Below are 41,435 nucleotides of genomic sequence, written 5' to 3'. Positions count from 1 at the left end.
AGGTAGCGGACGTTGGCGGGGCGCGAAATCAATGGGCGGGCGATGCCGCTGAGCTGGGAGCACTGACTCAGCCGGCAGCGGCCGGGGAACGGTAAACGCTCCAATAACCCGGCACCGGGCTTCGCGTCCCCCGGACCGGTCCCACCCGCGCCACAGCACGTCCAGGCCCCGCCGACGCCCGAGACCACGGGTCACGTACCGCTGCCGCCCGGCGGCCCCGTCGCCATGCCGAGCACGCCGCCCGCCACGGCGGCACCCGACCCGACGGCCACGACTCTCGCGGTGCTGCTCATCGGGCCGGCGGGAGCAGGCAAGACGAGCGTGGCCAAGTACTGGGCAGATCACCGCCGGGTCCCCACGGCCCACATCAGCCTCGATGACGTACGCGAATGGGTCCGCTCGGGCTTCGCCGACCCCCAGTCCGGTTGGAACGACAATTCCGAGGCCCAGTACCGCCTCGCCCGCCGCACTTGCGGCTTCGCCGCGCGCAACTTCCTGGCCAACGGCATCTCGTGCATCCTCGACGACGCGGTCTTCCCCGACCGCCCGGTGGTGGGCCTGGGAGGCTGGAAGCGCCATGTCGGCCCGGGGCTGCTGCCGGTGGTTCTGTTGCCGGGCCTGGAGATCGTCCTGGAGCGCAACGCCGAGCGCATGGGCAACCGCCGCCTCACCGACGAGGAGGTCGCCCGCATCCACGGCCGCATGGCGGGCTGGTACGGCTCGGGCCTGCCGATCATCGACAACTCCCAGCTCGACGTCCCACAGACGGCCCAGGTCCTGGACGACGTACTGGCCCGCTCCATCGCCAGCCCCCCGAACTGGTAGCCGACGCGACTGGACTGACCTGAGGGGCGCGGGGCTGTATCGACATGCGGCTCCGCCGCGTGGGCGCGATCGGCCCCCACGCACCTGCAGACGGCACACAACCTCGCGTGGCACCCCGTCTCCCGAACGGCACCTCCCACACCCGCACAATCCAGCGACCGCCCACTCAGACGCCCTCAACCGGCGCCAACCGAGCGGAGCTCTTACGCTCGGGGCATGTCAGAGGTGTACGCCACCCGCCGATCCCGGCTGAGGGACCGCTGCCAGGCCAGCGGCAGCGCCACCGCGCTGATTTCCCGCCCCGCCAACGTCCGCTACCTTGCGGGCGCCGCCCCGCATGGCTCCGTGCTGCTCCTCGGCAAGACCGAAGACCTGCTCGTGTGCGCCGAACCGCTCGACGACCGCCCCACCGAGGGCCGCCCTGATGAGGCACTGCGGATCCACAGCCTCTCCGGCGCCGGAGGCGACCCCGCCGTCGCCGCGGCCGACCTCGCGGCAGCGCAGGGCGGGGTCTGCCTCGCCGTGGAGGAACACCACCTCACCGTGGCCCGCCACAGGGCCATCCGCTCGGTCGTCCCGCGACTACGCCTCGCCGACCTCGGCGGAGCCGTGGAGCAGCTCCGGGTGGTCAAGGACGAGGAGGAGATCTCGTGCCTGAGGATCGGGGCCGAGATCGCCGACCAGGCACTCGGGGAGCTCCTCGAATCCATCCTCGTCGGCCGCACCGAACGCCATCTCGCCCTGGAACTCGAACGGCGCCTGGTCGATCACGGCGCCGACGGCCCCGCCTTCCCGACCTCCGTCGCCACCGGCCCGAACGCCGGCCGACGAGCCCATCGGCCCACCGACCGCCGCGTCGAGGAGGGTGACTTCCTCTCCGTCTGCCTGGGGGCCACGTACCGCGGCTACCGGTGCGAGATCGGCCGTACATTCGTCATCGGTACGTCTCCCGCCGACTGGCAGATCGAGTTGTACGACCTCGTCTTCGCCGCCCAGCGAGCCGGACGGGAGTCGCTGGCGCCCGGCGCCGCGTACCGCGATGTCGACCGCGCCGCACGTCAGGTGCTGGACTCGGCGGGGTACGCTCAGGGCCTTCCGGCCCTCATGGGGCACGGCGTGGGACTCGAAATCGACGAGGACCCGCAGTTGGCTCCCGCAGCCATGGGTAAACTGGACGCTTGCGTGCCGGTCACCGTCGAACCGGGGGTCCACCTCCCGGGCCGGGGCGGCGTCCGGATCGATGACACGCTCGTCGTCCGCCCTGAGGCGGACGGCGGACCCGAGCTACTCACCATCACGACCAAGGAGCTGCTCGCGCTGTAGGAGTGCGTGCGCCGGGGTCGTCCACGTCAGTCCAGGAGATTCCGCAACCGTGGCTTCCACGAACGACCTCAAGAACGGCATGGTGCTCAAGCTCGATGGCGGCCAGCTGTGGTCCGTCGTCGAGTTCCAGCACGTCAAGCCCGGCAAGGGCCCGGCCTTCGTGCGCACCAAGCTCAAGAACGTGCTCTCCGGGAAGGTCGTCGACAAGACCTTCAACGCCGGCGTGAAGGTCGAGACGGCCACCGTCGACAAGCGCGACATGCAGTTCTCCTACATGGACGGCGAGTACTTCGTCTTCATGGACATGGAGACCTACGACCAGCTCATGGTCGACCGCAAGGCCGTCGGCGACGCCGCCAACTTCCTGATCGAGGGCTTCACCGCCACCGTCGCGCAGCACGAGGGCGAGGTGCTCTTCGTCGAGCTGCCGGCCGCCGTCGAGCTCGTCATCCAGGAGACCGAGCCGGGCGTCCAGGGCGACCGCTCCACCGGCGGCACCAAGCCCGCCACGCTGGAGACCGGCCACCAGATCCAGGTCCCGCTCTTCATCACCACCGGTGAGAAGATCAAGGTCGACACCCGCACAAGCGACTACCTCGGCCGGGTGAACAGCTAACCGTGGCTGCCCGCAACACGGCCCGCAAGCGCGCCTTCCAGATCCTCTTCGAGGGCGACCAGCGCGGGGCCGACGTCCTGACAGTCCTCGCGGACTGGATCCGGCTCTCCCGGGCCGACACCCGGCAGCCGCCGGTGAGTGAGTACACGATGCAGCTGGTCGAGGGGTATGCGCAGCACGCGACGCGCATCGACGAGCTGATCGCGCAGTACTCGGTCGGCTGGACGCTCGACCGGATGCCGGTCGTGGACCGCAACATCCTGCGCCTCGGTGCGTACGAGCTGATCTGGGTCGACGAGACCCCGGACGCGGTCGTACTCGACGAGATGGTGCAGCTGGCGAAGGAGTTCTCCACGGACGAGTCGCCCTCGTTCGTGAACGGGCTCCTCGGCCGGCTCAAGGACCTCAAGCCCTCACTGCGCCGGGACGAGGCGTAAGCAGGGAAATCGCCGGAGGGCCCGCAGCGGTGACGCTGCGGGCCCTCCGGCGTTCCTGTACGACTACGCCCCACGAGGCCCTCAGAACGCCGCCGGGGTGGCCGGAACCGTACAGTTCCAGCCACCCCGGCGGCACGTTTCTGCTGAATGGGCCGAACCCGTGGAGCGCTCAGCTCTCCTCGGCGTGGGAGACCGCGCGGCGCGCGTCCGCGTCCAGCACACCCCAGCTGATCAGCTGCTCGGTGAGAACCGAGGGGGACTGGTCGTAAATGACGGCGAGCGTGCGCAGGTCGTCCTGGCGGATCGAGAGCACCTTGCCGTTGTAGTCACCGCGCTGCGACTGGATGGTCGCCGCATAGCGCTGCAGGGGACCTGCCTTCTCGGCCGGCACGTGGGCCAGACGCTCCAGGTCCAGGACCAGCTTCGGCGGCGGCTCGGCGGCACCGCCCGGGGTCGTGCCCGGCAGCAGCTCCTGCACCGGAACGCCGTAGAAATCCGCCAGCTCCGCGAGGCGCTGCACGGTCACGGCGCGGTCGCCGCGCTCATACGAGCCGACCACGACGGCCTTCCAGCGTCCCTGGGACTTTTCCTCGACACCGTGGAGGGAAAGGCCCTGCTGGGTGCGGATGGCCCGGAGCTTGGCCCCGAGCTGTTTGGCGTATTCGCTGGACATATAGCTCCCCGGACACTGTGTCGACGCGACTGGCTTGGCTTCCATGCCGCGCGGTTGGTAACTCACTGTGAGGTTACGCAGCGTTACTCTGGCGCGTCAAGCCGAATGGTCCACACCGACGCTTCCGTGCTATCGGTGGCCGATTGGGCCAAGTGGGTGAACGGGGGTGCCTCCCCGGCCTGCTACGGTGGATGGCGCAAACCAGACGTCCTTTAAGGTCCGTCCCGTGAGGCGGAGAAGGAGGTCCTTTTCGTATGGACAAGCAGCAGGACACGCAAGCGTCCGATGCGCGGCCCGTCCTCGAAGGCCCTGACATCGCGCGGGTGTTGACCCGCATCGCACACGAGATCGTCGAGCGCGCCAAGGGCGCCGACGATGTGGTGCTCCTCGGCATTCCGACCCGCGGCGTCTTCCTCGCCCAGCGGCTCGCCGCCAAGCTCGAGCAGATCACCGAGCGCAAGATCCCGGTCGGCTCGCTCGACATCACCATGTACCGCGACGACCTGCGCATGCACCCGCCGCGTGCGCTGGCCCGCACCGAGATCCCCGGTGACGGCATCGACGGCCGCCTCGTCGTCCTCGTCGACGACGTCCTGTTCTCCGGCCGCACCATCCGCGCCGCCCTCGACGCCCTGAACGACATCGGCCGGCCGCGCGCGGTCCAGCTCGCGGTCCTCGTCGACCGCGGCCACCGCGAACTGCCCATCCGCGCCGACTACGTCGGCAAGAACCTCCCCACGTCGCTGCGGGAGACGGTCAAGGTCCAGCTCGCCGAGGAGGACGGTCGCGACACCGTGCTGCTCGGCGACAAGCAGACCTCCCAGTAGCGCCCACGGCGTACGCCGCTGTCGTACGCCCGCTCAGCGCGCCTACGCGCGCACCCGTCTGCCCCGAATTCTCCTGAATTAACTGCCTTACGGAGCCTGACAGATGCAGCGTCATCTCATCTCGGCCGCCGACCTCACCCGCGACGACGCCGTCCTGATCCTCGACACCGCCGAGGAGATGGCCCGGGTCGCCGACCGGCCGATCAAGAAACTGCCGACCCTGCGCGGCCGCACCGTCGTCAACCTCTTCTTCGAGGACTCCACGCGCACGCGTATCTCCTTCGAGGCCGCCGAGAAGCGCCTCTCGGCGGACGTCATCAACTTCACCGCCAAGGGCTCCAGCGTGTCCAAGGGCGAGTCCCTGAAGGACACCGCCCAGACCCTGGAGGCGATGGGCGTGGACGCCGTCGTCATCCGGCACGGAGCCTCCGGAGCCCCGTACCGCCTGGCCAACTCCGGCTGGATCGACGCCGCCGTGATCAACGCCGGCGACGGCACCCACCAGCACCCCACCCAGGCCCTGTTGGACGCCTTCACCATGCGCCGCCGCCTGGTCGGCCGGGACGCCGGGCTCGGCCAGGACCTCGCGGGCAAGCGCATCACGATCGTCGGCGACGTCCTGCACAGCCGGGTCGCCCGCTCCAACGTCGACCTGCTGCACACCCTCGGCGCCGAGGTCACCCTCGTCGCCCCGCCGACCCTGGTGCCGGTCGGCGTCGAGACCTGGCCCTGCGAGGTGTCGTACGACCTTGACAGCACGCTGGCGAAGACCGACGCGGTGATGATGCTGCGCGTGCAGCGCGAGCGCATGAACGCCGCGTTCTTCCCGACTGAGCGCGAGTACTCGCGGCGCTACGGGCTCGACGGCGACCGCATGGCGCGGATGCCCGAGCACGCCATCGTGATGCACCCCGGCCCGATGGTCCGCGGCATGGAGATCACCGCCGAGGTCGCCGACTCCGAGCGCTGCACCGTCGTCGAGCAGGTCGCAAACGGAGTGTCCATCCGGATGGCCGTTCTGTACCTGCTGCTCGGTGGAAACGAGCCCGCCGTCAGCCACACCCGTACCGAGGAGAAGTAAGAGACATGAGCAAGATCCTGATCCGTGGTGCGAAGGTGCTCGGCGGCGAGCCGCAGGACGTTCTGATCAACGGTGCTGTGATCGAAACGGTCGGCACCGGGCTCTCCGAAGAGGGCGCCGAGGTCGTCGAGGCCGCCGGCAAGGTGCTCCTCCCGGGCCTCGTCGACCTGCACACCCATCTGCGCGAGCCGGGCCGCGAGGACTCCGAGACCGTGCTGACCGGCACGCGCGCGGCGGCCTCCGGCGGCTACACGGCCGTCTTCGCCATGGCCAACACCTTCCCCGTCGCCGACACCGCCGGTGTGGTCGAGCAGGTCTACCGGCTCGGCCAGGAGCACGGTTACTGCGATGTGCAGCCGATCGGCGCCGTGACCGTCGGCCTGGAGGGCAAGAAGCTCGCCGAGCTGGGCGCCATGCACGAGTCGGCGGCCGGCGTCACGGTCTTCTCCGACGACGGCAAGTGCGTCCACGACGCCGTGATCATGCGACGGGCGCTGGAGTACGTGAAGGCCTTCGGCGGTGTCGTGGCCCAGCACGCGCAGGAGCCGCGGCTGACCGAGGGCGCCGAGATGAACGAGGGCGTCGTCTCCGCCGAGCTGGGGCTCGGGGGCTGGCCGGCGGTGGCCGAAGAATCGATCATCGCCCGGGATGTCCTGCTCGCCGAGCACGTCGGCTCCCGCGTCCACATCTGCCACCTGTCGACCGCCGGGTCCGTCGAGATCGTGCGCTGGGCCAAGTCCCGGGGCATCGACGTCACCGCCGAGGTCACCCCGCACCACCTCCTCCTCACCGACGAGCTGGTCCGCACGTACAACCCGGTCTACAAGGTGAACCCGCCGCTGCGCACCGAGCGTGACGTGCTCGCCCTGCGCGAGGCGCTCGCCGACGGCACGATCGACATCGTGGCCACCGACCACGCCCCGCACCCGCACGAGGACAAGGACTGCGAGTGGGCCGCGGCCGCCATGGGGATGGTCGGCCTGGAGACCGCGTTGTCAGTGGTGCAGGAGACCATGGTGGACACCGGGCTCCTCACCTGGGCCGGGGTCGCCGAGCGCATGTCCTTCAAGCCCGCGCAGATCGGGCAGGCGAAGGGGCACGGCCGTCCCGTCTCGGCTGGTGAGCCCGCCAACCTCACGCTCGTCGACACGGAATACCGTGGGTCCGTGGACCCCGCGGGCTTCGCCTCGCGCAGCCGCAACACTCCGTACGAGGGGCGTGAGCTGCCGGGCCGTGTCACGCACACGTGGCTCCGGGGCAAGGCCACGCTCGTCGACGGGAACCTCACGTGACACCTGCAACACTGCTCGCAGCCGGAACCGGGCTCGCGGCCGACCAGAAGTCGGCCGAAGTGACCGACTGGGCCGCCCGCGTCGGCTGGGTCGTCGGACTCGCCCTCTTCGTCGCGCTCGTCTACTGGCTGATGCGCGAGGGCTGGAAGTGGCGCGGCACGCTCCAGGGCGACCTGCCCGAGCTCCCCAGCGCGCCGGACGACCCCGGCCCGGCGAGACTGAGCATGAGCGGCCGCTACCACGGCTCGACCACCGCCGGTCAGTGGCTGGACCGCATCGTGGCGCACGGCCTGGGCACCCGCAGCCGGGTCGAGCTCACGCTGACGGACGCGGGACTGGACGTCGTACGCCCCGGGGCGGCCGACTTCTTCGTCCCGGCCGCACAGCTGCGTGAGGCCCGGCTCGACAAGGGCATTGCCGGCAAGGTCCTGACCGAGGGCGGACTGCTCGTGGTGACCTGGGCGCACGGCGAACGGCTGATCGACTCGGGGTTCCGCTCCGACCACGCGGCGGAGCACAACGAGTGGGTCGACGTCATTAACTCCATGATCAACACCAACAGCACGGAAGGCGCCGAACGATGACGACCTCCACAAGGGGAGCTGCCAAGGTTCCCGCCGTACTCGTCCTCGAGGACGGCCGTACCTTCCGCGGCCGCGCCTACGGGGCCGTGGGGGTGACCTTCGGCGAGGCCGTGTTCTCCACCGGCATGACCGGCTACCAGGAGACCCTCACCGACCCGTCGTACCACCGCCAGGTCGTCGTGATGACCGCCCCGCACGTCGGCAACACCGGCGTCAACGACGAGGACCCCGAGTCCCAGCAGATTTGGGTGGCCGGTTACGTCGTGCGCGACCCCGCGCGCGTGCCGTCCAACTGGCGCGCCAAGCGCTCGCTGGACGAGGAACTGCGCCACCAGGGCGTCGTCGGGATCTCCGGCATCGACACGCGCGCGCTCACCCGCCATCTGCGCGAGCGCGGCGCCATGCGCGTCGGCATCTTCTCCGGCAACGCGCTGCCCGACGCGGGCACCATGCTCGCCGAGGTCCGCCAGGCCCCCGAGATGAAGGGCGCCGACCTCTCCGCCGAGGTCGCCACCAAGGAGCCCTACGTCGTCCCGGCGATCGGCGCGAAGAAGTTCACCGTCGCCGCCGTCGACCTCGGCATCAAGGGCATGACCCCGCACCGCATGGCCGAGCGCGGCATCGAGGTGCACGTGCTGCCCGCCACGGCGACCGCCGAGGACGTGTACGCCGTGAACCCGGATGGCGTGTTCTTCTCCAACGGCCCGGGCGACCCGGCCACCGCCGACCACCCGGTCTCCGTCATGCAGGCCGTGCTGGAGCGCGGCACGCCGCTCTTCGGCATCTGCTTCGGCAATCAGATCCTGGGACGGGCGCTGGGCTTCGGCACCTACAAGCTGAAGTACGGCCACCGCGGCATCAACCAGCCGGTGCAGGACCGTACGACCGGCAAGGTCGAGGTCACCGCGCACAACCACGGCTTCGCCGTGGACGCCCCGACCGACAAGGTCTCCGACACCCCCTACGGCCGCGCCGAGGTCTCCCACGTCTGCCTCAACGACAACGTGGTGGAGGGGCTCCAGCTCCTCGACCGGCCGGCCTTCAGCGTCCAGTACCACCCCGAAGCGGCAGCGGGTCCGCACGACGCCGCCTACCTGTTCGACCGTTTCGTATCCCTGATGGAGGGCCAGCGTGCCTAAGCGCACCGATATCCAGTCCGTCCTGGTCATCGGCTCCGGCCCGATCGTCATCGGCCAGGCCGCCGAGTTCGACTACTCCGGCACCCAGGCGTGCCGCATCCTGCGCGCCGAGGGCCTGCGGGTCATCCTCGTCAACTCCAACCCGGCGACGATCATGACCGACCCGGAGATCGCCGACGCCACCTACGTCGAGCCGATCACCCCGGAGTTCGTCGAGAAGATCATCGCCAAGGAGCGCCCGGACGCGCTCCTGCCGACCCTGGGCGGCCAGACGGCCCTCAACACGGCCATCTCGCTGCACGAGGCGGGCACCCTCGAGAAGTACGGCGTCGAGCTGATCGGCGCCAACGTCGAGGCCATCAACAAGGGCGAGGACCGCGACCTCTTCAAGGAGGTCGTCGAGGCCGTCCGCGGCAAGATCGGCCACGGCGAGTCCGCCCGCTCGGTCATCTGCCACTCCATGGACGACGTCCTCCAGGGCGTCGAGACGCTCGGCGGCTACCCGGTCGTCGTCCGCCCCTCCTTCACCATGGGCGGCGCCGGCTCCGGCTTCGCGCACGACGAGGAGGAGCTGCGTCGCATCGCCGGCCAGGGCCTGACCCTGTCTCCCACCACCGAGGTGCTCCTGGAGGAGTCCATCCTCGGCTGGAAGGAGTACGAGCTGGAGCTGATGCGCGACAAGCACGACAACGTCGTGGTCGTCTGCTCCATCGAGAACTTCGACCCCATGGGCGTGCACACCGGCGACTCGATCACCGTCGCGCCCGCGATGACGCTCACCGACCGCGAGTACCAGACCCTGCGCGACATCGGCATCGCGGTCATCCGCGAGGTGGGCGTCGACACCGGCGGCTGCAACATCCAGTTCGCGGTGAACCCCGAGGACGGTCGCGTGATCGTCATCGAGATGAACCCGCGCGTGTCGCGTTCCTCGGCGCTCGCCTCCAAGGCGACCGGCTTCCCGATCGCCAAGATCGCCGCCAAGCTGGCCGTCGGCTACACCCTCGACGAGATCCCGAACGACATCACGCAGGAGACCCCGGCCTCCTTCGAGCCGACGCTCGACTACGTGGTCGTGAAGGCGCCGCGCTTCGCCTTCGAGAAGTTCCCGAGCGCCGATTCCACACTCACGACGACCATGAAGTCGGTCGGCGAGGCCATGGCCATCGGCCGCAACTTCACCGAGGCCTTCCAGAAGGCGCTGCGCTCGCTGGAGAAGAAGGGCAGCCAGTTCACGTTCGTCGGCGAGCCCGGCGACAAGACCGAGCTGCTGCGCGAGGCCGTGCGGCCCACCGACGGCCGGATCAACGCCGTCATGCAGGCCATCCGCGCGGGCGCCACGCCCGAGGAGGTCTTCGAGTACACGAAGATCGACCCCTGGTTCGTCGACCAGCTCTTCCTCATCAAGGAAATCGCCGACGAGCTCGCCGAGGCGGCCGAGCTGACCCCCGACCTGCTCGCCGAGGCCAAACGGCACGGCTTCTCCGACCAGCAGATCGGCGAGATCCGCGGGCTGCGCGAGGACGTCGTGCGCGAGGTGCGGCACGCGCTGGGCATCCGCCCGGTCTACAAGACGGTCGACACCTGCGCCGCCGAGTTCGCCGCCAGGACGCCGTACTTCTACTCGTCCTACGACGAGGAGACGGAGGTGGCTTCTCGTGAGAAGCCGGCCGTCATCATCCTGGGCTCCGGCCCCAACCGCATCGGCCAGGGCATCGAGTTCGACTACTCCTGCGTGCACGCCTCCTTCGCGCTGAGCGACGCCGGGTACGAGACCGTGATGGTCAACTGCAACCCGGAGACCGTCTCCACGGACTACGACACCTCCGACCGCCTGTACTTCGAGCCGCTGACGCTCGAGGACGTGCTGGAGATCGTCCACGCGGAGCAGCAGGCCGGCCCGGTCGCGGGGGTCGTCGTGCAGCTCGGTGGCCAGACCCCGCTGGGCCTGGCGCAGGCGCTGAAGGACAACGGCGTGCCGATCGTCGGCACCTCCCCGGAGGCCATCCACGCCGCCGAGGACCGCGGCGCCTTCGGTCGCGTCCTTGCCGAGGCGGGCCTGCCGGCCCCCAAGCACGGCACCGCCACGACCTTCGCCGGGGCCAAGGCCATCGCCGACGAGATCGGCTACCCGGTCCTGGTGCGGCCGTCGTACGTGCTCGGCGGGCGCGGCATGGAGATCGTGTACGACGAGGCCCGGCTGGAGTCGTACATCGCCGAGTCGACCGAGATCAGCCCCTCGCGGCCGGTGCTCGTCGACCGGTTCCTGGACGACGCCATCGAGATCGACGTCGACGCGCTCTACGACGGCGAGGAGCTCTACCTCGGCGGCGTCATGGAGCACATCGAGGAGGCCGGCATCCACTCCGGCGACTCGGCGTGCGCACTCCCGCCGATCACGCTGGGCGGCTTCGACATCAAGCGCCTGCGCGCCTCGACCGAGGCCATCGCCAAGGGCGTCGGCGTGCGCGGCCTCATCAACATCCAGTTCGCGATGGCGGGCGACATCCTGTACGTCCTGGAGGCCAACCCGCGCGCGTCCCGCACCGTCCCCTTCACCTCGAAGGCGACCGCGGTGCCGCTGGCGAAGGCCGCCGCCCGCATCTCGCTGGGCGCGACCATCGCCGAACTGCGCGCCGAGGGGCTCCTCCCGGCGAAGGGCGACGGTGGCGAGCTGCCGCTCGACGCGCCGATCTCCGTCAAGGAGGCCGTCATGCCGTGGTCGCGCTTCCGCGACATCCATGGGCGCGGCGTCGACACGGTCCTCGGCCCGGAGATGCGCTCCACCGGCGAGGTCATGGGCATCGACTCCGTCTTCGGCACGGCGTACGCCAAGTCGCAGGCGGGTGCCTACGGTCCGCTGCCGACCAAGGGCCGCGCCTTCATCTCGGTCGCCAACCGCGACAAGCGCTCGATGATCTTCCCGGCGCGTGAACTCGTCGCCCACGGCTTCGAGTTGCTCGCCACGTCCGGCACGGCCGAGGTCCTCAAGCGCAACGGCATCAACGCCACGGTCGTGCGCAAGCAGTCCGAGGGAACCGGCCCGAACGGTGAGAAGACCATCGTCCAGCTCATCCACGACGGCCAGGTCGACCTCATCGTCAACACCCCGTACGGCACCGGCGGCCGCCTCGACGGCTACGACATCCGTACGGCGGCCGTGGCGCGGTCGGTGCCCTGCCTGACGACGGTTCAGGCACTCGCCGCCGCCGTCCAGGGCATCGACGCCCTCAACCACGGTGATGTGGGCGTCCGTTCGCTCCAGGAACACGCGGAACACCTGACCGCGGCCCGCGACTAGCAGCCCTGAGGGGGACACCGGAAACGGTGTCCCCCTCTTCATGAGGACACCGTCTTCATGAGGACCCTGAGGACTCCTGAGATGTACAAGCTTTTCTTCCGTCTGGTTTTCAAACGGATGGACCCGGAGCAGGCCCACTACCTGGCCTTCCGCTGGATCCGACTCGCCGTCAGGATCCCGGTGCTGCGTACCTTCGTCGCGGCCGCGCTCGCGCCCCGCTACAAGGAACTGCGGACCGAGGCCTTCGGGCTGCGCATGCACGGCCCCTTCGGGCTCGCCGCCGGCTTCGACAAGAACGCCGTCGCCGTCGACGGGATGTCGATGCTGGGCTTCGACCACGTCGAGATCGGCACGGTGACGGGGGAGGCGCAGCCGGGCAACCCCAAGCAGCGGCTGTTCCGGCTCGTGAAGGACCGGGCACTGATCAACCGCATGGGCTTCAACAACGAGGGTTCGCTGGCCGTCGCCGCCCGTCTGGCCTCGCGCAGGCCCGTCTTCAAGACCGTCGTGGGTGTCAACATCGGCAAGACCAAGGTCGTCCCGGAGGCGGAGGCCGTCGGCGACTACGTGAAGTCGACGGAGCGGCTGGCACCGTACGCCGACTACCTGGTGGTCAATGTCTCCTCGCCGAACACGCCCGGCCTGCGCAACCTGCAGGCCACCGAGGCGCTGCGCCCGCTTCTGACCGCCGTCCGCGAGGCCGCCGACCGTACGGTCGCGAGCCGCCGCGTCCCGCTCCTGGTGAAGATCGCGCCCGACCTCGCCGACGAGGACGTCGACGCGGTCGCCGACCTGGCCGTCGAGCTGGGTCTGGACGGGATCATCGCCACGAACACCACCATCGCGCGCGAGGGGCTCGGTCTGAAATCCGAATCCTCGCTGGTGAAGGAGACCGGCGGTCTCTCCGGAGCGCCCCTGAAGACGCGCTCCCTGGAGGTGCTGCGGCGCCTGTACGCGCGCGTGGGCGACCGGATCACCCTCGTGGGCGTCGGCGGCATCGAGAACGCCGAGGACGCCTGGCAGCGGATCCTGGCGGGTGCCACGCTGGTCCAGGGATACAGCGCCTTCATCTACGAGGGTCCGTTCTGGGGCCGCGCCATCCACAAGGGCCTCGCAGCGCGCCTGCGCACCAGCCCGTACGCCACCCTCGCCGACGCGGTCGGCGCCGACGTCAGGAAGGCAAGGGAAGCCGCATGACCGCTCTGGAACCCTTCGGTGCACGCCTGCGCCGCGCGATGGACGAGCGTGGCCCGCTGTGCGTCGGTATCGACCCGCACGCGTCCCTGCTCGCCGAGTGGGGCCTGGACGACGACGTGGCCGGCCTGGAGCGGTTCAGCCGCACGGTCGTCGAGGCGATGGCCGACCGGGTCGCCGTGCTCAAGCCGCAGAGCGCGTTCTTCGAGCGCTTCGGGTCCCGCGGCGTCGCGGTGCTGGAGAAGTCGGTGGAGGAGGCGCGGGCGGCCGGTGCGCTGGTCGTCATGGACGCCAAGCGCGGCGACATCGGCTCGACCATGGCCGCGTACGCCGAGGCCTTCCTCCGGCCGGACTCTCCGCTGTTCTCGGACGCGCTGACGGTCTCGCCGTATCTCGGCTACGGGTCGCTGTCGCCGGCGATCGCGCTGGCGCGCGAGAACGGCACCGGCCTGTTCGTGCTCGCGCTGACCTCGAACCCGGAGGGCGGCGAGGTCCAGCACGCGATCCGCGCGGACGGCCGTACCATCGGCGCGACGATGCTGGCGCACCTGACCGTCGAGAACTCGGGGGAGGGGCCCCTGGGCTCCTTCGGAGCCGTCGTCGGAGCCACGCTCGGTGACCTGTCGACGTACGACCTCGACATCAACGGCCCGCTCCTCGCGCCCGGCATCGGGGCGCAGGGAGCCAAGCCGGCCGATCTTCCCCGGGTCTTCGGTGCGGCGGTGCGCAATGTCGTCCCGAACGTCAGCCGGGGTGTGCTGCGGCACGGGCCCGACGTCGTCGCGCTGCGTGACGCGGCGTCACGCTTCGCTGACGAGATCCGGGCGGCTGTGTCGGTCGACTGACCGTCGTCAAGGGCGTTCGAGTTGCCGCGGGAGTCCTCCGATGAGTGGCTCGCGTGCGACTTGAGTCTGAATACATCCTCAAATCCGGGGCATTATGTCTTAAATGTCCGGCCTGGCGGAGGCTGACCAGGACTTTTCCGCTGTTCTCGCTGACTCTGGCGGACTTGGCCGCTAGTCTCCGACGAGAGCCAACGGGCAAGCGTGTTGCTCGTAGCTCCCCAGGTGTGGGGCGACTAGGTTCCTCACCGGTCCGTATCCGACAGTTCAACATCCGAGGTGACGTAGGCGTGGCTCTTCCGCCCCTTACCCCTGAACAGCGCGCAGCCGCGCTCGAAAAGGCCGCCGCGGCTCGCCGGGAGCGGGCCGAGGTCAAGAATCGACTCAAGCACTCCGGCGCCTCCCTGCACGAGGTCATCAAGCAGGGCCAGGAGAATGACGTCATCGGCAAGATGAAGGTCTCCGCCCTGCTCGAGTCCCTGCCGGGCGTGGGCAAGGTCCGCGCCAAGCAGATCATGGAGCGACTCGGCATCTCCGAGAGCCGCCGCGTGCGTGGCCTCGGTTCGAATCAGATCGCTTCCCTGGAGCGTGAGTTCGGCAGCACCGGCTCCTGAGTCCGGGGTACTCCGGACGGGGAGTCCCGGGCACTCCGGGATTGCTGGAATAATCGCTGCATGAGTGAACGTCCGCGACTGACCGTGCTCTCCGGTCCCTCCGGGGTCGGCAAGAGCACGGTCGTCGCCCATATGCGCAAGGAACACCCCGAGGTCTGGCTCTCGGTGTCGGCGACGACCCGCAAGCCCCGTTCTGGTGAGCGGCACGGAGTCCACTACTTCTTCGTCACGGACGACGAGATGGACAAGCTGATCGCCAACGGCGAGCTGCTGGAGTGGGCCGAGTTCGCCGGCAACCGCTACGGCACGCCGCGTGCGGCTGTGCTGGAGCGGCTGGAGGCGGGTGAGCCGGTGCTCCTGGAGATCGACCTCCAGGGCGCCCGGCAGGTCCGCGAGTCCATGGCCGAGGCCCAGCTGGTGTTCCTGGCTCCTCCCTCTTGGGAGGAGCTCGTGCGCAGACTCACCGGACGTGGCACCGAGCCGCCCGAGGTGATCGAGCGCCGCCTGGACGCGGCGAAGGTCGAGCTGGCGGCCGAGCCGGAGTTCGACGTGACCTTGGTCAACACCTCCGTCGAGGACGTGGCCCGCGAGCTGCTAGCCTTGATGGACGTTGTGTGATCGTGGCTGATCGTTGAAGCTTGGTCGTTTCGCTCAGGCTTGATCACTCACCCTGAATCTTTCCCATCCATCGGAAGGTAGAGCGTGTCCTCTTCCATCTCCGCGCCCGAGGGCATCATCAACCCGCCGATCGACGAGCTCCTCGAGGCCACCGACTCGAAGTACAGCCTCGTGATCTACGCGGCCAAGCGGGCCCGCCAGATCAACGCGTACTACTCGCAGCTCGGCGAGGGCCTCCTCGAGTACGTCGGTCCGCTCGTCGACACCCACGTCCACGAGAAGCCGCTCTCGATCGCCCTGCGCGAGATCAACGCGGGTCTGCTGACGTCCGAGGCCGTCGAGGGCCCGGCGCAGTAAGTAGTATTTTCAGCTTTGAGCTGGCTTTTCCACAGGCCCGGCAGTGTCACTGCCGGGCCTGTGGTCTGCTCGGGGGTGCGGGGGTCGGCCCCCGCTGTGATGCAGCATGGAGTCGTCGGTTCAACGGTCGGTTCAACGAGTGGGAGGCCCGGTGGACAAGCCCAAGGTCGTTCTGGGGGTCAGCGGTGGCATCGCCGCTTACAAGGCCTGTGAGCTGCTGCGCAGACTCACGGAGTCCGGGCATGACGTCCGGGTCGTGCCCACCGCCTCCGCGCTGCACTTCGTCGGCGCCGCCACCTGGTCCGCCCTGTCCGGCCATCCCGTCTCCACGGAGGTCTGGGACGACGTCCACGAGGTCCCGCACGTCCGCATCGGCCAGCAGGCCGACCTGGTGGTCGTCGCCCCGGCCACGGCCGACACGCTCGCCAAGGCCGCACACGGCCTCGCCGACGACCTGCTGACCAACACCCTGCTCACCGCCCGCTGCCCGGTCGTCTTCGCGCCCGCCATGCACACCGAGATGTGGGAGCACCCGGCCACGCAGGAGAACGTGGCGACGCTGCGCCGCCGCGGCGCTGTCGTCATCGAGCCCGCCGTCGGCCGCCTCACCGGCGTCGACACCGGCAAGGGCCGGCTGCCCGAGCCTGCGGAGATCTTCGAGGTCTGTCGCCGGGTCCTGGCCCGGGGCGTCACCGAGCCGGACCTCAAGGGCCGGCACGTCGTCGTGAGCGCCGGCGGCACCCGCGAGCCCCTCGACCCCGTCCGCTTCCTCGGCAACCGCTCCTCCGGCAAGCAGGGCTACGCCCTCGCCCGCACCGCCGCCGCCCGAGGTGCCCGCGTCACGCTGCTCGCGGCGAACACCGGGTTGCCCGACCCGGCGGGCGTCGACGTCGTCCAGGTCGGCACGGCCGTACAGTTGCGGGAAGCGGTCCTCAAGGCGGTCACGGACGCCGACGCGGTGGTGATGGCGGCCGCCGTCGCGGACTTCCGCCCGGAGACGTACGCCACCGGAAAGATCAAGAAGAAGGACGGCCAGGACCCGGACCCCATCGTCCTGGTGCGGAATCCGGACATCCTCGCGGAGATCTCGACCGCCCGCGCCCGCCCCGGCCAGGTGATCGTCGGCTTCGCCGCCGAGACGGACGACGTCATGGCCAACGGCCGTAAGAAGCTGGAGCGCAAGGGCTGCGACCTCCTGGTCGTGAACGAGGTGGGCGAGCGCAAGACCTTCGGCTCGGAGGAGAACGAGGCGGTCGTCCTGGGCGCCGACGGCAGCGAGACCCCGGTACCGCACGGGCCCAAGGAGGCCCTGGCCGAAACTGTGTGGGACCTGGTGGCGCGGCGACTGGGGTGAATGTTTGATGCGCTGCGGGCTTCGGTCGAGCCTTGCTCGATTCGGGTGTGGCGCCCCTGGCCAAGGGCGCCTGGCATTGGGCAGAATGCCCGTGCCGCAGGTCACAGCGCTCCCGAGAGGCGAGACAGGGGCCCCGTGGCCGAGCGCGACAGATAAACTGTCCTCGGACGACGCCGGGCGCAGCCCCCGTCCCGTCCGCCAATGATCAGCCAGCAGCCGCTGCAACCACAGGGAGCGTTGTGTCCCGTCGCCTGTTCACCTCGGAGTCCGTGACCGAGGGTCACCCCGACAAGATCGCTGACCAGATCAGCGACACCATTCTCGACGCGCTTCTGCGCGAGGACCCGACCTCTCGGGTCGCCGTCGAGACCCTGATCACGACCGGTCTGGTGCACGTGGCCGGAGAGGTCACGACCAAGACGTACGCGGACATCGCGACGCTGGTCCGCAACAAGATCCTCGAGATCGGCTACGACTCCTCGAAGAAGGGCTTCGACGGCGCCTCCTGCGGTGTCTCCGTCTCGATCGGCGCGCAGTCGCCGGACATCGCGCAGGGCGTGGACACGGCGTACGAGACCCGCGTCGAGGGCGACGAAGACGAACTGGACCGCCAGGGCGCCGGTGACCAGGGCCTGATGTTCGGCTACGCGACGGACGAGACGCCGACGCTGATGCCGCTGCCGATCTTCCTGGCGCACCGCCTGTCCAAGCGCCTCTCCGAGGTCCGCAAGAACGGCACCATCCCCTACCTGCGCCCGGACGGCAAGACGCAGGTCACCATCGAGTACGACGGCGACAAGGCGGTCCGCCTGGACACGGTCGTGGTCTCCTCGCAGCACGCGAGCGACATCGACCTGGACTCGCTCCTCGCGCCCGACATCCGGGAGTTCGTGGTCGAGCCGGAGCTGAAGGCCCTCCTCGACGACGGCATCAAGCTCGACACCGAGAACTACCGCCTCCTGGTCAACCCCACCGGCCGCTTCGAGATCGGCGGTCCGATGGGTGACGCGGGCCTGACCGGCCGGAAGATCATCATCGACACGTACGGCGGCATGGCCCGCCACGGCGGTGGCGCCTTCTCGGGCAAGGACCCGTCCAAGGTGGACCGCTCGGCGGCGTACGCCATGCGCTGGGTCGCCAAGAACGTCGTCGCCGCGGGCCTTGCCTCCCGCTGCGAGGTGCAGGTGGCGTACGCGATCGGCAAGGCCGAGCCGGTCGGCCTGTTCGTGGAGACCTTCGGCACGGCCAAGATCGACGCCGAGAAGATCGAGAAGGCCATCGACGAGGTCTTCGACCTCCGCCCGGCCGCGATCATCCGCGACCTCGACCTGCTCCGCCCGATCTACGCCCAGACCGCGGCCTACGGCCACTTCGGCCGTGAGCTGCCGGAGTTCACGTGGGAGCGGACGGATCGGGTGGAGGCGCTGCGGAAGGCTGTCGGGCTGTAGGGCCTGACTCCACGGGTTTGTACGAGGCCCGGCGTCCTTTTGAGGCGCCGGGCCTCGGTGTTGCCCGATGCCCGCGTGGAAAGCAGCGAGCGGTGTGCGAGGCGGGCGAGTGGGCCGGGGGAGCGTGTGTACCGCCGCTGTGGGGGACTCGGGCACCGTCGGTTGTCAGTGGCGTTTGGTAAGAATGCAAGCGTGAGCAGCGAGAACGCGAACGGCGGTGGCGGGGCCGAGGGGGCGCCGCCCGAGCAGCTTGCACTCATTCGGGAGAGTGTGCGGAAGGCCAAGGTGCCCAAGGCCAAGCCGCGGACCTGGCGGGGGGCCGCGCTGGCCAAGGAGTTGCCCGTGGCGCGGGTGCTGGTCGACAAGGGTGTGCTGCACCTTGATCGGTACTTCGACTATGCCGTGCCGGAGGAGCTCGATGCCGACGCGCAGCCCGGGGTGCGGGTGCGAGTGCGGTTCGGGGCCGGGCGGCATCGGGTGCGGGACGGGCGGCGTGAGGGCGGGGGCCTCATCGACGGGTTCCTGGTCGAGCGGGTTGCCGAGTCCGACTACTCCGGGCCCCTTGCGGCGCTCGCGCAGGTCGTTTCGCCTGAGCGGGTGTTGAGCGAGGAGCTGTTGGGGCTCGCGCGGGCCGTTGCCGATCGGTATGCCGGGGGGCTTGCCGATGTGTTGCAGCTGGCCGTGCCGCCGCGTAGTGCGCGGGCCGAGCAGCGGCCTTCGCCGGAGGCGCTTGCGGCTCCCGGTAGGCCCGAGGTGGGGTCCTGGGGGCGGTATGAGCGGGGGGCCGTCTTCTTGGAGGCGCTGGCCTCCGGGGGTGCGCCGCGGGCCGTGTGGAATGCGCTGCCCGGGCCCGAGTGGAGTGAGGAGCTGGCACGTGCCGTCGTGGCGACGCTGGCTTCCGGGCGTGGGGCGCTGGTCGTCCTGCCGGACGGGCGGGCCGTCGCGCGGGTGGATGCCGCCCTGACGGCGCTGATGGGGGCGGGGCGGCATGCGGTGCTCACCGCCGATGCCGGGCCCGAGAAGCGGTATCGGGAGTGGCTCGCGGTGCGGCGGGGTGCCGTGCGGGCGGTCGTGGGGACCCGGGCCGCCATGTTCGCGCCGGTGGAGGATCTCGGGCTGGTCGCGCTGTGGGACGACGGCGACGACAGCCACAGCGAGCAGCACGCCCCGCAGCCTCATGCGCGTGAAGTGCTGCTGCTGCGGGCCGCGCAGGACAAGTGTGGGTTTCTGCTGGGGAGTTGGAGCTGCACCGTGGAGGCCGCCCAGCTTGTGGAGAGCGGCTGGGCCCGGCCGCTGGTCGCCGGGCGGGAACGGGTGCGGGGCGCGGCTCCGCTCGTACGGACCGTGGGGGATGCGGATCTTGCGCGGGACGAGGCGGCTCGGGCCGCCCGGCTTCCCACTCTCGCCTGGCAGGTGGTGAGGGAGGGGCTGCGGCAGGGCCCGGTCCTCGTGCAGGTACCTCGGCGGGGGTACGTGCCGCGGATGGCCTGTGCCAACTGCCGGGCGCCCGCTCGGTGCCGGCACTGCTCCGGGCCCCTGGAGGCGCAGGGCTCCGGGGCCGAGCTGCGGTGCGGGTGGTGCGGGCATGAGGAGGGTGCCTGGCACTGTCCCGAGTGCGGTGGGTTCCGGCTGCGGGCCCAGGTGGTGGGGGCGCGGCGGACCGCCGAGGAGCTGGGGCGTGCCTTTCCCGCCGTTCCGGTGCGGACCTCCGGACGTGAGCATGTGCTGGACACCGTGCCGGGCACGCCCTCGCTGGTCGTCAGTACGCCGGGGGCCGAGCCCGTAGCGGAGGGCGGGTATGCGGCGGCCCTGCTGCTGGACGGCTGGGCCATGCTCGGGCGGCCCGATCTGCGAGCGGGGGAGGACGCCCTGCGGCGGTGGATCGGTGCTGCCTCGCTCGTGCGGCCGCAGACTGCCGGCGGGACGGTGGTCGTCGTCGCCGAGCCCACGCTGCGGCCCGTGCAGGCGCTGGTGCGGTGGGATCCCGTCGGGCACGCGGTGCGGGAGCTTGCCGAGCGGGCCGAACTGGGGTTTCCGCCGGTGTCCCGGATGGCTTCCGTGGCGGGGCCGGGGGAGGCGGTCGCCGAGTTTCTCCGTACGGTCGAACTGCCGCCGGAGGCCGAGGTGTTGGGGCCCGTGCCGATGCCCGTCACTGCGGTGGGGCGGCCCCGGCGCGCGGGGGCACCGCCGCCCGGGGAGCACTGGGACCGGGCGCTGATCCGGGTGCCGCCCGGGAGCGGGACCGCGTTGGCTTCCGCGTTGAAGGCCGCTCAGGCGGCGCGGATGGCGCGGGGCGGTGGGGATGTGGTTGCGGTGCGGGTTCGGATTGATCCGCCTGATATCGGGTGAGCCTGCCGTTGCCGTTTGCCGCCTGTCGGTTTGCGGTCCTCTGCCCGTGAGGCCGGCTTTCCGCGGCCCGGCATGCCGCTGCCCTCCCGGTTGCGTTCCAGGAGGGCAGAGTGAGGAGGCGTCAGCCGTTGCGCGGGCCGGGGAACGCCGTAGGCCGGGCCTCGTCGCGGAGGGCGGGGCTGCCGGCCGTCGGCTGTGTCGGCATGGAACGGGCCGCGGGGACCGTCGGCACCGTGGGGAGGGCGGTGGTGACCGTCCGGGATCCCGAAGTCTCGGTCGCACGCTCGTTCTCCGCCGCCGACTGGGCGGCGGCACGGCGGGCACCGTAGCGGCGGTGGACCGCCTGCTTGGTGACGCCGAGGGCGGAACCCACCGCGTCCCAGGAGAAGCCGAGCGAGCGGTCGAAGTCCACGGCTGCCGTGACCAGGGTTTCGACGCTGTCCCGCAGCTCCTGGGCGAGACGGACGGTCGGGGCGGGGGCACGTCCGTAGACGACGAAGCCCGTGGAGGGACCGGAGCGGCGCGGGCGGTAGACGTTGCCCAGTTGGGCGGTGAGCGTGCGCAGTGCGTCCACCTGCCGGCGGACCCGCTCGATGTCCCGCACCAGCAAGTGCAGGCTGGCCCGAGCCTGGGCGTCGTGGGTTGCGTGGTCGGCCATGAACAAGCCTCTCGAACCGGCGTGAAAAGGAGAGGGCCGCGAATTCGGCGCATGCGGCCCGTTGTGGTCAACTCTTTCTTGACCAACGCGGGAGCGCTCCGCGGGTCACGCAGTGGGGGCGTGTGGGCATATGCCTACGCCCCTGGGTGGGGGTACGCGCCTCGGCCTTCGGCCTTGGATGCTTCCCCGCCTTCGCACCACCGGTTTCCAGTCGGCCAAGAGGCTGGACTCTCCTGTGGAGTTGCCCGCCGGCGGCGGCTTTCCGTTCGTGGCAGGGGCGTACCGGGGCTTTCAGGGGGCGCATTCGGTCGTGGCGTTGCCGACGTGAGCCCCTGCGCCCTGCACCCATAGACTTGTGTGTTGCCCCAACCAACCCCGCCCGAGAGGCCCGTACCCACCCATGAAGCTTGTCTTCGCCGGTACCCCCGAGGTCGCCGTTCCCGCTCTGGACGCTCTGATCGCCTCCGGGCGGCACGAGGTGGCCGCCGTCGTCACGCGGCCCGACGCGCCGGCCGGCCGTGGGCGCAGGCTGGTGGCGAGTCCGGTGGCCGAGCGGGCCGTGGAGGCCGGGATCGAGGTGCTCAAGCCCGCCAAGCCGCGTGACCCCGAGTTCCTCGAGCGGCTCAGGGAGATCGCGCCCGACTGCTGTCCCGTCGTGGCCTACGGCGCCCTGCTGCCCCGCGTCGCCCTCGACATCCCGGCCCATGGCTGGGTCAACCTGCACTTCTCGCTGCTGCCCGCCTGGCGTGGGGCCGCGCCCGTGCAGCACGCCATCATGGCGGGCGACGAGATCACCGGAGCCTCCACCTTCCTCATCGAGGAAGGGCTCGACTCCGGGCCCGTCTACGGCACCGTCACCGAGGAGGTCCGGGCCACCGACACCAGCGGTGACCTGCTGACCCGCCTTGCCTTCGCGGGGGCCGGGCTGCTCGCGGCGACCATGGACGGGATCGAGGACGGCACGCTGAAGGCCGTACCGCAGCCGTCCGAGGGGATCACCCTCGCCCCCAAGGTCAACGTCGAGGACGCTCACATCGACTGGAGCGCTCCCTCCCTGCGCGTCGACCGTGTCGTGCGCGGCTGCACCCCTGCCCCGGGTGCCTGGACGGTCTTCCGTGGCGAGCGGCTCAAGCTCATCCAGGTGCAGCCGGTGCCCGGGCGGGACGATCTCGCTCCCGGTGCGCTCTCCGTCGGGAAGAACAACGTGTACGTCGGAACCGGGTCGTACGCCGTCGAGCTGCTGTGGGTGCAGGCGCAGGGCAAGAAGCCGATGCGGGCCGCGGACTGGGCGCGGGGCGTGCGGATCGGGGACGGGGAGAGCCTCGGGGCCTGACCGACGGTGCCTGACTGACGGTGCCTGACCGGGACGGCCTCGGGGCGTCACCAGCCGTACGCCTGGCCGAGGGTGCGACGTAGGCTGGTCGTACATCTCATCCAGCAATCCGGAGCACCTTTTCGTGAGCGACACCTCCCGTCGGCCCCGCAAACCCGGCAAGCCCTACCGACGGCCCAAGAAGGACCCCGTCCGCGTTCTCGCCTTCGAGGCGCTGCGTGCCGTGGACGAGCGGGACGCGTACGCCAACCTCGTGCTGCCGCCGCTGCTGCGCAAGGCGCGGGAGAAGGGCGACTTCGACGGGCGGGACGCCGCGCTCGCGACCGAGCTCGTGTACGGGACGCTGCGGCGGCAGGGGACGTACGACGCGGTCATCTCCGCGTGTGTGGACCGGCCGCTGCGCGAGGTCGACCCGCCGGTGCTCGATGTGCTCAGCCTCGGTGTGCATCAGCTGCTCGGGACGCGGATTCCGCCGCATGCCGCCGTGTCCGCGTCCGTGGAGCTCGCGCGTGTCGTTCTCGGTGACGGGCGGGCCAAGTTCGTCAATGCCGTGCTGAGGAAGGTCGCCCAGGACGATCTCGACGGGTGGATCCAGCGGGTCGCTCCGCCCTACGACGAGGATCCCGAGGAACATCTCTCCGTCGTGCACTCGCATCCGCGGTGGGTCGTCTCGGCGCTGTGGGACTCGCTCGGTGGTGGACGGGCCGGCATCGAGCGGTTGCTGGAGGCCGACAACGAGCGGCCCGAGGTGACGCTGGTCGCACGGCCGGGGCGGGCCACGACCGCGGAGCTGCTCGGTGAGGAGGCCGCCGTCCCGGGGCGTTGGTCACCGTATGCCGTGCGGCTGACCGAGGGCGGGGAGCCCGGTGCGATCGAGGCCGTACGGGAAGGGCGTGCGGGGGTGCAGGACGAGGGGAGTCAGCTGGTTGCCCTTGCGCTTGCCAACGCGCCGCTGGAGGGAACCGACGAGAAGTGGCTTGACGGGTGTGCCGGGCCTGGGGGCAAGGCGGCGCTGCTCGGGGCGTTGGCCGCCGAGCGGGGGGCCAGGCTGCTTGCCTCCGAGAAGCAGCCGCATCGGGCGGGGCTCGTGGCGAAGGCCCTGGAGGGCAACCCGGGGCCGTATCAGGTCATCGCTGCGGATGGGACGCGGCCGGCTTGGCGGGCCGGGAGTTTCGACCGGGTGCTGATGGATGTTCCGTGCACCGGGCTGGGGGCTTTGCGGCGGCGGCCGGAGGCGCGGTGGCGGCGGCGGCCGGAGGATCTGGAGGGGTTTGCGCCTCTGCAGCGGGACTTGTTGCGGGCGGCTCTTGATTCTGTGCGGGTGGGTGGGGTCGTCGGGTACGCCACGTGTTCGCCGCATCTTGCCGAGACGCGGGCGGTTGTCGAGGACGTGTTGAAGCAGCGGGCTGATGGTGAGCTGATCGATGCTCGGGCGTTGTTCCCCGGGGTCCCGGAGTTGGGGGAGGGGCCTGATGTGCAGTTGTGGCCTCATCTGCATGGGACGGATGCGATGTATGTGGCGCTGATTCGGAAGGTGGGTGAGGTGGGCTGAGGCGGGCCTTGGCTGTTTTCGCCCCCGCCGCCCCTACCCGTCCCCCGCTTCGGCCCTGAACGGGCCTCGTCCTCAAACGCCGGACGGGCTGAATGATCCTGACACCCCGCCCCCGTCCTCCCGCGCCAGCCGATGCGGCCACCACACCCTCGGGCCCACGTCCAGGAACAGCGCCGTCACCAGGACCGAGCGCACGATGAACGTGTCCAGGAGTACCCCCAGTGCGACCGCGAAGCCGATTTCGGCGAAGGCGACCATGGGGAGGGTGCCCAGGGCGGCGAAGGTGCCGGCGAGGACCAGGCCGGCCGAGGTGATGACGGCGCCGGTGGCGGCGAGACCGGTGACGACGCCGGCGCGGGTGCCCTGGTGGGTTGCCTCCTCGCGGATGCGGGTCGTGAGGAAGATGTTGTAGTCGATGCCCAGCGCCACCAGGAAGACGAAGACGAACAGCGGGAAGTCGGTCGTTTCGCCCGCGTAGTCGAAGAGGTGGCGGAAGGCCAGTGCGCTGATGCCCAGCGCGGCGGCGAACGACAGGATCACCGTGCCGACCAGCAGGAGTGGGGCGATCAGGGCGCGGAGCAGGGCGCAGAGGATCAGCAGGACCACGACCAGGACCAGCGGGATGATCAGTATGTTGTCGTGGGTTGTCGCCTTGTCCATGTCCAGGAGGGCTGCCGTACCGCCGCCCACCTGGGCGTCCGCGTCCGGCACGTCGTGGACGGCGTCGCGGACCCGTTCGACGGTCTGTTTCGCGGCCTCGCTGTCGGCGGGGGGCGTCATGGTCGCCTCGAAGAGCACCTTGCCGTCGTACGACGGTTTCGTGCCCGGGGGGAGGCCCAGCGAGTCGGGGACGACGCCTTGTGTGTCGGCTACGGCGCGGCCCACCTGCACGGCCTGTGCCTGGTTGCTGACGATGACCAGCGGGTCGCCGCTGCCGGCCGGGAAGTACCGGGCGGAGACCTCCTGGCCGGTGATCGAGTCGGGCTTGTCGGTGAACGCGTCGGCGTTGCTCAGCCCCTCGGCGCGCAGTTGGATCAGGCCGAGGGAGCAGACGGCCAGGGCTATGGCAGTGACGGCCCAGACCATGCGTGGGCGGTGGGCGATACGGCGGCCCATGCGGGCCCAGACGCCTCGCTTCTCCGGGTTCTCCGTACCCATGTGCGGGATCACCGGCCAGAAGATCCAGCGGCCGCAGATGACGAGGAGGGCGGGGAAGAGGGTGAGCATGGCCAGGAGGCCCACCGCTACGCCGATCGCGGCTACCGGGCCGAGGCCCCTCGTCGAGTTCATCTCCGCCGCCAGCAGCACCAGCATGCTCAGGACGACGGTCGCGCCGGAGGCTAGTACTGCCGGGCCCGCCCGGTGCAGGGCCAGGGCCATCGCCTCGTGGCGGTCATCGTGGCGGCGCAGTTCCTCCCGGTAACGGGCGACGAGCAGGAGTGCGTAGTCCGTGCCCGCGCCGAAGACCAGGACCGTGAGGATGCCGGCGCTCTGGCCGTTGACGGTCAGGCCGCCGTGCTCCGCCAGGAGGTAGATGAAGGCCTGCGCGGTGAACAGGGCGACGATCACGGCGAGGAGGGGGATCAGGAGCAGGGTCGGGCTGCGGTAGGTCAGCAGGAGCATGACGATGACCACCGTCATCGCCGAGAGCAGCAGGGTGGAGTCGATGCCCTCGAAGGCCTCGGCGAAGTCCGCGGACGTGCCGCCCGGCCCCGTGATGTGCACGGCCAGCCCGCCGCCGCCCTCGCCGACGACGTCCCGGATGGAATCGACGGCGGGCGCGATGCGCTCCCAGCCCTTCTCGTCCATGGTGATCGGGACCTGGACCTGGGCCGCGCGCGGATCCACCTCGCGGTCGAAGACCGGCCCCCGCGTCCCGGCGCCCCGTATGCCGTGGTCGGTCAGCTGCTTGAGCTCGGCCACGTCCTCGGTGATCGCAGCCCGGTCCTGGGCCGTCAGGCCGCCGTCACGGGCGTAGATCACGACCGCTGGGATCTGCTCCGGCCTGAAGTTCTCGGAGATTTCCAGGACTTGAGTGGACTCCGCCGACCCCGGCAGCCAGGAGGCCGCGTCGTTGTCCTGCGCGTCGGTCAGCTTCTGGGCGAACGGCGCCGTCAGGAACAGCACCGCCAGCCACAGGAGAAGCACCACCCACTTGGCGCGTCGCCCGCAGACCAGGTGCGCGACGCCCCGCTGTCCCGACGGCGTCCGCTGGTTCTCCTGGTTCTCCTGGTTCTCCTGGGTCCCCGTCATGGCCACCCCCGCAGCCGTATGTGCAGCCGTATGTGGAGCCGGTCGGCCGCCCAGCATGGCATGCGCGAACCGGACACAACATCCGATGAACGTCTCAGGACTGTACCGGCGCGAACATTCGTGCTCCGGCATGGCAGTCTTGGGTCATGGCCCCGCAGATCAACCCCAGCATCCTGTCCGCCGACTTCGCCCGCCTCGCGGACGAGGCCAAGGCGGTCGAAGGCGCCGACTGGCTCCACGTCGACGTCATGGACAACCATTTCGTCCCGAACCTCACGCTCGGCGTGCCGGTCGTAGAGTCCCTGGCCCGGGCGACGGACACCCCGCTGGACTGCCATCTGATGATCGAGGCCCCCGATCGGTGGGCGCCCCAGTACGTGGAAGCGGGGGCCTCCTCCGTCACCTTCCATGTCGAGGCCGCCGCGGCCCCTGTGAGGCTGGCCCGGGAGATCCGGGCCAAGGGCGCGCGTGCCTCCATGGCGCTCAAGCCCGCGACGCCCATCGAGCCGTACGAGGATCTGCTGCCCGAGCTCGACATGCTGCTGATCATGACGGTCGAGCCGGGCTTCGGTGGTCAGGCGTTTCTCGACATCATGCTTCCGAAGATTCGCCGCACCCGCGAGTTGATCAGCAAGCACGGCCTTGAGCTGTGGCTCCAGGTGGACGGCGGAGTCTCCGCCTCGACCATCGAGCGGTGCGCCGAGGCCGGCGCCGATGTCTTCGTCGCCGGTTCCGCGGTGTACGGGGCCGAGGACCCGGTCGAAGCGGTCCGTGCCCTGCGTGCACAGGCGGAGGCGGTCACGAAGACCGCAGCCTGGGCATGCGACCACTGAACCAAGGGAACGTGAACGGCGCCCATCAGGGCGGATCAAGAGCGCCGGATCTGCAAGGATGAACGGCGAATCCAGAGTGTGAACAGCAGTGAGGAGATCGCCGTGTCGGGTATGTCGGCGGGCCGGTCAGCCATGCGGATGGGACCCGCTGAGCTGGTGCAGGCGGCGGCCATGGCCCGCCGCTTCTACCTCGAGGGCAAGTCCAAGATCCAGATCGCGGAGGAGTTCGGCGTCAGCCGCTTCAAGGTGGCCCGGGTCCTGGAGACCGCTCTCGAACGGGATCTGGTGCGCATCGAGATCCGTGTGCCGGCCGAGCTGGATGCGGAGCGCTCGGACGCGCTGCGCGCCCGGTACGGCCTCAGGCATGCCGTCGTGGTCGAGTCCCCGGCCGAGGCCGAGGAGTCGCCCGACCCTGAGAACCTGGGGGAGGTGGCCGCCGACCTGCTCGGCGAGCTGGTGAACGAGGGGGATGTGCTCGGCCTGGCCTGGGGCCGGTCCACCATCCACATGGCGGCCGCCCTCGACCGGCTGCCGCCCTGCACGGTGGTGCAGTTGACCGGTGTGTACGACGCCGGGACCGCCGAGCGCGGTTCGGTCGAGGCGGTGCGCCGTGCCGCGCAGGTGTCGGGCGGCGACGCGCACCCCATCTACGCGCCGATGCTGCTGCCGGACGCGGCCACCGCGGCGGCGTTGCGCCACCAGACCGGGATCGCCCGGGCCTTCGAGTACTTCGACAAGGTCACCGTCGCCTGCGTCTCCATCGGCTCCTGGGAGCCCGGCATTTCGACGGTGCACGACATGCTCAGCGACGAGGAGCGGGCGCACTACGCCTCCCTCGGCGTTGCCGCCGAGATGTCCGCGCACCTCTTCGACGCGGAGGGACGCCGGGTCGGACGGGACCTGGGGGAGCGGTGCATCACGGTCAAGGCCGACCAGCTCCGCCGCATCCCCGAGGTCGTCGCGATCGCGGGCGGGCAGCGCAAGGCGTCCGCGATCGACGCGGTGCTGCGGTCGGGGCTCGTCACCAGCCTGGTGACGGACACAGCGGCGGCGGACGTGCTGATGACGGCGGGGCAGACGCCGAAGCCCGCGCTCAACCGGGCGGATCCCGACGGGCACTGACGGGGCGTCAGAAAGGGGGCGGTCCGCCGGGGGCCGTCCCCTTCGTTCATCGACTTCCTTCATCGACGATCACTATGACCTTGGCGGTACTGAAATGACGGAGCTCGTGGTCACGCTGGACCTCGACGGGGTCACGGACAAGGCGGGCCTCATGGACCGCTGTGCCCTGACCCTGGAGTTGCCCGACTGGTTCGGCCGCAACTGGGACGCCCTCGCCGACAGCCTCTCCGATCCCTCCGTGTGGCCCACGGAGGCCGCGGACGGGTTCCTGGTCGTCGTACGGAACTGGCAGCCGTACGCGAAGGCGCGGCCCGAGGAGTGGGAGATCGCCCAGGAGGTGTTCTCCGCGGCCGTGAACCGGGCACCGTCGCTCAGCGTGATGCTCGCTCTCGGAGGATCCTCCTAAGACCCATCTGACCTGCTCGTATGAAGCGACCGTGCATCACGTTCCGGTCAGCATGGGACAATGAAGTACGTGCTCTTCCCCCTGGCTGACCTGTCCGGGGGCCACCTCTGATCGACTGGGATGTGCAGCACGTGCGTTTCCTCAATGACATCCAGCCCGCGTACGACCTGACGTACGACGACGTCTTCATGGTCCCGAGCCGCAGTGCGGTCGGCTCGCGGCAGGGCGTGGACCTCAGCTCCCCGGACGGCACGGGCACCACGATCCCGCTGGTCGTCGCCAACATGACCGCCATCGCCGGCCGCCGTATGGCCGAGACCGTGGCGCGGCGCGGCGGCCTCGTGGTCATCCCGCAGGACATCCCGATCGAGGTCGTCACCGAGGTCGTCTCCTGGGTGAAGAGCCGCCACCACGTCCTCGACACCCCGATCGTGCTGGCCCCGCACCAGACCGTCGCCGACGCGCTGGCCCTGCTGCCCAAGCGCGCGCACAACGCCGGTGTGGTCGTCGACGACGACTTCAAGCCGATCGGCGTGGTCACCGACTCCGACCTGTCCGGCGTGGACCGCTTCACGCAGCTCGAAGTGGTCATGTCCCGGGACCTGCTGCTCCTCGACGCGGACCAGGACCCGCGCGAGGCCTTCAACACCCTGGACCACCACAACCGGCGCTACGCCCCCGCCGTCGACGCAGGCGGCCGCCTCGCCGGCATCCTCACCCGCAAGGGCGCCCTGCGCGCCACGCTGTACTCGCCGGCCACCGACGCGAACGGCAAGCTGCGCATCGCGGCCGCCGTCGGCATCAACGGCGACGTGGCGGGCAAGGCCAAGCAGCTGCTCGACGCGGGCGTCGACACCCTCGTCATCGACACGGCGCACGGCCACCAGGAGTCGATGATCGCCGCGATCAGGACCGTGCGGGCGCTCGACCCGCAGGTGCCGATCGTCGCGGGCAACATCGTCGCCGCGGAGGGTGTCAAGGACCTCATCGACGCCGGTGCCGACATCATCAAGGTCGGTGTCGGCCCGGGCGCGATGTGCACGACCCGCATGATGACCGGCGTCGGCCGGCCGCAGTTCTCGGCCGTGCTGGAGTGCGCCGCCGAGGCGAAGAAGTACGGCAAGCACGTGTGGGCCGACGGTGGTGTCCGGCACCCGCGCGACGTCGCCATGGCGCTCGCCGCCGGTGCGTCCAACGTGATGGTCGGCTCGTGGTTCGCGGGCACCTACGAGTCGCCGGGCGACCTCCAGCAGGACTCCAGCGGGCGGCTGTACAAGGAGTCGTTCGGCATGGCCTCCGCGCGCGCCGTGGCCAACCGTACGTCGGAGGAGTCGGCGTACGACCGCGCCCGCAAGGCCCTGTTCGAGGAGGGCATCTCCACCTCCCGCATGTTCCTCGACCCGGCCCGCCCGGGCGTGGAGGACCTGATCGACTCGATCATCGCGGGCGTGCGGTCGTCCTGCACCTACGCCGGCGCGGCCTCCCTGGAGGAGTTCGCTGAGAAGGCCGTCGTCGGCATCCAGAGCGCCGCCGGCTACGCGGAGGGCAAGCCGCTGCACGCCAGCTGGAGCTGATGCCCCAACGCCCTTTCGTACGGCCCCCGTTGACCCGCCTGCTCGGGGCATCGGGGGCTGTTTCGCGTGCCGGACTTTCGCCTGACAGCTTGGGTTCGGCTGTATGGGGGCGACTGCGGGTAGCCGGTGGCTTGTCGCGCAGTTCCCCGCGCCCCTGGAGGGACATCCGTCGCGTGGGAGCGAACGGCCCCCACTCATCCGCAGGCGCCTTCGCATGGCCCGCCTCGCTGCGCTCCGAGGGCATCGGCCGCTGGCTGGTCAAGGCCCTCTGAGGGAGCCCCGTGCAACGGTCGAAAGCCACCGCGCAACGAACACCCACCCAACCCCCAGGAACGCAATGATCTTGCGGGTACGCGCAAGGTTGCTGCATTACAACGGCAACGCCGCTCCTCATAGGCTGTCGCCTCGTACGTGGCGTGGCAGGGACCCCGCTCGGTGGGGTCCTGCTGTCGCAGGGTGCCGCCGGTCCCCGCCGCCCTCAGAGGCAGCGACGAAGGAGTCAGCGCGTGCTCGATCAAGGCGCACCCCCGCAGAACAGCCCCCAGTCAGGCCCACCGTCCCCGGGTGTCGGCGCGCGGCTGATGCGTCGCAAGCCCGTGGAACACCTGGTCGCAGAGGGTGGCCAGGGCGAGGGAGGGTCCCTGCGGCGCTCCCTGGGCCTGTGGCAGCTCACCATGATCAGCATCGGTGCCACCCTCGGCACCGGCATCTTCGTGGTCCTCGGCGACGCCGTCCCGGAGGCCGGCCCCGCGGTCACCCTGGCCTTCGTGATCGCCGGTCTCACGGCGCTGTTCTCGGCCCTGTCGTACGCCGAGCTGGCGGGCAGCATCCCGGTCGCGGGCTCCTCGTACTCGTATGCGTACGCAACGATGGGCGAGCTGGTCGCCTGGGTCTGCGGCTGGTGCCTGGTGCTGGAGTACGGCGTGTCGGTGGCCGCCGTCGCCGTCGGCTGGGGCGAGTACCTCAACGAGCTGCTGGACGGGACCATAGGCGTCACCATCCCGGCCGTGCTGTCCTCGGCGCCCGGTGAGGGCGGCATCATCAACCTGCCCGCGCTGATCGTCGTCCTGCTGGCGATGGTGTTCCTGCTCGGCGGTGTCCGGGAGTCCGCCCGGGCCAACACGATCATGGTCGCGGTGAAGATCCTCGCCCTCGTGCTCTTCTGCACGGTCGGCTTCATGGGCTTCAAGTCCGGCAACTACGCCGACTTCATGCCGCTCGGCATGGCGGGCGTGAGCGCCGCTGGTGCCACGCTCTTCTTCTCCTACATCGGCTTCGACGCCGCCTCCACCGCCGGTGAGGAGGCGAAGGACCCCAAGCGGGACCTGCCGCGGGCGATCATGCTGTCGCTGATCATCGTGACCGCGCTGTACGTGCTCGTCGCGGGCGTCGCCGTCGGCGCCTGGAACTGGAAGAAGTTCGACGGCTCGGAGGCCTCCCTCGCCGCGATCATGAACGACGTCAGCGGCCAGACCTTCTGGGGCACGCTGCTCGCGCTCGGCGCGGTCATCTCCATCGCGAGCGTCGTCCTCACCGTGCTCTACGGCCAGACCCGCATCCTCTTCGCGATGTCCCGCGACGGCCTGGTGCCGAAGGCGCTCGGCAAGGTCCACCCGAAGACCGGCGCGCCCCGCCTCAACACGGTCATCGTGTCCCTCTTCTGCGCCGCCCTCGCCGCCCTCATCCCGCTGGGCAAGCTCGTCGACGCCACCAGCATCGGCACGTTGTTCGCCTTCGCGCTGGTCAACATCGCCGTCATCGTGCTGCGTTACAAGCGGCCGGAGCTCGAGCGCACGTTCAGGGTGCCGTTCGGGCCGGTGCTGCCGGTGCTGGGCTTCCTGTTCTGCGCGTACAACATGTTCAGCCTCGACACCGTCACCTGGGTCGTCTTCGGGTTCTGGATGGCCGCCGGTCTCGTGTTCTACTTCCTGTACGGCTATCGCCGGTCCCGTCTTGCCATGTCAGAAGTGAAGTGAACCACCCGCAGTGCTGAACGATCTCGACGAACGCATCGTGCACGCCCTCGCCGAGGACGCCCGCCGCTCCTACGCGGACATCGGGCAACTCGTCGGCCTGTCCGCGCCCGCTGTGAAACGGCGCGTGGACCGGCTGCGCGCCACCGGGGCCATCACCGGCTTCACCGTACGGGTGGACCCGTCGGCCCTCGGCTGGGAGACCGAGGGGTTCGTCGAGATCTACTGCCGGCACAACACCTCGCCGGAGACCATCCGGCGGGGGCTGGAGCGCTATCAGGAGGTCGTGGCCGCGTCGACCGTCACCGGGGACGCGGATGCGGTGGTGCAGGTCTTCGCCTCTGACATGCGGCATTTCGAGCGGGTGCTGGAGCGGATTGCCGGGGAGCCGTTCGTGGAGCGGACCAAGTCGGTGCTGGTGTTGTCGCCGTTGCTGCGGCGGTTTTCTTCCGGGTCGCCCACGTAGTCGGTCATCTGCGGCTTGGTGGGGGTTGATCGCGCAGTTCCCCGCGCCCCTATAGGGCGCGTTTGCGTACCGTTGTCAGCATGCGCCGTACGAGGAAGGCGTGGCCGCCTGTGCCGATGACCAGCCGTCGGTAGATGGCTCCTGCCGGGCCGGGGAAGCCGGCCCGGGTCTCGGCCCTCACCTGGGTACGACCCGGACCTGCCTCTTCGAGGTGGAAGACCAGGGCGTACGACGAGAAGCGGTGCCGCCCGACGAGGGCCAGCTCTCGGCCCGGGGCCGCCACTGCGACCCGGAAGCCGCGCAGGGTCGAGCTCTCGGTCAGGGGGCGGGGCCCGGAGGGCGTGCGGTCGGCGCAGCCGAGCAGAGCAACGATGCCCACCGATCGGCCTCGCGAGAAGATGCCGTCCAGCACGTGTCGCAGCTCGTGCCAGACAGTGTCGGCGTCTGCTGCGACGACCGTCGTGTGCTCGTCGACGTACGGCAGGGCGGGGATGTCGATGGTGTCCATGACCGGAAGTCTTGCGCGCCGCTGCGGGCGACGGCCTCCTCCGCAGGACTGACGTGCATAGCCGTTCGGCGGAGAGCGCAACAGTGCGCCCCAACTACTCCGCGGTCTTCCGAGCCAACGCGTTGTTGCCGATCGAGTTGTACACACTGAAGCTCACCGCGTCCGAGCGATACCGGTCGTCCGACCACTCCACCGGACGCCCCTCCCGCGTCGTGGTCACCCGGCGCACCCGCAGCAGCGGGCTGGTCCGGCGGACGCCCAGCAGCTCGGCGTCCTGCGCGCCCGCCGCCACCGCGTCGATGACGTGCTCGCCGTAGGCGAAGACCAACCCCGTGTCCTCGTACAGCCGTTGGGTCACCGATGGGCAGTCAGGTTCGATCGATTCGACGGCCGGCGAGATCCAGTCGGCGTATACGGTCCGTTCCAGCAGCACCGGTTCACCGTCCAGGCCGCGTACCCGCAGGACGTGCAGCACCGGAGTGCCGGCGCGCAGTTGGAGGCGTACCGCGTCCTCCTGTGTCGCCGCGCGGTACTCCTGCGCGACCACACGGCCCGTCGCCGCCCGCCCCATCGCCCGCGCCCACTGCGCGAAGCTGCGCAGTTCGGCGAAGCTCTGGCTGCGGCGGCCGGCCAGTACGACGCGGCGGGCGCCCTGGCGTGAGCCGATGAGGCCCTCGGTGGTGAGCGCCGCGACGGCCTGGCGGACCGTGCCGCGTGAGACGCCGTACCGGGCCGCGAGGTCGGTCTCGGCGGGCAGCAGGCTGCCGACCGTGTACTCCTCGCGGTCGATCGCCCGGCGCAGTTCGTCGGCGATCTCCTCGTGTCGCGCCGCCATGCTTCCCCTCTGAGTCGGTTGCTGTGCACAGCGTGACCAGCCTAATCGAGACCCGGCGGTGATCCGTGTCAGCCGGGATTATGCACAAATTCAGGGCTCAGGGTTTCGCCAGAGTTTACGGACGTGCAACCATCGCCCGGCGTACTGAGGCCAACTTGTTCAGACAAGTTAGCCGCAGCACGTGGGCAAGATCCTTCCGCACCATCGCGCGTCCCCCTGGAGAAAGCCGTGACCGTGTCCTTGCCGAGAACCGCCGTCCCGATCGGCGCCCTGACCGTCGTCGCCGCGCTCGCCCTGAGCGCCTGCGGTGCCGCCCCCGACAACGCGTCGACCACCGCCGACGGCAAGAGCGCCGCCACCGCCACCTCCGCCGCCGACTTCGGCGGCATGGACGCGCTGGTGAAGGCGGCCAAGAAGGAGGGCACGCTGCACGCCATCGCGCTGCCCCGCGACTGGGCCAACTACGGCGCCCTCATCGACGGCTTCCAGAAGAAGTACGGCATCAAGATCGAGGTGGAGAACCCGGACGGCGCCAGCCAGGACGAGATCAACGCCGTGACGTCGAGGAAGGGCCAGGACCGCGCCCCCGACGTCCTCGACCTGGGCAGCTCGTTCGCGCTGAGCGCGGCCCAGCAGGGGCTGCTCGCGCCGTACAAGGTGCAGGCCTTCGCCGACATCCCCGAGGGCCAGAAGGACGCCCAGGGCCGTTGGTACAACGACTACGGCGGCTACATCTCCATCGGCTGTGACGCCAAGCGGGTCAAGGAGTGCCCCGAGACCTTCGCCGACCTGCTCAAGCCGCAGTACAAGGGCCAGGTCGCCCTCAACGGCAACCCGACCAAGTCCGGCTCGGCCTTCGGCGGCGTCTGGGCGGCCTCCCTCGCGAGCGGCGGCTCCTTCGACGACATCCAGCCCGGCCTCGACTTCTTCGCCAAGCTGAAGAAGAACGGCAACTACACGCCCGTCGAGTCGACCCCGGCCACCGTCGAGAAGGGCGAGACGCCGATCAGCATCGACTGGGACTACCTCAACGCCGGCTACGCCGACGAGTTCAAGTCCAAGGGCGTCGACTGGAAGGTGGCGGTGCCCACCGACGGCAAGTTCTCCCAGTACTACTCGCAGGCCATCAACAAGGACGCCCCGCACCCGGCGGCCGCCCGCCTGTGGGAGGAGTACCTCTACAGCGCCGAGGGCCAGAACCTGTGGCTCAAGGGGTACGCCCGACCCGCCCTGATGCCCGCCATGGAGAAGGCCGGCACGCTCGACAAGACGGCCGCGGCCAAGCTGCCCGAGGTCGCCGGGACGCCCTCCTTCCCGACCGAGGAGCAGCAGAACAAGGCCAAGACAGTGCTCGGGCAGGGTTGGGCGAAGGCCGTCTCCGGATGACGGCCACCCTCACGCGGGTCGACACGGCGACCGCCGCTCCGGTGAAGCGGCGGCGCCGGTCGCTCGGCTGGCTCGCCGTCGCCCCGCTGCTCGTCTTCACCGCGATCGCCTTCGGGCTGCCCGCCCTGGCCATGCTCGACGGCGCCTTCACGGTCAAGGACCCGGCCACGGGCGCCGGTTCGTACACCGTCGAGAACCTGAGCACCTCCCTCAAGGGGGCGTATCTCACGGCTCTCCTCGGCAGCGTCAAGCTGTCCGCCGTCTCCGCCGCCCTGGCTGTCGTGTTCGGCCTGCCACTCGCGCAGGCCGTGGTGACGTCCCGGTTCCGGGCGCTGCGCGAGGCCGTGCTCACCGCGTCCGGGGTGCTCGCCAACTTCGGTGGTGTCCCGCTGGCCTTCGCCTTCGTCGCCACGCTCGGCAACGCCGGCGTGCTGACCCGGCATCTCGGCCTGACGGACAAGGGCTGGGATCTCTACAGCTTCTGGGGCCTGGTGATCGTCTACCTGTACTTCCTGATCCCGCTGATGGTCCTCACCATCACCCCGGCCCTGGACGGCCTGCGCTCCCAGTGGCGCGAGGCCGCGCAGAACAACGGGGCGACGACGGTGCAGTACTGGCGGCATGTCGCCCTGCCCGTGCTGCTGCCCTCGCTGCTCGGCGGGCTGGTGCTCCTCTTCGGCAGCGCCTTCGCCGCGTACGCCACCGCCGCGGCCATGGTCGGCAGTTCGATCCCGCTGGTCACCCTGCAGATCGCCGACGCCCTCTCCGGCAACGTGCTGGTCGGCCAGGAGAACGTGGCACTCGCCCTCAGCCTCGACATGGTCCTGGTCGCGGCCCTGGTCATGGCGGTGTACCTGCCCCTGCAACGACGGAGCGCACGATGGCTCGCCTGAACCTGTGGCGGTGGGGCGTCCTCGGCCTCGCCGGACTGTACTTCCTGGTGCCGCTGGCCGCGTCCGTGATCTTCACAGTCGACGTGCCGGGGCAGGGCGTCACCTTCGACGCCTACACGCAGATCTTCTCCGCCGACGGCTTCACCTCCAGCCTGCTGCTCTCGCTGGAGCTGGCCGCCGCCACCATCGCCGTCGTCCTGCTGCTGATGGTGCCCGCCACGGTCGCGCTGCGGCTCGGCGCGTCCAGGCTGCGGCCGGTCGTCGAGGTGGTGTGCTCGCTGCCGCTGGTCCTGCCGCCGATCGCGTTCGTCGCCGGGATCGTCACCGTGCTGAAGTGGGGGCCCGAACACCTCTCGCGCACGCCGCTGTTCCAGACGTTCGTGGCCATCCAGAACCCCGACTTTCCCGTCGTGCTCGTGCTGGCGTACGTCGTGATGGCGCTGCCGTTCGTGTACCGGGCGCTGGACGCGGGCCTGAGCGCCATCGACGTACGCACCCTCGTCGAGGCCGCCCGCAGCTGCGGGGCCGGCTGGCCGCAGGCGCTGTTCGGAGCCGTGCTGCCCAATCTGCGCGCCGCGCTGCTCAACGCCTCCTTCCTCACGCTGGCGCTGGTGCTCGGCGAGTTCACGGTCGCCCAGTTGCTCGGCTTCAGGCCGTTCGCCGTGTGGATCGTGAGCGTCAGCGGCGCCCAGGCCCAGCTGTCCGTCGCCGTGTCCGTGCTCAGCCTGCTCGTGACCTGGGCGCTGCTCCTCGTCCTCGCCGGCTTCGGCGGACGCACCCGTACCACCTCCCGGGGATGACCATGACCCTCACCACGCTCGAGAAGACGACCACCGAGAAGGCCGCCACCGTCGAATTCCGCGGACTGCGCCGGGAGTTCGGGGCGACCGTCGCCCTCGACGGCCTCGACCTCACCGTCCAGCCCGGTGAACTGCTCGCCCTGCTCGGCCCCTCCGGCTGCGGCAAGACCACCGCGCTGCGGATGCTCGCCGGGTTCGAACACCCGGATGCCGGCGAGGTGCTGGTGGACGGCGAGGACGTCACCCGCGTCCCGGCCCACCGCCGCGACGCCGGGATGGTCTTCCAGTCGTACAGCCTCTTCCCGCATCTGAGCGCGCTCGACAACGTGGCCTTCGGGCTGCGGATGAGGAAGGTGCGCACTGCACAACGGCGGGCGCGGGCCGCCGAGTTGCTGGAGCTCGTCGGGCTCGCCGACAAGGGGCAAAGCTTCCCGCACCAGCTCTCCGGCGGCCAGCAGCAGCGCATCGCCCTGGCCCGGGCCCTCGCCCTGCGCCCGCGCGTACTGCTGCTCGACGAACCGCTGTCGGCGCTGGATGCCAAGGTGCGCCTCACGCTCCGCGAGGAGATCCGACGGCTCCAGCAGGAGCTCGGCATCACCACCCTGTTCGTCACCCACGACCAGGAGGAGGCGCTGTCGATGGCCGACCGGGTGGCCGTGATGCACGCCGGACGGCTCGAACAGTGCGCCGTGCCCGCCGAGCTGTACGGGCGGCCGGCCACCGCCTTCGTCGCCGAGTTCGTGGGCACGATGAGCCGGATTCCCGGAACGCTGAAGGGGACCGAGGTAGAGGTGCTCGGGCGGCGGTTGCCGGTCGACGGCCAGGCGCCGTCCGGCAGCGAGGTGGACGTCCTGGTGCGGCCGGAGGCCGTACAGGTGCGGTCCGACGAGACGGGCGACGCGCGGGTCGTGGCCACGGCGTTCCTCGGCGCGGTCGTCCGCGTCACCGTCCGGCTCGGCGACGGCACCGAGGTGAAGGCCGACCTGCCCGTGCACGAAGCCGCCGGACTGGGCACCGGCTCCTCGGTGAGCGTGTCCCTGCCGGAGCGGCCGGTGCTGGTGGCGGAACGAACCGCCCCGTGACGAAAGAGAGAGACGTGACCCCCCACCCCCGACTCCCGCTCCAGGCCGTCCTGTTCGACATGGACGGCACGCTCGTCGACACCGAGCGGCTGTGGTGGGAGGCGGTGGAGCGTGTGGCCGGCCGGGCCCTCGCCGTGGCGGACGAGCCGCATGTGCTCGGCCGTCCGGTCGAGTACACCGCCCACTGGCTGGCCGAGGCCACGGGCACCTCGGCCGCCGGCCTCGCCGACGCGCTCCACCACGAGTTCGCAGACCGCGTCCGTACCGGCATCGTGCCCCGCCCCGGCGCCCTCGCCCTGCTCGACGCCCTGGCCCGCGAGGACATCCCCACGGCCCTGGTCACCGCATCCCCCCGGGCCGTCGCCGACACCGTCCTCGAAGCACTCGGCGCGAGCCGCTTCGCGGTCTCCGTCACCGCCGACGACACCGACCACACCAAGCCCGCCCCCGACCCGTACCTGGCCGCCTGCCGCGCCCTCGGCGTCGACCCCGCCCGCTGCGTGGCCGTCGAGGACACACAGACCGGCGTCAGCTCCGCCGAGGCGGCAGGCTGCACGGTGCTCGCGGTGCCGTCGCTCGCCCCGATCGAGGCGGCACCCGGACGGACCGTGCTGGACAGCCTGGAGGGCGTCACCCCGCGGCGCCTGCGCGCCCTGCTGCCGTACCGCCTCCGCGTCATGACCTGGAACCTCTGGTACGGCGGCACCAAGGTCCGCGAGCACCGGGCCAAACAGCTCAAGATCATCACCGAGACCGAGGTGGACGTGGTCGGCCTGCAGGAGACGTACGGCAGCGCCGCCGAGGAACTCGCCGGCGCCCTCGGCTGGCACCACCACCGTGCCGGGGAGAACCTCGGCGTCATCAGCCGCCACCCCATCACGGCCCGCTTCGGCGACCCCGACGTCGGCTTCTACGGGGCGGCCGGGGTCCGGATCGAGGTGGGCGACCACGAGGTCGACATCTGGACGGCCCACCTGGACTACACGCCGTACGGGCCCTACGAGTCCGCCTTCGACGGGCTCGGGGCGGACGAGCTGATCGCCCACGAGGAGGTGCGGCTCGCGCAGATGCGGGACACCCTGCGCCGGATCGACGACGCCTGCGACGCCTCCGTCCCCGTCGTCCTCGTCGGCGACTTCAACAGCCCCTCCCACCTGGACCGGCCCGACGTCGAGTGGCCGGTGACGAAGGCCGCGGAGGAGGCCGGCCTGCGCGACTCCTACCGCGAGGCCCACCCCGACCCGGTACGGGACCCCGGCCACACCTGGTCCCCGGTCCATGACGAGCACGAGGACGGCAGCGGCCGCCCGGAGCCGCAGGACCGGATCGACTTCGTTCTCCACCGGGGGCTCAGGGTGCTCGACTCGCGGACGTACGTCAGCGGCCGCCCCCGCCCCTGGCCGGACGTCGAGGACAACGACTGGCCGTCCGACCATGCGGCGGTGATCACCACATTTTCGCTGGGCTCATGAACCCGGTCCGCCTACCATCGGTGCCATGACCTGGCGACATTGATCCACCAGCCGTGCCTCCCGAGGGCCGCCTCGGACGCCGTACCCCCGGCATCCGAATCGCCCCTACGGGAAGGCCTCATGACACTCTCACCTGCACGCGTGCCCGGTGCGCCCGCCCCCGGCGTCCGGCGTCTCGCGGTCACGCTGTACGGCTACATGTTCCTGGACGACTTCGTCCTGCTCTACCCGGTGTACGCGCTGCTCTTCGTCGACACCGGTCTGTCGCTCTGGCAGATCTCCTCCCTGTTCGCCCTGTGGTCGATCACCGGCGTCCTGCTGGAGGTCCCGTCCGGCGCCTGGGCCGACGCCGTCTCGCGCCGGCTGCTGCTGTGGCTCGGCCCGCTGCTCACCGCCGTCGGCTTCGCCCTGTGGGTGCTGGTGCCGTCGTACTGGGCCTTCGCACTCGGCTTCGTCCTGTGGGGTGCGCGCGGAGCGCTCGGCTCCGGTGCGCTGGAGGCCCTCGTCCACGACGAGCTGGACCGGCTCGGTGCGGCCGGGCAGTACGCGCGTGTCATGGGGCGGGCCCGGGCGGCGGGCCTGGTCGGCGTCATGGCGGCGATGGCCGCCGCCGGACCGGTGTTCACGCTCGGCGGCTACCCGGCCGTGGGCACGGCGAGCGTGCTGGCCTGCCTGCTGACGGCGGCGACGGCGACCCGGTTCCCGGAGAACCGGGGCAAGACCGAGGACGGCGAGGGCTGGGCCGCGACCCTGCGGTCCGGACTCGCCGCCGCCCGCGGTGACCGCACCCTGAGGGGAGCCGTCCTGCTCGTGCCGGCCGTTGGCGCCGTATGGGGCGCGCTCGACGAGTACACGCCGCTGCTGGTGCGGGAGACCGGCGTGGCCGACGAGCTGGTGCCCTATCTGCTTCTGCTGATCTGGACAGGGGCCACGGTCGGCGGCCTGCTGGCCGGTCCGGCCGAACGGCTCGGCACAGGCGGACTGGCGCGGCTGCTCATGGCCGCCGCGCTCGCCCTGGCCGTGGGCGCACTGTCCGGCAGCCCGCTCGGCCTCGGCCTGGTCGCCCTCGCCTTCGGCGGCTTCCAGCTGGCGACCGTCCTCGCCGACGCCCGGCTCCAGCACCGTATCGAGGGCACCGGCCGGGCCACGCTGACCTCGGTCGCGGGCCTGGGCACCGAGCTGGTCACGGTGGCCGTCTACGGCGCGTACGCCGTCCTCGGCGGGGCGGCCACGCACGGCACCGTGTTCGCGCTGCTCGCGGTGCCCTACCTGGTGACCGGGCTGGTGCTGACCAGGGCCTGTCCGGCGGATCAGGCCGGCTGCAAGGGACGGCACCTCATCAACGCAGGTGAGCGGGGCCTGGTGCGTCCAGCTGCAAGGCGGAGGAGCCGTGTCGATCAGCCGCTACCGCGGCG

At 70.5% G+C, this 41,435-nt stretch carries 34 protein-coding genes and 3 pseudogenes; 32 read left to right on the top strand and 5 right to left on the bottom strand.

Annotated features, from left to right (window positions below; translation table 11 throughout):
* Positions 1–108: 108 nt before the first annotated feature.
* From ADL12_RS43890 to nusB, 4 genes and pseudogenes are all read left to right on the top strand, one after another.
* A pseudogene (locus ADL12_RS43890) lies at positions 109–825 on the top strand (AAA family ATPase); the annotation flags it as partial.
* A 216-nt stretch (positions 826–1,041) separates the two neighbouring features.
* A complete protein-coding gene (locus ADL12_RS43885) occupies positions 1,042–2,148 on the top strand; it encodes an aminopeptidase P family protein (protein WP_062714022.1) in 1,107 nt (368 codons plus the stop codon).
* A gap of 49 nt (positions 2,149–2,197) precedes the next feature.
* Complete coding sequence (gene efp / locus ADL12_RS43880; protein ID WP_055522452.1) at positions 2,198–2,764, top strand: elongation factor P; 567 nt, start codon at positions 2,198–2,200, stop codon at positions 2,762–2,764.
* 2 nt (positions 2,765–2,766) lie between these two features.
* Positions 2,767–3,201, top strand: coding sequence for a transcription antitermination factor NusB (gene nusB, locus ADL12_RS43875; protein WP_062714020.1), 435 nt, complete (start codon positions 2,767–2,769; stop codon positions 3,199–3,201).
* A 169-nt stretch (positions 3,202–3,370) separates the two neighbouring features.
* Here the strand turns inward: nusB and bldD are convergent, their stop codons facing one another.
* On the bottom strand, positions 3,371–3,874 hold the full coding sequence (gene bldD / locus ADL12_RS43870) for a transcriptional regulator BldD (RefSeq protein ID WP_004002691.1): 504 nt from the start codon (positions 3,872–3,874) through the stop codon (positions 3,371–3,373).
* Positions 3,875–4,128: 254 nt separating this feature from the next.
* Between bldD and pyrR the strand changes: the two genes are divergently transcribed.
* The 14 genes and pseudogenes from pyrR to ADL12_RS43800 all read left to right on the top strand — a co-directional run bounded on the left by pyrR (position 4,129) and on the right by ADL12_RS43800 (position 20,874).
* Complete coding sequence (pyrR, locus tag ADL12_RS43865) at positions 4,129–4,701, top strand: bifunctional pyr operon transcriptional regulator/uracil phosphoribosyltransferase PyrR (RefSeq protein ID WP_062714018.1); 573 nt, start codon at positions 4,129–4,131, stop codon at positions 4,699–4,701.
* Positions 4,702–4,804: 103 nt separating this feature from the next.
* Positions 4,805–5,782, top strand: a complete 978-nt coding sequence (locus ADL12_RS43860) for an aspartate carbamoyltransferase catalytic subunit (protein WP_062714016.1) — start codon at positions 4,805–4,807, stop codon at positions 5,780–5,782.
* A 5-nt stretch (positions 5,783–5,787) separates the two neighbouring features.
* Entirely contained in the window at positions 5,788–7,074 is a 1,287-nt protein-coding gene (locus ADL12_RS43855) for a dihydroorotase (RefSeq protein WP_062714015.1), read from the top strand.
* Complete coding sequence (locus tag ADL12_RS43850) at positions 7,071–7,658, top strand: PH-like domain-containing protein (RefSeq protein ID WP_208614745.1); 588 nt, start codon at positions 7,071–7,073, stop codon at positions 7,656–7,658. Before ADL12_RS43855 ends, ADL12_RS43850 begins: the two co-directional genes overlap by 4 nt.
* Complete coding sequence (carA, locus tag ADL12_RS43845) at positions 7,655–8,797, top strand: glutamine-hydrolyzing carbamoyl-phosphate synthase small subunit (protein ID WP_062714013.1); 1,143 nt, start codon at positions 7,655–7,657, stop codon at positions 8,795–8,797. The genes ADL12_RS43850 and carA overlap by 4 nt, the downstream gene beginning before the upstream one ends.
* Complete coding sequence (carB, locus tag ADL12_RS43840) at positions 8,790–12,098, top strand: carbamoyl-phosphate synthase large subunit (protein WP_062714011.1); 3,309 nt, start codon at positions 8,790–8,792, stop codon at positions 12,096–12,098. The genes carA and carB overlap by 8 nt, the downstream gene beginning before the upstream one ends.
* 81 nt (positions 12,099–12,179) lie before the next feature.
* Positions 12,180–13,295: a quinone-dependent dihydroorotate dehydrogenase gene (locus ADL12_RS43835; RefSeq protein ID WP_062714010.1), complete on the top strand. Its 1,116-nt coding sequence runs from the start codon at positions 12,180–12,182 to the stop codon at positions 13,293–13,295.
* On the top strand, positions 13,292–14,137 hold the full coding sequence (gene pyrF, locus ADL12_RS43830; protein ID WP_062714008.1) for an orotidine-5'-phosphate decarboxylase: 846 nt from the start codon (positions 13,292–13,294) through the stop codon (positions 14,135–14,137). Before ADL12_RS43835 ends, pyrF begins: the two co-directional genes overlap by 4 nt.
* A gap of 287 nt (positions 14,138–14,424) precedes the next feature.
* Positions 14,425–14,748: an integration host factor gene (locus ADL12_RS43825; RefSeq protein WP_003977346.1), complete on the top strand. Its 324-nt coding sequence runs from the start codon at positions 14,425–14,427 to the stop codon at positions 14,746–14,748.
* Between the two features lie 33 nt (positions 14,749–14,781).
* A pseudogene (gene gmk, locus ADL12_RS43820) lies at positions 14,782–15,366 on the top strand (guanylate kinase); the annotation flags it as partial.
* An 84-nt stretch (positions 15,367–15,450) separates the two neighbouring features.
* A complete protein-coding gene (rpoZ, locus tag ADL12_RS43815; RefSeq protein ID WP_003988945.1) occupies positions 15,451–15,723 on the top strand; it encodes a DNA-directed RNA polymerase subunit omega in 273 nt (90 codons plus the stop codon).
* A 151-nt stretch (positions 15,724–15,874) separates the two neighbouring features.
* The gene (gene coaBC / locus ADL12_RS43810; RefSeq protein ID WP_062714003.1) at positions 15,875–17,077 is read left to right on the top strand and encodes a bifunctional phosphopantothenoylcysteine decarboxylase/phosphopantothenate--cysteine ligase CoaBC; all 1,203 of its coding nucleotides are present in this window, start codon (positions 15,875–15,877) and stop codon (positions 17,075–17,077) included.
* A 239-nt stretch (positions 17,078–17,316) separates the two neighbouring features.
* Positions 17,317–18,525, top strand: a complete 1,209-nt coding sequence (metK, locus tag ADL12_RS43805; protein ID WP_062714001.1) for a methionine adenosyltransferase — start codon at positions 17,317–17,319, stop codon at positions 18,523–18,525.
* A 192-nt stretch (positions 18,526–18,717) separates the two neighbouring features.
* On the top strand, positions 18,718–20,874 hold the full coding sequence (locus ADL12_RS43800) for a primosomal protein N' (RefSeq protein WP_062713999.1): 2,157 nt from the start codon (positions 18,718–18,720) through the stop codon (positions 20,872–20,874).
* A 121-nt stretch (positions 20,875–20,995) separates the two neighbouring features.
* Here the strand turns inward: ADL12_RS43800 and ADL12_RS43795 are convergent, their stop codons facing one another.
* Complete coding sequence (locus ADL12_RS43795) at positions 20,996–21,532, bottom strand: hypothetical protein (RefSeq protein ID WP_062713997.1); 537 nt, start codon at positions 21,530–21,532, stop codon at positions 20,996–20,998.
* Between the two features lie 400 nt (positions 21,533–21,932).
* Here ADL12_RS43795 and fmt point away from each other — a divergent pair, with 400 nt between their 5' ends.
* Complete coding sequence (gene fmt / locus ADL12_RS43790) at positions 21,933–22,865, top strand: methionyl-tRNA formyltransferase (RefSeq protein WP_062713995.1); 933 nt, start codon at positions 21,933–21,935, stop codon at positions 22,863–22,865.
* A gap of 124 nt (positions 22,866–22,989) precedes the next feature.
* On the top strand, positions 22,990–24,417 hold the full coding sequence (locus ADL12_RS43785; RefSeq protein WP_062713993.1) for an RsmB/NOP family class I SAM-dependent RNA methyltransferase: 1,428 nt from the start codon (positions 22,990–22,992) through the stop codon (positions 24,415–24,417).
* Positions 24,418–24,489: 72 nt separating this feature from the next.
* On the opposite strand, the gene ADL12_RS43780 is transcribed toward ADL12_RS43785, so the two are convergent.
* Positions 24,490–26,670: an MMPL family transporter gene (locus tag ADL12_RS43780; protein ID WP_062713991.1), complete on the bottom strand. Its 2,181-nt coding sequence runs from the start codon at positions 26,668–26,670 to the stop codon at positions 24,490–24,492.
* Positions 26,671–26,816: 146 nt separating this feature from the next.
* Between ADL12_RS43780 and rpe the strand changes: the two genes are divergently transcribed.
* The 6 genes from rpe (at position 26,817) to ADL12_RS43750 (ending at position 33,044) form a co-directional block, all read left to right on the top strand.
* Positions 26,817–27,503 (top strand): ribulose-phosphate 3-epimerase, encoded by a 687-nt coding sequence (gene rpe, locus ADL12_RS43775; protein WP_062713989.1) that lies wholly within the window; start codon positions 26,817–26,819, stop codon positions 27,501–27,503.
* A 78-nt stretch (positions 27,504–27,581) separates the two neighbouring features.
* Positions 27,582–28,625: a sugar-binding transcriptional regulator gene (locus ADL12_RS43770; RefSeq protein WP_062713987.1), complete on the top strand. Its 1,044-nt coding sequence runs from the start codon at positions 27,582–27,584 to the stop codon at positions 28,623–28,625.
* A 94-nt stretch (positions 28,626–28,719) separates the two neighbouring features.
* Complete coding sequence (locus tag ADL12_RS43765) at positions 28,720–29,031, top strand: barstar family protein (RefSeq protein ID WP_062713985.1); 312 nt, start codon at positions 28,720–28,722, stop codon at positions 29,029–29,031.
* A 131-nt stretch (positions 29,032–29,162) separates the two neighbouring features.
* Positions 29,163–30,605: a GuaB1 family IMP dehydrogenase-related protein gene (locus ADL12_RS43760; RefSeq protein WP_062714029.1), complete on the top strand. Its 1,443-nt coding sequence runs from the start codon at positions 29,163–29,165 to the stop codon at positions 30,603–30,605.
* A gap of 506 nt (positions 30,606–31,111) precedes the next feature.
* Complete coding sequence (locus tag ADL12_RS43755) at positions 31,112–32,581, top strand: amino acid permease (RefSeq protein WP_079052604.1); 1,470 nt, start codon at positions 31,112–31,114, stop codon at positions 32,579–32,581.
* A 10-nt stretch (positions 32,582–32,591) separates the two neighbouring features.
* A complete protein-coding gene (locus tag ADL12_RS43750; protein ID WP_062713983.1) occupies positions 32,592–33,044 on the top strand; it encodes an Lrp/AsnC family transcriptional regulator in 453 nt (150 codons plus the stop codon).
* A gap of 49 nt (positions 33,045–33,093) precedes the next feature.
* Here ADL12_RS43750 and ADL12_RS43745 read toward each other — a convergent pair whose 3' ends face one another.
* Together ADL12_RS43745 and ADL12_RS43740 are read right to left on the bottom strand one after the other, a co-directional pair.
* On the bottom strand, positions 33,094–33,552 hold the full coding sequence (locus ADL12_RS43745) for a hypothetical protein (RefSeq protein ID WP_062713981.1): 459 nt from the start codon (positions 33,550–33,552) through the stop codon (positions 33,094–33,096).
* 94 nt (positions 33,553–33,646) lie between these two features.
* Entirely contained in the window at positions 33,647–34,387 is a 741-nt protein-coding gene (locus tag ADL12_RS43740) for a GntR family transcriptional regulator (protein WP_062713979.1), read from the bottom strand.
* 228 nt (positions 34,388–34,615) lie between these two features.
* On the opposite strand from ADL12_RS43740, the gene ADL12_RS43735 reads away from it, so the two are divergent.
* The 6 genes and pseudogenes from ADL12_RS43735 to ADL12_RS43710 form a co-directional block, all read left to right on the top strand.
* Positions 34,616–35,773 carry an ABC transporter substrate-binding protein gene (locus ADL12_RS43735; protein ID WP_062713977.1) on the top strand — a complete coding sequence of 386 codons (1,158 nt, stop codon included), beginning with the start codon at positions 34,616–34,618 and terminating at the stop codon, positions 35,771–35,773.
* Positions 35,770–36,666, top strand: coding sequence for an ABC transporter permease (locus tag ADL12_RS43730; RefSeq protein ID WP_062713975.1), 897 nt, complete (start codon positions 35,770–35,772; stop codon positions 36,664–36,666). The genes ADL12_RS43735 and ADL12_RS43730 overlap by 4 nt, the downstream gene beginning before the upstream one ends.
* Positions 36,654–37,466, top strand: a complete 813-nt coding sequence (locus ADL12_RS43725) for an ABC transporter permease (protein WP_062713973.1) — start codon at positions 36,654–36,656, stop codon at positions 37,464–37,466. Before ADL12_RS43730 ends, ADL12_RS43725 begins: the two co-directional genes overlap by 13 nt.
* Positions 37,467–37,468: 2 nt before the next feature.
* A complete protein-coding gene (locus ADL12_RS43720) occupies positions 37,469–38,548 on the top strand; it encodes an ABC transporter ATP-binding protein (protein WP_062713971.1) in 1,080 nt (359 codons plus the stop codon).
* Between the two features lie 14 nt (positions 38,549–38,562).
* Positions 38,563–40,020: an HAD-IA family hydrolase gene (locus ADL12_RS43715; protein ID WP_062713969.1), complete on the top strand. Its 1,458-nt coding sequence runs from the start codon at positions 38,563–38,565 to the stop codon at positions 40,018–40,020.
* 120 nt (positions 40,021–40,140) lie between these two features.
* Positions 40,141–41,319, top strand: a pseudogene (locus ADL12_RS43710) (MFS transporter); the annotation flags it as partial.
* Positions 41,320–41,435 lie beyond the last annotated feature (116 nt).

Source organism: Streptomyces regalis, from assembly GCF_001509475.1.
GTDB classification, from domain to species: Bacteria; Actinomycetota; Actinomycetes; order Streptomycetales; family Streptomycetaceae; genus Streptomyces; species Streptomyces regalis.
Note: the sequence above shows the minus strand (reverse complement) of the source record. Positions and strands in the feature narration are given on the sequence as shown.

Coding starts and splice junctions, on each gene's coding strand:
- ADL12_RS43885 (WP_062714022.1), top strand. CDS start 1,042: ATGTCAGAGGTGTACGCCACCCGCCGATCCCGGCTGAGGGACCGCTGC.
- bldD (WP_004002691.1), bottom strand. CDS start 3,874: ATGTCCAGCGAATACGCCAAACAGCTCGGGGCCAAGCTCCGGGCCATC.
- pyrR (WP_062714018.1), top strand. CDS start 4,129: ATGGACAAGCAGCAGGACACGCAAGCGTCCGATGCGCGGCCCGTCCTC.
- ADL12_RS43860 (WP_062714016.1), top strand. CDS start 4,805: ATGCAGCGTCATCTCATCTCGGCCGCCGACCTCACCCGCGACGACGCC.
- ADL12_RS43855 (WP_062714015.1), top strand. CDS start 5,788: ATGAGCAAGATCCTGATCCGTGGTGCGAAGGTGCTCGGCGGCGAGCCG.
- carA (WP_062714013.1), top strand. CDS start 7,655: ATGACGACCTCCACAAGGGGAGCTGCCAAGGTTCCCGCCGTACTCGTC.
- ADL12_RS43835 (WP_062714010.1), top strand. CDS start 12,180: ATGTACAAGCTTTTCTTCCGTCTGGTTTTCAAACGGATGGACCCGGAG.
- pyrF (WP_062714008.1), top strand. CDS start 13,292: ATGACCGCTCTGGAACCCTTCGGTGCACGCCTGCGCCGCGCGATGGAC.
- ADL12_RS43795 (WP_062713997.1), bottom strand. CDS start 21,532: ATGGCCGACCACGCAACCCACGACGCCCAGGCTCGGGCCAGCCTGCAC.
- fmt (WP_062713995.1), top strand. CDS start 21,933: ATGAAGCTTGTCTTCGCCGGTACCCCCGAGGTCGCCGTTCCCGCTCTG.
- ADL12_RS43780 (WP_062713991.1), bottom strand. CDS start 26,670: ATGACGGGGACCCAGGAGAACCAGGAGAACCAGGAGAACCAGCGGACG.
- rpe (WP_062713989.1), top strand. CDS start 26,817: ATGGCCCCGCAGATCAACCCCAGCATCCTGTCCGCCGACTTCGCCCGC.
- ADL12_RS43765 (WP_062713985.1), top strand. CDS start 28,720: ATGACGGAGCTCGTGGTCACGCTGGACCTCGACGGGGTCACGGACAAG.
- ADL12_RS43745 (WP_062713981.1), bottom strand. CDS start 33,552: ATGGACACCATCGACATCCCCGCCCTGCCGTACGTCGACGAGCACACG.
- ADL12_RS43740 (WP_062713979.1), bottom strand. CDS start 34,387: ATGGCGGCGCGACACGAGGAGATCGCCGACGAACTGCGCCGGGCGATC.
- ADL12_RS43730 (WP_062713975.1), top strand. CDS start 35,770: ATGACGGCCACCCTCACGCGGGTCGACACGGCGACCGCCGCTCCGGTG.
- ADL12_RS43725 (WP_062713973.1), top strand. CDS start 36,654: ATGGCTCGCCTGAACCTGTGGCGGTGGGGCGTCCTCGGCCTCGCCGGA.
- ADL12_RS43720 (WP_062713971.1), top strand. CDS start 37,469: ATGACCCTCACCACGCTCGAGAAGACGACCACCGAGAAGGCCGCCACC.